The organism is Bartonella sp. LJL80, from assembly GCF_054871565.1.
Genome location: NZ_JBTXLM010000007.1, coordinates 1 through 57,671 on the forward strand (window position 1 = coordinate 1; position 57,671 = coordinate 57,671).

53 protein-coding genes, 1 tRNA gene and 1 riboswitch (1 of these 55 running past the window's edge) are annotated in these 57,671 nt (G+C 47.7%); of the genes, 36 read left to right on the forward strand and 18 right to left on the reverse strand.

Annotated features, from left to right (window positions below):
* The 3 genes from ACYSNS_RS11170 to ACYSNS_RS11180 all read left to right on the forward strand — a co-directional run.
* A partial coding sequence (locus ACYSNS_RS11170) for a YadA-like family protein (RefSeq protein ID WP_461723244.1) occupies window positions 1-2,964 on the forward strand: 2,964 nt, incomplete at its 5' end.
* Window positions 2,964-3,536: an invasion associated locus B family protein gene (locus ACYSNS_RS11175; protein WP_461723245.1), complete on the forward strand. Its 573-nt coding sequence runs from the start codon at window positions 2,964-2,966 to the stop codon at window positions 3,534-3,536. The genes ACYSNS_RS11170 and ACYSNS_RS11175, both read left to right, overlap by 1 nt.
* A gap of 34 nt (window positions 3,537-3,570) precedes the next feature.
* Window positions 3,571-4,191: a hypothetical protein gene (locus ACYSNS_RS11180; RefSeq protein ID WP_461723246.1), complete on the forward strand. Its 621-nt coding sequence runs from the start codon at window positions 3,571-3,573 to the stop codon at window positions 4,189-4,191.
* Window positions 4,192-4,233: 42 nt separating this feature from the next.
* Here the strand turns inward: ACYSNS_RS11180 and ACYSNS_RS11185 are convergent, their stop codons facing one another.
* From ACYSNS_RS11185 to ACYSNS_RS11195, 3 genes are all read right to left on the reverse strand, one after another.
* Window positions 4,234-4,746 carry a GNAT family N-acetyltransferase gene (locus ACYSNS_RS11185; RefSeq protein WP_461723247.1) on the reverse strand — a complete coding sequence of 171 codons (513 nt, stop codon included), beginning with the start codon at window positions 4,744-4,746 and terminating at the stop codon, window positions 4,234-4,236.
* Between the two features lie 225 nt (window positions 4,747-4,971).
* A complete protein-coding gene (locus tag ACYSNS_RS11190; RefSeq protein WP_461723248.1) occupies window positions 4,972-5,274 on the reverse strand; it encodes a PepSY domain-containing protein in 303 nt (100 codons plus the stop codon).
* 298 nt (window positions 5,275-5,572) lie between these two features.
* Window positions 5,573-5,649 (reverse strand) — tRNA-Ile (locus ACYSNS_RS11195).
* A 159-nt stretch (window positions 5,650-5,808) separates the two neighbouring features.
* Between ACYSNS_RS11195 and ACYSNS_RS11200 the strand changes: the two genes are divergently transcribed.
* Entirely contained in the window at window positions 5,809-6,549 is a 741-nt protein-coding gene (locus ACYSNS_RS11200) for an SIMPL domain-containing protein (protein ID WP_461723249.1), read from the forward strand.
* Window positions 6,550-6,673: 124 nt separating this feature from the next.
* Here the strand turns inward: ACYSNS_RS11200 and ACYSNS_RS11205 are convergent, their stop codons facing one another.
* The gene (locus ACYSNS_RS11205) at window positions 6,674-7,135 is read right to left on the reverse strand and encodes a YcgN family cysteine cluster protein (RefSeq protein ID WP_461723250.1); all 462 of its coding nucleotides are present in this window, start codon (window positions 7,133-7,135) and stop codon (window positions 6,674-6,676) included.
* A 118-nt stretch (window positions 7,136-7,253) separates the two neighbouring features.
* On the opposite strand from ACYSNS_RS11205, the gene ACYSNS_RS11210 reads away from it, so the two are divergent.
* Window positions 7,254-7,781, forward strand: a complete 528-nt coding sequence (locus ACYSNS_RS11210; protein ID WP_461723251.1) for a TIGR00645 family protein — start codon at window positions 7,254-7,256, stop codon at window positions 7,779-7,781.
* A gap of 99 nt (window positions 7,782-7,880) precedes the next feature.
* Here ACYSNS_RS11210 and ACYSNS_RS11215 read toward each other — a convergent pair whose 3' ends face one another.
* The 3 genes from ACYSNS_RS11215 to dnaG all read right to left on the reverse strand — a co-directional run bounded on the left by ACYSNS_RS11215 (window position 7,881) and on the right by dnaG (window position 12,587).
* Entirely contained in the window at window positions 7,881-8,171 is a 291-nt protein-coding gene (locus ACYSNS_RS11215; RefSeq protein WP_461723252.1) for an HlyU family transcriptional regulator, read from the reverse strand.
* 67 nt (window positions 8,172-8,238) lie between these two features.
* Window positions 8,239-10,263, reverse strand: a complete 2,025-nt coding sequence (gene rpoD, locus ACYSNS_RS11220; RefSeq protein ID WP_461723253.1) for an RNA polymerase sigma factor RpoD — start codon at window positions 10,261-10,263, stop codon at window positions 8,239-8,241.
* Window positions 10,264-10,628: 365 nt separating this feature from the next.
* Window positions 10,629-12,587: a DNA primase gene (gene dnaG / locus ACYSNS_RS11225; RefSeq protein WP_461723254.1), complete on the reverse strand. Its 1,959-nt coding sequence runs from the start codon at window positions 12,585-12,587 to the stop codon at window positions 10,629-10,631.
* Between the two features lie 135 nt (window positions 12,588-12,722).
* Here dnaG and ACYSNS_RS11230 point away from each other — a divergent pair, with 135 nt between their 5' ends.
* From ACYSNS_RS11230 to ACYSNS_RS11240, 3 genes are all read left to right on the forward strand, one after another.
* On the forward strand, window positions 12,723-13,955 hold the full coding sequence (locus ACYSNS_RS11230; RefSeq protein WP_461723370.1) for a mechanosensitive ion channel family protein: 1,233 nt from the start codon (window positions 12,723-12,725) through the stop codon (window positions 13,953-13,955).
* A 140-nt stretch (window positions 13,956-14,095) separates the two neighbouring features.
* Window positions 14,096-15,775 carry a Na/Pi cotransporter family protein gene (locus ACYSNS_RS11235; RefSeq protein WP_461723255.1) on the forward strand — a complete coding sequence of 560 codons (1,680 nt, stop codon included), beginning with the start codon at window positions 14,096-14,098 and terminating at the stop codon, window positions 15,773-15,775.
* Window positions 15,776-15,886: 111 nt separating this feature from the next.
* The gene (locus tag ACYSNS_RS11240; protein WP_461723256.1) at window positions 15,887-16,138 is read left to right on the forward strand and encodes a GlsB/YeaQ/YmgE family stress response membrane protein; all 252 of its coding nucleotides are present in this window, start codon (window positions 15,887-15,889) and stop codon (window positions 16,136-16,138) included.
* 56 nt (window positions 16,139-16,194) lie between these two features.
* Here ACYSNS_RS11240 and ACYSNS_RS11245 read toward each other — a convergent pair whose 3' ends face one another.
* Window positions 16,195-16,647, reverse strand: coding sequence for a GatB/YqeY domain-containing protein (locus ACYSNS_RS11245; protein WP_461723257.1), 453 nt, complete (start codon window positions 16,645-16,647; stop codon window positions 16,195-16,197).
* Between the two features lie 255 nt (window positions 16,648-16,902).
* Here ACYSNS_RS11245 and carA point away from each other — a divergent pair, with 255 nt between their 5' ends.
* Window positions 16,903-18,099 carry a glutamine-hydrolyzing carbamoyl-phosphate synthase small subunit gene (gene carA, locus ACYSNS_RS11250; RefSeq protein WP_461723258.1) on the forward strand — a complete coding sequence of 399 codons (1,197 nt, stop codon included), beginning with the start codon at window positions 16,903-16,905 and terminating at the stop codon, window positions 18,097-18,099.
* A gap of 193 nt (window positions 18,100-18,292) precedes the next feature.
* On the opposite strand, the gene ACYSNS_RS11255 is transcribed toward carA, so the two are convergent.
* Window positions 18,293-19,570 carry an MFS transporter gene (locus ACYSNS_RS11255; RefSeq protein ID WP_461723259.1) on the reverse strand — a complete coding sequence of 426 codons (1,278 nt, stop codon included), beginning with the start codon at window positions 19,568-19,570 and terminating at the stop codon, window positions 18,293-18,295.
* 137 nt (window positions 19,571-19,707) lie between these two features.
* On the opposite strand from ACYSNS_RS11255, the gene ACYSNS_RS11260 reads away from it, so the two are divergent.
* Both ACYSNS_RS11260 and ACYSNS_RS11265 read left to right on the forward strand, forming a co-directional pair.
* Window positions 19,708-20,004, forward strand: coding sequence for a hypothetical protein (locus tag ACYSNS_RS11260; protein WP_461723260.1), 297 nt, complete (start codon window positions 19,708-19,710; stop codon window positions 20,002-20,004).
* A 134-nt stretch (window positions 20,005-20,138) separates the two neighbouring features.
* Window positions 20,139-20,819, forward strand: a complete 681-nt coding sequence (locus ACYSNS_RS11265) for a DUF3592 domain-containing protein (RefSeq protein ID WP_461723261.1) — start codon at window positions 20,139-20,141, stop codon at window positions 20,817-20,819.
* Between the two features lie 33 nt (window positions 20,820-20,852).
* Here the strand turns inward: ACYSNS_RS11265 and ypfJ are convergent, their stop codons facing one another.
* A complete protein-coding gene (ypfJ, locus tag ACYSNS_RS11270; RefSeq protein WP_461723262.1) occupies window positions 20,853-21,761 on the reverse strand; it encodes a KPN_02809 family neutral zinc metallopeptidase in 909 nt (302 codons plus the stop codon).
* A 222-nt stretch (window positions 21,762-21,983) separates the two neighbouring features.
* On the opposite strand from ypfJ, the gene carB reads away from it, so the two are divergent.
* The 6 genes from carB (at window position 21,984) to ACYSNS_RS11300 (ending at window position 29,748) form a co-directional block, all read left to right on the forward strand.
* Window positions 21,984-25,469, forward strand: coding sequence for a carbamoyl-phosphate synthase large subunit (carB, locus tag ACYSNS_RS11275; RefSeq protein ID WP_461723263.1), 3,486 nt, complete (start codon window positions 21,984-21,986; stop codon window positions 25,467-25,469).
* Between the two features lie 201 nt (window positions 25,470-25,670).
* The gene (locus ACYSNS_RS11280; protein WP_461723264.1) at window positions 25,671-26,219 is read left to right on the forward strand and encodes a fused DSP-PTPase phosphatase/NAD kinase-like protein; all 549 of its coding nucleotides are present in this window, start codon (window positions 25,671-25,673) and stop codon (window positions 26,217-26,219) included.
* Window positions 26,220-26,336: 117 nt separating this feature from the next.
* Window positions 26,337-26,870, forward strand: a complete 534-nt coding sequence (locus ACYSNS_RS11285; RefSeq protein ID WP_461723265.1) for an iron transporter — start codon at window positions 26,337-26,339, stop codon at window positions 26,868-26,870.
* Between the two features lie 303 nt (window positions 26,871-27,173).
* Window positions 27,174-27,497 (forward strand): cupredoxin domain-containing protein, encoded by a 324-nt coding sequence (locus tag ACYSNS_RS11290; protein WP_461723266.1) that lies wholly within the window; start codon window positions 27,174-27,176, stop codon window positions 27,495-27,497.
* Between the two features lie 11 nt (window positions 27,498-27,508).
* Window positions 27,509-28,360 carry an FTR1 family iron permease gene (locus ACYSNS_RS11295; protein ID WP_461723267.1) on the forward strand — a complete coding sequence of 284 codons (852 nt, stop codon included), beginning with the start codon at window positions 27,509-27,511 and terminating at the stop codon, window positions 28,358-28,360.
* Window positions 28,361-28,416: 56 nt separating this feature from the next.
* The gene (locus tag ACYSNS_RS11300; RefSeq protein ID WP_461723268.1) at window positions 28,417-29,748 is read left to right on the forward strand and encodes a 4Fe-4S binding protein; all 1,332 of its coding nucleotides are present in this window, start codon (window positions 28,417-28,419) and stop codon (window positions 29,746-29,748) included.
* A gap of 192 nt (window positions 29,749-29,940) precedes the next feature.
* Here ACYSNS_RS11300 and ACYSNS_RS11305 read toward each other — a convergent pair whose 3' ends face one another.
* Window positions 29,941-31,761, reverse strand: coding sequence for an ABC transporter ATP-binding protein/permease (locus tag ACYSNS_RS11305; RefSeq protein ID WP_461723269.1), 1,821 nt, complete (start codon window positions 31,759-31,761; stop codon window positions 29,941-29,943).
* Window positions 31,762-32,051: 290 nt separating this feature from the next.
* Here ACYSNS_RS11305 and ACYSNS_RS11310 point away from each other — a divergent pair, with 290 nt between their 5' ends.
* From ACYSNS_RS11310 to ACYSNS_RS11345, 8 genes are all read left to right on the forward strand, one after another.
* Window positions 32,052-32,261 carry a cold-shock protein gene (locus ACYSNS_RS11310; protein ID WP_008040299.1) on the forward strand — a complete coding sequence of 70 codons (210 nt, stop codon included), beginning with the start codon at window positions 32,052-32,054 and terminating at the stop codon, window positions 32,259-32,261.
* Window positions 32,262-32,499: 238 nt separating this feature from the next.
* A riboswitch (cobalamin riboswitch) is annotated at window positions 32,500-32,726 on the forward strand.
* Between the two features lie 52 nt (window positions 32,727-32,778).
* Entirely contained in the window at window positions 32,779-33,459 is a 681-nt protein-coding gene (locus ACYSNS_RS11315) for an energy-coupling factor ABC transporter permease (protein ID WP_461723270.1), read from the forward strand.
* Window positions 33,460-33,558: 99 nt separating this feature from the next.
* Window positions 33,559-34,596: an ABC transporter substrate-binding protein gene (locus ACYSNS_RS11320; RefSeq protein ID WP_461723271.1), complete on the forward strand. Its 1,038-nt coding sequence runs from the start codon at window positions 33,559-33,561 to the stop codon at window positions 34,594-34,596.
* 32 nt (window positions 34,597-34,628) lie between these two features.
* Complete coding sequence (locus ACYSNS_RS11325) at window positions 34,629-35,612, forward strand: FecCD family ABC transporter permease (protein ID WP_461723272.1); 984 nt, start codon at window positions 34,629-34,631, stop codon at window positions 35,610-35,612.
* A complete protein-coding gene (locus ACYSNS_RS11330; protein WP_461723371.1) occupies window positions 35,612-36,391 on the forward strand; it encodes an ABC transporter ATP-binding protein in 780 nt (259 codons plus the stop codon). Before ACYSNS_RS11325 ends, ACYSNS_RS11330 begins: the two co-directional genes overlap by 1 nt.
* Window position 36,392: 1 nt before the next feature.
* A complete protein-coding gene (locus ACYSNS_RS11335; protein WP_461723273.1) occupies window positions 36,393-36,833 on the forward strand; it encodes a pseudoazurin in 441 nt (146 codons plus the stop codon).
* A 127-nt stretch (window positions 36,834-36,960) separates the two neighbouring features.
* On the forward strand, window positions 36,961-38,163 hold the full coding sequence (locus ACYSNS_RS11340) for a pyridoxal phosphate-dependent aminotransferase (RefSeq protein WP_461723274.1): 1,203 nt from the start codon (window positions 36,961-36,963) through the stop codon (window positions 38,161-38,163).
* Window positions 38,164-38,509: 346 nt separating this feature from the next.
* Window positions 38,510-38,896, forward strand: a complete 387-nt coding sequence (locus ACYSNS_RS11345) for an acyl-CoA thioesterase (RefSeq protein WP_461723275.1) — start codon at window positions 38,510-38,512, stop codon at window positions 38,894-38,896.
* Between the two features lie 527 nt (window positions 38,897-39,423).
* Here ACYSNS_RS11345 and ACYSNS_RS11350 read toward each other — a convergent pair.
* Together ACYSNS_RS11350 and trxB are read right to left on the reverse strand one after the other, a co-directional pair.
* Window positions 39,424-40,329, reverse strand: a complete 906-nt coding sequence (locus ACYSNS_RS11350; protein WP_461723276.1) for a LysR family transcriptional regulator — start codon at window positions 40,327-40,329, stop codon at window positions 39,424-39,426.
* A 112-nt stretch (window positions 40,330-40,441) separates the two neighbouring features.
* Window positions 40,442-41,416: a thioredoxin-disulfide reductase gene (gene trxB, locus ACYSNS_RS11355; RefSeq protein WP_461723277.1), complete on the reverse strand. Its 975-nt coding sequence runs from the start codon at window positions 41,414-41,416 to the stop codon at window positions 40,442-40,444.
* Window positions 41,417-41,724: 308 nt separating this feature from the next.
* On the opposite strand from trxB, the gene ACYSNS_RS11360 reads away from it, so the two are divergent.
* Window positions 41,725-43,113 carry a TrkH family potassium uptake protein gene (locus tag ACYSNS_RS11360; RefSeq protein ID WP_461723278.1) on the forward strand — a complete coding sequence of 463 codons (1,389 nt, stop codon included), beginning with the start codon at window positions 41,725-41,727 and terminating at the stop codon, window positions 43,111-43,113.
* 72 nt (window positions 43,114-43,185) lie between these two features.
* Window positions 43,186-43,656, forward strand: coding sequence for an Lrp/AsnC family transcriptional regulator (locus tag ACYSNS_RS11365; protein WP_461723279.1), 471 nt, complete (start codon window positions 43,186-43,188; stop codon window positions 43,654-43,656).
* 33 nt (window positions 43,657-43,689) lie between these two features.
* Here the strand turns inward: ACYSNS_RS11365 and ACYSNS_RS11370 are convergent, their stop codons facing one another.
* Together ACYSNS_RS11370 and greA are read right to left on the reverse strand one after the other, a co-directional pair.
* Window positions 43,690-44,745, reverse strand: a complete 1,056-nt coding sequence (locus ACYSNS_RS11370; protein ID WP_461723280.1) for a glycosyltransferase family 4 protein — start codon at window positions 44,743-44,745, stop codon at window positions 43,690-43,692.
* A gap of 11 nt (window positions 44,746-44,756) precedes the next feature.
* On the reverse strand, window positions 44,757-45,230 hold the full coding sequence (greA, locus tag ACYSNS_RS11375; protein ID WP_461723281.1) for a transcription elongation factor GreA: 474 nt from the start codon (window positions 45,228-45,230) through the stop codon (window positions 44,757-44,759).
* A gap of 305 nt (window positions 45,231-45,535) precedes the next feature.
* Between greA and ACYSNS_RS11380 the strand changes: the two genes are divergently transcribed.
* A complete protein-coding gene (locus ACYSNS_RS11380; protein WP_461723282.1) occupies window positions 45,536-46,171 on the forward strand; it encodes an SH3 domain-containing protein in 636 nt (211 codons plus the stop codon).
* Window positions 46,172-46,356: 185 nt separating this feature from the next.
* The gene (gene uvrB / locus ACYSNS_RS11385; RefSeq protein WP_461723283.1) at window positions 46,357-49,089 is read left to right on the forward strand and encodes an excinuclease ABC subunit UvrB; all 2,733 of its coding nucleotides are present in this window, start codon (window positions 46,357-46,359) and stop codon (window positions 49,087-49,089) included.
* A gap of 730 nt (window positions 49,090-49,819) precedes the next feature.
* Here uvrB and ACYSNS_RS11390 read toward each other — a convergent pair.
* Window positions 49,820-50,203: a Kazal-type serine protease inhibitor domain-containing protein gene (locus ACYSNS_RS11390; protein ID WP_461723284.1), complete on the reverse strand. Its 384-nt coding sequence runs from the start codon at window positions 50,201-50,203 to the stop codon at window positions 49,820-49,822.
* A 306-nt stretch (window positions 50,204-50,509) separates the two neighbouring features.
* Between ACYSNS_RS11390 and ACYSNS_RS11395 the strand changes: the two genes are divergently transcribed.
* The 3 genes from ACYSNS_RS11395 (at window position 50,510) to modD (ending at window position 52,357) form a co-directional block, all read left to right on the forward strand.
* Window positions 50,510-50,725, forward strand: coding sequence for a cold-shock protein (locus ACYSNS_RS11395; protein ID WP_461723285.1), 216 nt, complete (start codon window positions 50,510-50,512; stop codon window positions 50,723-50,725).
* A 195-nt stretch (window positions 50,726-50,920) separates the two neighbouring features.
* Window positions 50,921-51,367 carry a BA14K family protein gene (locus tag ACYSNS_RS11400; protein ID WP_461723286.1) on the forward strand — a complete coding sequence of 149 codons (447 nt, stop codon included), beginning with the start codon at window positions 50,921-50,923 and terminating at the stop codon, window positions 51,365-51,367.
* Between the two features lie 141 nt (window positions 51,368-51,508).
* Window positions 51,509-52,357: a ModD protein gene (gene modD / locus ACYSNS_RS11405; protein ID WP_461723287.1), complete on the forward strand. Its 849-nt coding sequence runs from the start codon at window positions 51,509-51,511 to the stop codon at window positions 52,355-52,357.
* Between the two features lie 11 nt (window positions 52,358-52,368).
* On the opposite strand, the gene ACYSNS_RS11410 is transcribed toward modD, so the two are convergent.
* Window positions 52,369-53,235, reverse strand: coding sequence for an ABC transporter ATP-binding protein (locus tag ACYSNS_RS11410; RefSeq protein WP_461723288.1), 867 nt, complete (start codon window positions 53,233-53,235; stop codon window positions 52,369-52,371).
* Window positions 53,236-53,330: 95 nt separating this feature from the next.
* Between ACYSNS_RS11410 and modA the strand changes: the two genes are divergently transcribed.
* Both modA and modB read left to right on the forward strand, forming a co-directional pair.
* A complete protein-coding gene (gene modA / locus ACYSNS_RS11415; protein ID WP_461723289.1) occupies window positions 53,331-54,050 on the forward strand; it encodes a molybdate ABC transporter substrate-binding protein in 720 nt (239 codons plus the stop codon).
* Entirely contained in the window at window positions 54,051-54,758 is a 708-nt protein-coding gene (gene modB, locus ACYSNS_RS11420; RefSeq protein ID WP_461723290.1) for a molybdate ABC transporter permease subunit, read from the forward strand.
* A gap of 24 nt (window positions 54,759-54,782) precedes the next feature.
* Here modB and ACYSNS_RS11425 read toward each other — a convergent pair whose 3' ends face one another.
* Window positions 54,783-55,427, reverse strand: a complete 645-nt coding sequence (locus ACYSNS_RS11425; RefSeq protein ID WP_461723291.1) for an MBL fold metallo-hydrolase — start codon at window positions 55,425-55,427, stop codon at window positions 54,783-54,785.
* Window positions 55,428-55,634: 207 nt separating this feature from the next.
* On the opposite strand from ACYSNS_RS11425, the gene ACYSNS_RS11430 reads away from it, so the two are divergent.
* Window positions 55,635-56,339: a response regulator gene (locus ACYSNS_RS11430; RefSeq protein ID WP_461723292.1), complete on the forward strand. Its 705-nt coding sequence runs from the start codon at window positions 55,635-55,637 to the stop codon at window positions 56,337-56,339.
* Window positions 56,340-56,347: 8 nt separating this feature from the next.
* On the forward strand, window positions 56,348-57,671 hold the 5' portion of the coding sequence (locus tag ACYSNS_RS11435) for an ATP-binding protein (RefSeq protein WP_461723293.1). 17 nt of this gene lie beyond the right edge of the window; only the first 1,324 of its 1,341 coding nucleotides appear in the window; the start codon lies at window positions 56,348-56,350; its stop codon lies beyond the right edge, outside the window.

Here is a 57,671-nt window from a genome sequence, read left to right on the forward strand (position 1 = left end):
GTTGTTAATGGTTCACAGCTTTATTCAACCAATACAAAGGTCGATAATCTGAGTGATCGGGCAGTCACCTATGATGGTGCTGTTGGTGGGGCGAAAGACACCATCACTTTGGCAGGTGGCACGACGGGAACAAAACTTACCAACTTAAAAGCCGGCACACTCTCAGCCTCTTCAACCGATGCTGTCAACGGCTCCCAGTTGTTCGATACGAATACAAATGTTACGGCGCTTTCCACGCGAGTAACATCAGTTGCCACCAATACCTCGACCTATCTGGGTGGCGGCGCGGATGTTGCTGCAGGAACGGCACCCACATACACAATTCAAGGAACGGACTACAACAATGTCGGTTCTGCTTTGGGCGGCGTCAATACTTCACTGACCAGCCTTAATAGCAAAATCACGGGTATTACCGGGGATGTTTTGACATGGGACACTTCAGCCAGCGCCTATAGTGCAAAGCACGATGATGGAACAGGTACGGCAACAAACAGCAAGATTACCAATGTAGCGGCCGGAACTCTGTCCGATACTTCAACCGACGTTGTTAATGGTTCACAGCTTTATTCAACCAATACAAAGGTCGATAATCTGAGTGATCGGGCAGTCACCTATGATGGTGCTGTTGGTGGGGCGAAAGACACCATCACTTTGGCAGGTGGCACGACGGGAACAAAACTTACCAACTTAAAAGCCGGCACACTCTCAGCCTCTTCAACCGATGCTGTCAACGGCTCCCAGTTGTTCGATACGAATACAAATGTTACGGCGCTTTCCACGCGAGTAACATCAGTTGCCACCAATACCTCGACCTATCTGGGTGGCGGCGCGGATGTTGCTGCAGGAACGGCACCCACATACACAATTCAAGGAACGGACTACAACAATGTCGGTTCTGCTTTGGGCGGCGTCAATACTTCACTGACCAGCCTTAATAGCAAAATCACGGGTATTACCGGGGATGTTTTGACATGGGATACGACAGCCAGCGCCTATAGTGCAAAGCACGATGATGGAACAGGTACGGCAACAAACAGCAAGATTACCAATGTAGCTGCAGGCACTCTGTCCGATACTTCAACCGATGTTGTTAATGGTTCACAGCTTTATTCAACCAATACAACAATGAACACAATTGCCACCAACACCTCGACCTATCTGGGCGGCGGTGCAGATGTTGCAGCTGGAACAGCACCCACATACACAATTCAGGGCTCTGACTACAACAATATTGGAACGGCCTTTGGAGGGGTCGATACTGCCTTGACCAATTTGACAGTTGGTAAGAGTGGTATGGTTCTTCAGGAAAATTCAACAGCGCCTATTTACATCGGGTCAAAATCAGGTGGTTCGGTTATCAGTGTTGCCGGTATTGATGGCAATCGTAGAATCTCGGGCGTGAAGGCTGGTACTGCAGCTGATGACGCTGTCAACGTAGCACAAATGGAAGGTGGTCTAGCGGCTATCGCAAACAATGTTAGCGATCTTGGGCGTGCTGCCATTGTTTATGACAAGGTTGATGGCGTCAATGACTATAACAATGTGACACTCGGTGGTTCTTACGGACAGGGCCCGGTCCATATGAAAAACGTTGCCGCAGGGGAACTGTCAGAAACATCACTTGACGCGATCAACGGTTCACAATTGTATGCAACAAACAATACAATTTCCACGATCGCTACCAACACATCCACCTATCTTGGTGGCGGTGCCAATGTGGCAAATGGAACTGCACCTAAATATACAGTGCAGGGATCTGACTATAGCGATGTCGGCTCGGCATTTAGCGGTGTAGACTCTTCTTTGACAAGCATAAGCAGTAAGATTAGCGGTCTCTCAAATGATGCATTGTCATGGGATTCAACTGCTGGCGCATACAGTGCCAAGCATGATGATGGAAAAGGCAATAAAACTAACAGCAAAATCAAGTATCTGGAAGACGGACTTATTGCAGACGGCTCGACTGAAGCGGTCACCGGTAATCAAATATATGCTATGAACACCCAAATCGCCGCCTATTTTGGCGGAGGTGCAGGTTTCGCCAATGGTGCTTGGACTGCACCGAGCTATAATATCTACAACGTAGATAGCAGCGGCAAGGTGACAACCGGTACATACAATAATGTCGGTGACGCCTTAGGCGGCGTTAATGATAGTATCAATAATGTCAATAATCGAGTTAATGATGTCGAGGATACGCTGAACAATTTCAAACCCGTCGATGAAAATGCATTGCAATGGAATGATACCGAAGGTGGCTATGATGCCGGTGGCAAAAATAACCAACCAAACAAGATCGTCAATGTTGCTGATGGTAATATCGCGCAAGGTTCAAAGGACGCCGTTAACGGTGGTCAGCTTTGGGATACCAATAAGCGTGTCGATAACATCGAAGCAAGTGTCGGAGATATTGCCGATGGTGCTGCCATGTACGATAAAGACAGTAACGGCAATAAGACCAATTCATTGACGCTGCAAGGTGGCGACGCCAGCAAACCGGTAACGATTGCCAATGTGGCTGACGGAAAGATTGAAACAGGGTCAAAAGAAGCGGTCAATGGCGGTCAATTGCATGACTATACACAAGCGCAGATGACAACCGTGCTCGATCAATCCAAGTCTTATACCGATCAGCGGGTAGATAATATCGTAAGCGATGCCGTCGAGCAATCGAACCAATATACAGATATGCGCTTCGGAGAATTAAACTATGGCATTCATGAAGCAAAACGCGAAGCCAGACAAGCTGCCGCAATCGGACTTGCCGCTTCAAGCCTTCGTTTCGACGACAATCCTGGAAAGGTAAGCGTTGCATTTGGTAGTGGTTTCTGGAGAAGCGAAGGTGCCGTTGCTATGGGTGCAGGTTATACGTCCGAAGATGGCAAAATACGTTCTAATCTATCGGCTACCTCTGCCGGTGGCAATTGGGGCGTAGGTGCAGGACTTAGCTTTACGTTGAATTGATGATGAAGACACGATATTTCTTCTTATTTATTACATTAACCCTCGCCGTTTTCGGCGGGGGCGCAACTGCTTTTTCACAAACTGACGATGCCTATACTTTGCACCCTCCGGCTCTTTCTGTTCCTGACGGCCCACCCGGTGAAATCAAACGCTCCATCATGCAATTTGAAGCTTGGACATTGATATGTGACGAAAATAGAACTGCCAAGCAAGTGGTGTGTAACATTACGCAGGCCGTTGAAGACGCCAACCGAAATGTCGTTTTCAGCTGGTCGCTTGCCGCAAGCCGTGACGGAAAACCCTTTATGTTGCTTCGGGCATTGCCTGACGCTGATAAAGCCTTACCTATTGAAGTAAAATTTGATGAGGGTGAACAAGTCATAAAGATTTCTTACATTGGCTGTGACGAGAATGTTTGTCTAGCTCAAACACCAGTCGGACCAATTTTAAGCAAACATATCGGGGATGGCAGTATTGCTCATATTTCATACCGGTTGAAAGATGGCAAAACAATTGCGTTCGATGCAACTCTCAAAGGCTTGCGCGCAGCAGTATCATCTATAAACCAATAAAATCGGAACCCGGTTTACATCATGGTAAAAACAAATGAAGAATGAAAATATCCAAGCAGAAGCAAAAAAAGACATCACTGGAAAAGTTAAAACAAAACAATGGAAAAATCCCATCTATTGGGCAGTTCTTGCCGTTGTATTGATAATAGCTCTCAGCGGATGGTCGATTTTAAAACCCGTTAATAGCGGTAAAAACGGCTCCATGGCTTTTGTTGAGAATACATTCGGAGAACAAGCGAAGAAAATTGGCGCGGCGAAATGTGCGGCACTTTTCTCCAATCTTGGACAGACGGCAACCCAGGGTGCGCAGTTTCAAGCGGCCACTTCTTGGGACAGTAAAAAACCTGACGAACGTTCTCTAAGTGCGACGATCGGGCAGATCTATGGAGACAATACGACCAAGGGCGCAGGTTTTGTATTCACAGCGCCAGTCGAAAACGGTTGTGAAGGCAACATGGTCAGAACAGTGATTACGCAGACGTCTTGTTCGCAATTAGCGCAAGAGCAGCTTCCGCAAGGTTCAAAACGTATGGACGATCTGGGTGGCGTAGCATTATTCAACCTTCCAAATGTCGGTCAGGTTATAATGATACCCGCATCACAAACGAGTTGCGTGGTCGTGACAAGCATCAATTTAAGCGATACTGGTTCTTGAACTATCGGGATCTTTAATGCAATAATCCCCGATGCTCGGGGATTATTGTCGTTTCTCAACAATACACCATTCCATATCGTCCATGACGGTACGTTGTAACACCTCAAAGCCGATCTTTGAATGTGCTTTGATTGACGCGATATTTTCTACATTGATAAAAGCAAGCGGGCTCCCAGTATTCAAACCACATAATTCATCGCAAAGCATACGCAGTATCCCCTTCCCTCTTTCATCACCGGAAATGCAAACAGGCCCATATAGCCATCGACCATCTGCAAGATCCGGTGACTCAGAAAAAATGTAACGTGCAATAGCAGGTAAATGGTCTGTATCTGGTCTGAAACTAAATGCGACACCGGCTAAACGATCATCCTGCAGCGCAACAACGACGTTTAGACTTGATTGAAGCATATGAAGCACTTTTGCCTTGGGATACTCGCCAAATAGACCGCCACCGTTCGACTGTGCATTCCGCTGCAATAAAGCCGCTACAGCATCGCAATCATTTTCATTCATTTGACGCAGATGGATCATATCGACGCTGCTTCCTGACACATTTGTTTCCGACTTTGAAAAAAATTAGACAAAGCGCGCCTTCTGCGCAATAAGCATCTTCACAGTCGCATAGCGCGAAAGCATCATTCTTTCTTATACACAGCCGATTTCCACCTGAACCGCCGGGCATCCCGTACTAAATTTAATGCGACCGAAATCATAATTAACTGCAGTGCGAGTGTGTTCGTTGTCGACGAACACACTCGCGAACAGACAGCTTATTGTTTAATCATCAAATTCCTGGCTTGTGATGTTACCCTGATTGTCGACGTGTAACTCTAATCGTTGATGGTTGTTATCTGTAACCTCAACCTCCCATCCAAAATGTTTACGGTCAATATCGTGAATATGATAACCTGCTTGTTCAAGCTTCTTTGCCAGTTCTGAAACATTGATACGTGTTGTCTGTAACGGTGTTTGTGTGCTGGAGATTGCAGTTTGCGCTTGCACCCCTTGAACCAAAACTGCTGTACCGACTGTACCGGTCAAGATTGCTAAAGCAATAATACGTATTTTTTTCATAGACATTGTCTTCTCCGTTTTTCAGTTATGGTATGTCTATAAAATAAGTTTGCTGTCAGCGTCCTTACACGTCATATCAGGTTTCTGTCAGTTAAAGTCTTTTATCGCCATTGCGTCTCTACCGCACCGACGTTCATCTGCATTTATCCCACCTTTTACGCGTTAGTTTGGCGTTTATGTCGTTGAATTATCTTAAATTGGGCGCTGCCTCTCATGCATCAAAGTACGACTAAACCATGGAAAGCTAGGACTTTACTGGCTGGACAATTTGAACGAATAATGGAGTTTCAAGCGAACATGGGTATGGTGGGCCCGGAGGGACTCGAACCCCCAACCAAGCGGTTATGAGCCGCCGGCTCTGACCAATTGAGCTACAGGCCCCACGTTTGCCCCGATCTAAACTAAAAATACCTTGGGCACAAGTGCCTGTGTTACAACTCGTTACCTTTTTTCTGCTTCTGGCAATTTATCCGCTTTGCCCTATTTCCTACATCATACGCCGATAGGGTGACAAAGATCGTTAAGACAACAGGAGTGAACATGATAGCGTCAAACTTTTTCTCTCGCCCGATTTCGTCCTTAGCTATAGGAGCTGCGGCTGGTATGACACTTTTATCCGCTCAATACAGCGCACAAGCCGGAGAAGTCGAAATGAAGCATTCCACCATTGTCGTGAGCGCGACGGGTGAAACTCAAACAGCGCCAGACATGGCCGTCATTAATCTAGCGGTTGTCACCAATGACAAGACCGCACAACAAGCGCTAGCCGCCAACAATAAGGCTATGAATGACGTTCTGGAGTCGTTCAAGAAAAGCGGTATTGAACCGCGTGACTTGCAGACATCTGGTCTTTCCATCTATCCCGTCAATGAGGATAGCAAGGAAAAAAAGGTGTCTGAGCAGAAATATCGTGTTTCCAATTCTCTAACTGTTCGCATTAGAGACCTCGCGCTTGCCGGTAAAATTTTTGATCAGGCTATGAGCCTCGGCATCAATTCGGTAAGCGGCATATCGTTTACCAATGCGGAGCAGAAACCTTTCTATACAGAAGCACGTAAGAAAGCCGTAGCCGAAGCAATTGAAAAAGCCCAAACTTTGGCCGGGGCAGCAAATGTTAAGCTTGGCCCTATCATTTCGATCAGTGAAGAGAATTTTAGTTCCGGTGTTATGCCACGCCTGGCCAGTGCTGCTAAGCCCGCATATCAGGCTGATACAAACTTTGCCGGCGGCGAACTTGATTATGCCATCAATGTAACAGTCACATTTGCAATAGACCAATAAGTGTTGCTGTGAATGAATACCTCGTTTCCGCCCTTCGTTCATCGTGGCCTGAGGGCGGAAAAGAAAATTACCGGCTCAATGGGATAAAACGAAATAGCCACAACCAACGTGCCATTTAAATAAACTATCTGCCCTCGTCCATCGGTCCGACAATATATTGAAGATAGTCTTCCTCAGTCTCCAAATCATCTTCATGAGCCCTCACCCTGCCGCGGGCAGATATTTTTGCTTCATGAACGGTATCTTTACTGCCTGATACAAGGGGATGCCACCACTCCAGATCCTTCCCCTCGTCAATCAGTCGATAGGCGCAATCTTTGGGGAGCCAGCGAACCGTTTGCACTGTCTTGATATCAAGAAAGATACAATCCGGTACGATGGATTTACGATCAGGATAATTACTGCACTGGCACGTGTCAGCGTCTAGAAGGCGGCACGCGACGCTGGTCGCATAAATATCACCGGTATCTTCATCTTCCAATTTGTGCATGCAGCAACGCCCACAGCCATCGCAGAGGCTTTCCCACTCCGCAACGGTCATTTCCTCAAGCGTCTTATATTTCCAAAAAGGTATCGTTTTTTCCATGGGCTCGCATTACTCTTTTAGTCTTGGAAAATCTAGCTTTCATTAAAACTAAGGCTTGAAAAAAGGTCCGACATTGGTCATGCAGATAGGATAAACTCAACGCAATAGGCTTGCCGGCATGAAACGTATTGAACTTCTTATTGAATCCATCATCCTCGCATCTCGCTGGCTGCTGGTTGTTTTTTACATCGGCCTTGCTGTCGCCTTGGCAATTTATGCGTTTTCTTTCGCTGGAAAACTCTGGGACTTTGCAAGCCACGTGCAAGAGCTTGACGACACCAATACAATTTTGAAGATGTTGGGTTTGATTGATGCCGCCTTGATAGCCAGCCTCGTTGTAATGGTTATCATTTCCGGATATGAAAATTTTGTCAGTCGTTTTGATGAAGGCGAAGACGAAGTGCATTGGCTCGGCACAATTGATGCTGGCTCGTTGAAAGTCAAAGTGGCTTCGACAATCATTGCGATTTCCTCAATTCATCTTTTGCAAATATTCCTCAACCTTGAACGTTATAGCTGGATACATTTGACGTTCTACACGGTTCTGCACCTGACTTTTGTTATTTCCGCGCTTTTCCTAGCCTATATCGACAAGATTTCGGGAAAGAAAAAGGATGCAAAAGGTAAAAAGGCGCCAGACCTCTAAGCACATCTCATTAAAGCCAAGAAGACCGTTCAGCTTTGAATAAACGCCAACGGTCTTAAAAAGAGATCATAACAGGATAATTTCGGCTGACCTCAGCGATTATCGGAAGATGTTTTCGCCTTGTTCATCGATAATTTGACGGGCTTTGATATGGATCATCCGCACCGCGTCTTCCATTTGACTGAAACGATCTGCGCGTACGAACCTATGTTCTTTGATCTCGCCTGAAATGTCTTTAGTTATCATTCCACAGCTTTGCAGTTGCCCTTCACTTTTATAGGGCGTGGCTTCAATGACAAAGCCTTGATACTCAATCTTCGCGCCAGGAATTTTGGCATTCTCTGTTGTATCGGAACCGTTTTTTCCAAAAAGCTTTTTGAGAAACGACATAAAATCCTCCATCCGCGGTATGAATAAAAACAGCGTCATCTTTCGATAATACGCTGTTTTTCTATCTTTATGAATCGAGGAAGCTGCGCAATTTGCGCGAACGGCTGGGGTGCTTCAGTTTACGAAGCGCTTTCGCTTCAATCTGTCTGATACGCTCACGCGTAACCGAAAACTGCTGTCCGACTTCCTCAAGCGTATGATCGGTATTCATACCGATACCAAAGCGCATACGGAGCACGCGCTCTTCACGTGGTGTTAACGATGCCAAAACACGCGTTGTTGTATCACGTAGGTTTGCTTGAATTGCCGCATCAATTGGCAGAAGCGCATTTTTGTCTTCAATAAAGTCGCCGAGATGCGAATCTTCCTCGTCACCGACCGGTGTTTCGAGCGAGATTGGCTCTTTGGCGATTTTCAGCACCTTGCGCACTTTTTCAAGCGGCATAGCAAGCTTTTCGGATAGCTCTTCCGGCGTTGGTTCACGGCCAATTTCGTGCAGCATCTGACGCGATGTACGAACAATTTTATTGATCGTTTCGATCATATGAACCGGAATACGGATTGTGCGTGCCTGATCCGCAATCGAACGGGTGATCGCCTGACGAATCCACCATGTCGCATAAGTTGAGAACTTGTACCCACGACGATATTCAAACTTGTCGACAGCTTTCATCAAACCGATATTGCCTTCTTGAATAAGATCAAGAAACTGCAAACCGCGATTGGTGTACTTTTTCGCGATTGAAATAACCAGGCGTAGATTGGCCTCAACCATTTCTTTCTTGGCTATTGTTGCCTCGCGTTCGCCTTTTTGTACCTGATTGACGATACGGCGAAACTCTCCAATTGAAATAGCGGTTTCTTGGGCGAGTATCTGAATTTCACCACGTAGATTCTGGATCGCCTTGGTTTCGCGTGTTGAAAACTCTTTCCACCCACGCCCAGACAATGTCGCGATGTAATTAACCCAGTCGGCATCAAGCTCACGTCCCTGATATTCCTTCAGAAAGTCTTCGTGACGGACACCGTAGGAATCGGCAAGACGTTTCAATTTGCCTTCATTTTGCACAAGACGCTTGTTAATGTCATAGAGCTGTTCGACAAGCGCCTCAATACGATTCTGGTTTAGAGAAAGCGATTTGACCGATTTGATGAGGTCATCTTTCAGTTGCTTGTATTTCTTTTCCTGCGCGGGCGACAGGGCACCATCATCATGGGCTGCCAAACTGCTTTCCACGTGCTGATCTTGAAGCTTCCGCAACTTCACATAAGTATCGGCGATGAAATCCAGCGTTTCCATAACTTGCGGACGAAGTTCATTTTCCATAGCCGCAAGCGAAAGATTGGCTTCATCATCGTCTTCATCATCTTCTTCAGTCGATGTTTCACCGCCAACATTTGTTATGTCATCGTCATCGCGTGAAGGACGGCGCGGAGCCTCTTCCTTTGGCTTTGTCTCTTCCACGCGTTCGATCACCGGTGCCTGCTTGGCTTCCGGTCCGGCATAGGTGGTTTCGAGATCAATAATTTCACGCAGTAAAATGCGCTGCTCGTTAAGCTCCTCGCGCCAGATAATCAAAGCCTGAAATGTCAACGGGCTTTCACACAAACCGGCGATCATCGTCTCGCGACCAGCCTCAATGCGCTTGGCGATTGCAATTTCGCCTTCTCTTGAGAGAAGTTCAACCGCACCCATTTCACGAAGATACATGCGCACAGGATCGTCTGTACGGTCAGTAGGCTCCCGTTTGGCAGCGGTTGCTACCGCACGCCCGGTGGCCTCGACCAGATCACCGCCTTCTACGCTTGCTTCTTCCTCATCATTATCTGTTTCGGTTTCAGCTTCTTCATCATCCTCCACGACATTGATTCCCATATCGGAAAGCATCGCCATGGTGTCTTCAATTTGCTCCGATGTCACCTCTTCTGAAGGCAGAACGGCATTCAGTTCATCCATCGTCACATAGCCGCGTTTTTTGGCGACCTTGATCATTTTCTTAACGGCGTCATCGGACAGGTCGAGAAGAGGACCGTCCGCACTCACTTCGCGCTCGGTCTCTGCATTGTCTTTCTGTTTAGCCTTCGTTGCCATTCCGTCTCAACTCCACTCGGCCATATCGCATCTTTTGCGTAACCGGTATTTTCTTATATTCTCATCCAACTCGCCACGCAGTCATGGCACGCATATTTCTTATTGTCTTTTAGGATTGATCCTTTGCGAAAGGATTAATTTTTGCAGTGTTTTTAAACGTGTGCGAAAGTGGGATCTTGAGTAATACACATTCCCACAAAGCATATATCTCTAGGGCTATAGTCGTGTTTCACGCCGTTTTTCACACACTGAATGCAAATAACTCCCGCCGCTACAGTTCAATTCCAATCCTAAAATGGCTCTCAATCTTGAGAAACCACCAGCCCAATCAGGCTTTCGTGGCTGATTCGCACCCAAAAAGCGAATCATTTGTTATGATTCGTATCGCTCTGATTCGATTCGTCAGCCTTCCAACGTCCGAAACCTTCAATCAAAGCTTCTGTTGCTTCTGTCTGTTCCAATTCGGCTTTTACATCACGCAACAATGTAAAGATGTCTCCGTCAGAGCTTTCCAAAAGCTGCATTTCTATATCGCGTAAGCGTTTATGTAGGTTGTGTGCGCGAAGATGCAAGTAGACAGCCTGTTTTAAAGCTTCTCTGGCGTCTTCAATCGGTGCAACGGCAAAAGCGCTTCTCATGCCGGTCTTTTGGAGTAAATCCCCAATACGGGATAAAATCTCAGCTTGGCCTTTTTGTTGCAAAAGTGCCAGCATGGCATCCGCGTCATCGGGCTGCCATTCTCCCAAAATTTCCAGCATCGCGCGATGTAAGCCGACAAGAGCACTATTTTCCAACTCAAGCGCTGCCAATGTTTCAAAGTCTTCATGCCAAAGGTCTGGATGGGTCGCCAAAGTCATGAGAATGGCTGCCTCCCGTAACGGAAGAAATGCAGAAGCATTGCGTACCAGATTGGAATTGGCTAAACTTGCACTGAAACCGCGCCCTGAGGCTGCCTGCCCTGTTCGACCCGTCTTATTGTTGTAATTTCCCGATCCGTTTGATTTATTTGCAGCAGGCCTGAAAGCCGGACGAAAAAAGTCGCGCAATCTCTCGCGCATGTCCTGTAAATAATAGTGGCGCAAACTTTCATCTTTTAAGGTGAAGATTGCCTGCTTCAGCTCGCGTTCAAGGCCGGCACGTTCTTCCGGTGTATTGAACTGGCGCCCATGCGTTTGGCGAAACCAAAGCAATTCCGCTAAAGGTATAGCCTTGTCAACTTCACCCTTGAAAGCCTCTGATCCGCCCGAATTGATAATATCATCGGGGTCCTGCCCTTCGGGAAGTAACACGAAACGGGCGGAAACGCCGGCTTTTAAAAGCGGCAATATTCTGTCTGCTGCGCGGAAAGCCGCATTCACCCCGGCATCATCCCCGTCAAAACACAAAATCGGGTCAGGAGACATCCGCCAAAGCAAACCGATCTGGTCTTCGGTCAATGCTGTACCAAGTGGGGCAACAGCGTGGTCAAAACCAGCCTTGGCAAGCGCGATGACATCCATATAACCTTCAACCACCAACATGGACTGCGCTGGCTTTCCCGCATTCGGTTGGCAAGCTTTTCGCGCATGCAGCGCATTGTAAAGCATGTTGCCCTTGTGAAACAGCATTGTTTCCGGGCTATTGAGGTATTTCGCACGGGCATTTTTATCGAGCGCACGCCCACCAAAAGCGACAACGCGTCCGCGCATATCCTCAATCGGAAATATAATACGATTGCGAAAGCGATCATACGGGACAGAGATATCCTCCCCCGATACAAGCAGTCCGCATTCTTCCATCTGCCTTACGGTAATGCCACGCGTGATCAAAGCATCTTTCAGCGCAGAGCGACTGTCAGGTGAATAACCAATACGGAATCTCTGACCGATTTGTTGCGAAAGGTGACGCTGATCCAAGTAATGTCTGGCATTTGCACCATCGTCAGTTACCAATTTTTGTTGAAAAAATTTCGTAGCCATTTCCATGACATCATAGAGATCGGCTTTTACTTTTTCCCGTTTTTCACTTTCGATATCGCGAGCAGGCATTTTTAGACCCGCCTGATCGGCAAGCCGCTCCACGGCCTCCGGAAAGGCCAAGCCATCAAGCTCGGTGACAAAACGAAAAATATCACCGCTCACACCACAGCCGAAGCAGTGATAACGCCCTTTAGGATCCTCGCAATGAAAGCTTGGTGTTTTCTCACCGTGAAACGGACAGCAGCCCCAGAAGTCACCACGCGAAGGGTTGCTTTTCTTGGAATCAAATGCCACCCTTTGCCCGACAACCGTCGAAATCGGTAGTCGGGCGCGGATCTCGTCAAGGAAATCGGGCGGAAAACGCATTAGCTCTCACAAAGGTTGAAAAATCATCCTGTTACTTAAACACTATAGCACTCGATTCCAACACTTGTCTGTGCTCGTCGTGAAACTTTACACTTGAATGGAAAAAACCAGCAATGGATATACAATATGGAAACTATGACAGAATTTTTAGCTCAACACGCATGGCTGGAAGCAGCAGTGTGGCTTGCTGGACTTATCATTCTGGCACTTATTATCAATCTTGTCGTCAAAACGGTTCTCATCCGGATCGTGCGCAAATTATCCGACCTGTTCCATTCGCATAAGACAGACGACATTGATCGGACGATCCGGCATATCGCAAACATCGCGCCGGCATTGGTTGTGTCTACCGGCATCAGCCTCGTGCCTTCACTCCCACCGGTACTTGGCACAATTATACAAAATGTAGCAAATGCATTTATTATTCTGACTGTTGTTTTGGCCATTGCTTCGCTTTTAAATGTCGTAAACCGCCTCTATGAGCAGCGTCCTGAAGCACGATTAAAACCGATAAAAGGGTTCATACAGGTATTCAAAATCGCGCTTTTTGCCATCGCCGCAATCCTTATGCTGGCGACCTTGATTGACCGCTCGCCTTTGATCCTGTTTTCCGGTCTCGGCGCCATGGCCGCGGTTTTGATATTGGTTTTTCAAGACACGCTTTTGTCACTGGTAGCGGGTATCCAAATTTCTTCGACTGACATGGTTCGCGTAGGTGATTGGATTGAGATTCCCAATCTCGGTGCCGATGGAGACGTCATTGAAATTGCACTTCATACTGTTAAAGTTCAAAATTTTGACAAGACTATTACCACCGTACCAATCCGCAAACTGGTCACCGATCCATTTAAAAACTGGCGTGGCATGCAGGAATCGGGTGGGCGGCGGATCAAGCGCTCATTGTTCATCGATCAATCGAGTATCGGTTTTCTAAATAGTGAAGATCGCGAAAGACTATCGCACTACAATCGACTGGAAAGCTATTTCGAAACACGGGCGAAAGAAATTGATGATTGGAACTCCAAGCTTGAAAGAAACAGGGACGTTGCAGCCAACACACGCCGCATGACAAATATTGGTACATTTCGGGCCTATGTGATGGCCTATTTACAAAATCACCCCGGCATCAGTCAGTCCATGACACTGCTTGTGCGCCAAATGGCTCCAGGTTCTGAGGGCTTACCACTCGAAATCTATTGCTTCACCAACACAGTCGCATGGGCGGACTATGAACGTATCCAATCCGACATCTTCGATCACCTCTATTCCATTTTACCCGATTTCGGTCTGCGTATTTTCCAAAATCCGAGCGGCAGCGATTTTATTGCAGCGGTAGCAGAACGCGAGGAACGCCGGCAGTCAAAATAAAATGATTGGCTTCAAAACGCGCTTTACAGCGGTCTAGCCACGCTTATAAATTTATGCATTCGTGGCAAAGCCGCCTTTGGCCAATTTTGCTCCCGACCGCCATTGTGTTGGCTGGGATAAATAAAAGGAGATAACAAACATTGAATGGTCCGTTGGTTATTCTTCATCTGGCAGGCGCTGTCGCGCTGCTTCTATGGGCCACTCGTATGGTGCGTACGGGCGTGGAACGCGCCTATGGCGACCGATTGAAGCGTAAATTACGCAACGTCATGGCCAATCCGGTTTTTGCCGTCGGATTTGGCCTATTCATGGCAGTGGTCTTGCAAAGTTCAACAGCCGTTACACTGCTTGTTGGCTCGTTTGTCGGCTCTGGTTTTGTATCGGGTGTTGCAGGGCTGATGGCAGTACGCGGTGGTGAACTCGGTTCGGCACTTGTGGTGAAAATTCTCTCTTATAACCTCACAGCTCTTGTGCCGCTCTGCCTTCTAATCGGAACGTTCATCTTCATGACCACCGAGAGGCGAGATTGGCGTCAACTTGGCCGTATCATTGTCGGCATTGGTTTGCTCATTCTATCGCTGCAAATGACAGGCGAGGCCACAGCGCCGCTTCGAGATAGTGCGGTTTTACCTAACATCATTTCCTATCTTTCAACAGATCCCGTGTCCTCTTTCCTGATCGCGGCTGTTCTGACATATCTTTTCCACTCATCCATCGCCGGAATTATCCTTCTTGTTAGCTTTGCCAGCCATGGCCTTATCCATGCCGAGCTTTGTGTTGTCATGGTTTTGGGTGTCAATCTTGGCTCATCACTGATAGCTCCGTTACTAACGCGCAATGCACCACCCGAGACGCGTCTTGTACCTTTAGGTAATTTGATGATGCGCGGTGCTGGCTCGCTTATCATGCTGGTGCTTTTTCTAGCGTTCAAACCTCCTGTCAGTTGGCTGGGAGCCGATCCCGTCACACAGGTCGTTAATGCACATATCGTCTTCAACCTCATTATCCTGCTTGTTGGCATTCCGCTTTCCCAGCCGGTTTTGAAGCTCACAAACTGGCTGGTAAACCTCAAAAAAACGCCCGCACAAGCGGTGGAAACAGCTGATTTTATGGCACAGAGCGCGCTTGATGAAACGGTATTGGAAAAACCGAACCTTGCTTTGGCCAACGCCGCACGGGAGGTGATCCGCATTTGCGATCTGGTTGATCTTATGCTTGACAAGGTCATGGGGCTTTATGAAAAACCTGATAAATCGGTAATGAACGAACTTATCCAACTCGATGATATACTGGATAAGAAACACGCCGCCATCAAGCTTTATCTCGCACGTTTAGCTGGCCAGAAACTGAGCGATGAAGAAGCTTTAAGAACCCAGGAACTCCTTGGCGCTTGCATAAAGCTTGAACAGGTAGGAGATATCATAACGCATAATATGCTGGCCTTGGTCAAAAAAAAGCAACAGCAGAATCTCGAATTTACCGAAGACGGCTGGCGCGAGCTTTCACGCTTCCACAGCATTGTGCTTGCAAACGCACATATGGCATTCAATGTATTGGTTTCTCGCGATACCAGAACGGCACATCTTTTGGTGCAAGAGAAAGATAATTTGCGTGAACTGGAAAAAGAAACCAGTCTCAAACATTTTCAACGATTGCGGCAAGGTGATGAGAAAAGTGTCGAGTCCTCAAGTTTACATCTCGACACATTACGGGACCTCAAGCAAATAAATTCGCTTCTGACATCAATTGCCTATCCTATTCTGGAAGAACAAGGCCTGTTGAAGAGTTCTCGCCTTCGCAAAGTTGCCTCTAGCAAGTAGACGTCAAGCCGAATGAGCGCTAAAACCCCTTGAACTCTATTGTGGCTGCGCTAATTCTGTCTCATATGTAAACTTGGACACAATATACAAATTTGGGCAAAGGAGAGATCCATGGAAGACGCGAGCATTGGCTGGATAGCTGCAATTATCATCGGTGGACTTGCAGGTTGGGCCGCACAGAGTTTTATGAAAAGCAATACCGGCATGATCCTGAACATTGTATTGGGTATTGTCGGCGCATCGCTGGCAAGTTTTCTTCTCGGCCTTTTTGGTGTGAGCTTTGCGGGCTGGTTTGGTTATCTGATTTCCGGTTTCATCGGAGCATGTATTCTCATCTGGATCGGCCGTCTCATCCGGCCTTAGCATGAGACATAAAAAAGGCACCCATCAGGGTGCCTTTTTCTTGAATTGAAGATTGGTTATTTCAATCTCTCGCGAATAATGGCGCTGGCTTTTGAAAAATCCATTTGACCTGTAAAACGCTCTTTCAGCCATGCCATAACCTTGCCCATATCACGCAAGCCTTCGGCATCCGTTGCTGCCACAGCCTCGGCTATGGCATTCGCCACCTCTTCATCGTCGAGTTGGCGCGGTAGAAACTCACGTATCACCGCGATTTCCTCCCGTTCGGTGGCTGCCAATTCAGGTCTGGCGCCTTCATCATACATTTTCGCCGATTCTTCACGCTGCTTGATCATGCGCGCCAGAATAGACTGTAATTCGGTGTCATCAACCGCAGGCTTTCCTTCTCCACGATTGGCAATGTCGCGATCCTTAACCGCCGCATTGATAAGACGAAGCGTTGCAAGACGTGCTTTGTCATGCTCTTTCATGGCTGTTTTCAAGGCATCATTGATGTCGTCGCGCAACATGATCTTATCCATTCCTGCTTGATGATTTTCACACGGTCTAACCAAAAGCATGCTTTCATGCAACGCAATTCAATAAATTATTACGCAAAAGCCATGAAAAAGCACCAAACAACCCTTTACCTTGACATGCAATGCTCCTATATCTCTAACCTTAGCTGAACATTGGAAACACAATCGTCAAGCAGGTGTAAATCTGCGGCTTTTGCATGAGTTCAATATCGCGCCTTTCGAATACTGTTTTTATGAGAGCGAGCCATGACCGATACCGCAAAAACGACAGCCCCTTGGGGCACTGCCAAACCAACCGCCCTGCTGGTTTTGGCAGACGGCACTGTGATTGAGGGTAAAGGTCTTGGTGCAACGGGCACTGTAGCAGCTGAAGTCTGCTTCAATACTGCGCTGACCGGCTACGAAGAAATTTTGACAGACCCATCCTATACAGGGCAGATCGTCACCTTTACCTTTCCGCATATCGGCAATGTTGGCACCAACTCGGAAGATATTGAAGACCTCAATCCTGCGAACAGATATGGTGCAGTCGGTGCGGTTTTTAAGGCCGACATCACACATCCTTCCAATTACCGCGCTGCAGAAGGCTTGGATCAATGGTTGAAAGCTCGTGGCGTGATAGCTTTATCCGGCATCGATACGCGCGCACTAACCGCGCTTATCCGTGAAAAAGGTGCTCCAAACGCGGTTATTGCACATGATCCGATGGGTGTATTTGATGTTGAAGCGCTAAAAAAACAGGCTAAAGAATGGTCGGGCCTTGTGGGACTTGACCTTGCTAAAGACGTGACATCCGGGCAGTCATCGGAGTGGCAGGAAACCCCTTGGGTCTGGGATGAAGGTTATGGCAGTGAAACCAAACAGGATCTCCACATCGTTGCAATCGACTATGGTGTTAAGCGGAACATCCTTCGTTTGCTCGCCGGACTGGAAGCACGTGTAACTGTTGTTCCGGCCAAAACAAGCGCTGAAGATATTCTTGCCATGCAACCCGATGGTGTGTTTTTGTCGAATGGCCCGGGTGACCCAGCTGCCACAGGCGAATACGCTGTGCCCACAATCCGTAAATTGGTGGAAAGCGGTGTACCTCTATTTGGTATATGTCTTGGCCATCAAATGTTGGCTTTGGCTGCCGGCGCTAAAACCGTTAAAATGCATCAGGGGCACCACGGTGCCAACCATCCGGTAAAAGACTACACCACGGGTAAAGTTGAAATCGTATCGATGAACCATGGTTTCGCCGTGGACTCCTCAACGCTTCCAGACGACGTTGAAGAAACGCATATTTCGCTGTTCGATGGTTCCAATTGTGGTATCACTTTGGTCGGAAAGCCAGTCTTTTCGGTACAGCACCATCCAGAAGCATCGCCAGGCCCTCAGGACAGCCATTATCTGTTTCAGCGTTTCCGTGATCTCATACGCGCTCATAAAAAAGCCGCTTAAAACCATTCAAACCTGCTTTTGTTGAAATGAAAAAGCGGGTTTTTCATTGATCTATCCGACATCATCAATGTGTAGCTCAATCAAAACCACACTTGGCTGCATTTACGGCAACGCAGCATTCCAAGATGGGTCGCGACGTCTTCATACAACGCTGTTAATCTGCTCCGACTGCAGTGGTCCAAGTCTTGCTTTCTCACGACTGCTCAGGTGGTATGATATTTTCCATAATGGTCTGTTGACGCGCCTTTTCCGGTTCACGCACATAAAACGCGAATATCAAGGTTGCAGCCAATAATACAAAAAATGCCGCAGCATAAGGCGCACCGGAAAAACGGAAAGGTGCATCGTCACTAGTGAAATACTGGAAAAGCGATGTATAGAATACAGGCCCAATCATTGACGTGATAGAGGTGATTGAAGTCAGCGCGCCTTGTAATTCACCCTGTGCATTTGCCGGTACTTGCGCTGCAGCGATAGCGCGCATCGGAGCATGGGCGAGATATTCCAACATGGTAAAGCCGAACACGACATAGACCATCCATCCTTCAACCGCGAAAGTGTATCCGACCATGCCAACAAGTGCGAAGCATAGGCCGGTCATAGAAATTCGCCAATCTTTCCAACGCTTGGCAATATACGGTAGAAACAGGCCCATAATGAGAATTTGCCCGACGCCAAAAGTCCCATAAGATAGACCGATGGAGAATTCGCTCCAGCCATAGCGTTCTTTCGCTACGAAGGCCCAAGCTGCAGGCCAGACAGACTCCGCCAACCAATAGAGAAAAAATGCCAATGCAATCCATAACACTGACGGATATTGGCGCAATTGTAATAGAGCACCAAGAGGATTAGCCCTTTTGAGGTTAAAGCGCCGGCGATGTCTTTTCGTCAATGTTTCTGGGAGCATGAACAATGCAAAAAAGAAGTTGATGAACGACAAGGCTGCCGCAAAATAAAATGGAACCCGTGGCCCCAATTCACCAAGAAGCCCCCCGATGAGCGGACCAAGGACAAACCCCGCGCCAAATGCGATGCCGATAAGACCAAAATTGCGCGTACGATTGCTATCATCGGATATGTCTGCCAGATATGCAGAACAGGTCGAAAAACTTGCGCCGCTAATACCCGCCAGTATGCGACCAACAAACAGCATGGAATAACTCCACGCGATAGCGCAAATGAGATTATCGAGCGCGAAGGTTATAATCGAAACGAGCAAAATCGGACGACGACCATATCGATCTGACAAATTACCGATAAGCGGCGCAAACAAAAACTGCATGGCGGAATAAACCATGAGAAGAAACCCGCCATCCACCGCAGCCGCACTGATATCATCACCAGTAAGCTGACTGAGATATTCGGGCATAACTGGCACAATGATAGCAATGCCTATAATATCTAAAAGCAATGTTATAAAGACGAGGACTAGCCCACGGCGGATGAATTGAGGATCTTTTACGACTGCCATAGCACAACCCTTGATATGCAAATTCGCCTATACGCTGTTTGATATAGGGGCGAAAGCATTTTTTTAATTCATAGTCTTGATATTATAGATAAGTTTTATGACGGCACATTGGTCGATTGACAGCGGGGATTTTCCATTTGCAAACGCCAACACCACTCCAATTGCGCAATAAGCGTCTTATGATAATCGCAGTCTTTGTGTCTTTTGCCGTTATACCTTCGTTATTCGGCTTTACATTGACCCTATCGACACTGAAATTCATGGAAACTGCAATCGTGTTAGACACCGATATTGCAGGTTTCAGAGCAAAGCCGGATGCCGAGGGTAGACAACCAGCAGCCGTTAAAATCAAGCTTCAGAATGGCAGCAGTCTCTATTCCTATGAGGAAGGTGTTCCCCGTCGAGGTCTTAAACAGGAGATAGACACCGCATAGCCTATCAATCCGATAGTCCTTATAGCTTCAGATTTGCTGATTTCTGGTCGTTATGGCTTTGGCCAATCGTCAATGCAATCTTGGCCTTGATACTCATCATATTACTGCCGGTTGGTTTGCGCTGCTTGCCAACGATGAAATGGCGACGTTATCAGGCGCTGGAAGCTGAGACAGATGTTCACTTATATTTTAATCAAAATGGTTTTCGGTTGAGCGTTAAGTCGGGTGCTAAAAACGGGTTCACGAAGGTGTCTTACAGCTATGAAACTGCTTTTGATGTAGAAACTTCAGACGTGGAGTCCGGACCAACAGTTCTAACAAAAAACAAACTAAGCTTCCTTGATAAATTTGGTTCTGAAATTGCTTTTCTAGCAATTGCCTGTTGTGCATATTTTTTTAAACTTGCGTTTCAAGTCATCGTTGTTTTCCTGTTCTTCACCATTTGGTCTGCATTTATCCTTCAGCAATATAGGGAGGGAAGAAAAACGCATTTTTTGGATAGGCGCTTAACTGAAGCGACTGGAAAGGTAATCGCTTTCGAAGAGAAAATTATAAATGATACGAAACTTTATGCGCCCATTATAGAATTTCACAATGAAGAGCGGGGAACGTTGAAGACTGTTTTAAACAGAGCAGATTTTCCTGCCCAATATGATATTGGTGAAAGTATTACCTTTCTTTATGACAAAAAAAATCCAAAAAAAGCTAAGCTGCGTCAAAAACAGATTCTTGGCTTTGATTATTTCAGTTTTGCCATCATTCTTGGCTTTATCTTCATGTCCACCATAACGCTTGCCATCTTCATTCTAGCATAAGACATTCATTGGCAGTCTTTACCTTCAAGCCTCTCATAGGTTGGCTGAAAACGTATCGCACGACTCCATTTTTCCCGATTGATAGCCGCGGTTGAACCACTCAGCCCGTTGTACAGACGAACCATGAGTAAAGCTATCGGGAACGACATATCCCTGAGCCTGCTTTTGCAACGCATCATCGCCGATTTTATGCGCCGCATTCAAAGCAGCTTCAATGTCACCACTGTCGAGAAGACCTTTTTGGTCGGTAGAATGTGCCCATACACCCGCATAACAGTCGGCCTGCAACTCCACTTTGACGGAAAGCGCATTGGCGGCGGCTGTGCTCATGCGGGCGCGCTGGCGATTGGTAGCGTTTAGAACGCCGGTTAAATTTTGTATATGATGGCCCACTTCATGTGCAATGACGTAAGCTTGAGCAAATTCACCTGGAGCGCCGAATTGACGGCTGAGTTGCTCGAAGAATGAGTCATCAAGATATAATTTGCGATCCGCTGGACAATAAAATGGCCCGACGGCTGCCGTGGCTAGTCCGCATGCCGAACGCACAGTACCTGAAAACCGCACGAGAACCGGCGGTTGATAAACCGCATTGTGCTGCTTGAATATCGTTGTCCATGTATCTTCAGTTTCCGCCAAAACCGTGGCAATAAATTGTCCACGTTTGTCATCGGCCTGCGGAGGAAGGGATTGTTGGCTGGTTTGGGAGCTGCCATTGCGCTCCAACGCGCCATCGCCAAATAAAAAGCGTGAAGGATTGAAACCGAAGAAACTAAGGCCGACGAATATGACGATAAGAATGAGAATGCCGCGGCCACCGCCGCGCGTCAACAACCCCAAACCTATTCCGCGCAAACCCGTGCGCATGGCGGAGCCGCCTGAAGCGCGCTGTCCACGTCGATCTTCGACATTTTTACTTTGCCGACGGCCTTCCCAGCGCATGCCCGATTTCCTTCTGTTACTTGTCTTGATTTTTATAGCATATAAAAAAGAAATGAAGGAAGAGAAGAGATAGAACTGTGATTAAAACGAAAAAAAGCACCCAATTTGGCATTTTGGGGGTTACTTTCATGCCCACTTTACCTATAAGGCAAGCTTAGCCTTAAAAGTTTAAATATTCAGCCTGCCGGTTTTCCGCGCGGGTGTTTGCCATAGGAAAACGCCATGCCAAAACGCACAGATATAAAATCCATTCTCATCATCGGTGCGGGCCCCATTGTTATTGGTCAGGCTTGCGAATTCGACTATTCCGGCACACAAGCCTGTAAGGCTCTGAAAGAGGAAGGCTACCGGATCATTCTGGTGAATTCGAACCCGGCAACCATTATGACTGATCCTGATCTGGCCGATGCAACCTACATCGAACCCATCACGCCGGAAGTCGTTGCCAAAATCATCGCACGTGAGAAACCCGATGCACTGTTGCCAACCATGGGGGGCCAGACCGCACTTAACACCGCTTTGTCACTCAAGCGCATGGGCGTTCTTGAGCGTTACAATGTCGAGATGATCGGTGCCGACGCTACCGCAATCGATAAAGCTGAAGACCGTGCATTGTTCCGCGAAGCCATGGCAAAAATCGGTTTGGAAACGCCCCGTTCCATGCTTGCCAATGCGACGGAGATCAAAGAGGAAGATCGTCAGCGTCATGAAGAGATGCGCAAGAAGCTGAAAGCGGAGCTTTCCGGTGATGATTTGCAAAATGCTCTCGATAAGCTGGAGCACGAATGGCAGCTTGGCGAAGGTGATCGCAAGCAACGCTACATGGCGCATGCGACGGGAAAAGCAGGGCAAGCGCTTGATCACGTCGGTCTGCCCGCGATCATCCGTCCATCCTTTACCTTGGGCGGGACTGGCGGTGGCATTGCCTACAACCGGTCTGAATTCTACGAAATTATCGAACGTGGTCTGGATGCATCGCCAACGACTGAAGTTTTGATCGAAGAAAGCGTTTTGGGTTGGAAAGAATACGAGATGGAGGTTGTCCGCGACAAAAAGGACAACTGCATCATCATCTGTTCAATCGAAAATGTCGATCCAATGGGTGTGCATACCGGCGATTCCATCACTGTCGCCCCTGCCCTCACACTGACCGATAAAGAATACCAGATCATGCGGAATGCTTCTATTGCCGTACTGCGCGAAATTGGTGTTGAGACCGGCGGCTCAAATGTACAATTTGCCGTCAATCCTGAAAATGGCCGTCTGATCGTTATTGAAATGAATCCGCGCGTTTCGCGTTCATCGGCACTTGCTTCAAAAGCCACTGGCTTTCCTATCGCTAAAGTCGCTGCCAAACTTGCTGTCGGCTATACACTCGACGAGTTGGAAAACGACATTACCGGCGGAGCAACACCTGCATCATTCGAGCCATCAATTGACTATGTTGTGACCAAAATACCGCGCTTTGCCTTTGAAAAATTCCCGGGCGCCTCACCTATTCTTACAACGGCGATGAAATCCGTTGGTGAAGTCATGGCAATCGGCCGTACGTTTCAGGAATCTTTGCAAAAGGCCCTGCGTGGTTTGGAAACCGGCCTGACCGGGCTTGATGAAATCACCGTTCCCGAGCACGCCGAAGGCGATGAGAAGAATGCCATTCGCGCCGCGATTGGCACGCCGACACCCGATCGACTGCGCTATGTCGCACAAGCGATGCGCATGGGTATGCCCCTGGCTGAAATTCATCAAATCAGTAAAATCGACCCTTGGTTTCTTGAACAAATGGCTGGCATCGTTGATATGGAGTACCGCATCCGCGAACAGGGCTTGCCGCAAGATGCTGAAAATCTGCGCATGTTGAAGTCGATGGGTTTCTCCGATGCACGTTTGGGCAGCTTGATCGGTAAAGATGCCGAAGATGTAGCAAAACTTCGTCATGAACTTGATGTGAAGCCGGTTTTCAAACGTATCGACACTTGTGCAGCAGAGTTTGCATCGCCAACGGCCTATATGTATTCAACCTATGAAGTTCCGTTTGCCGGTAGCCTGCGTTCGGAAGCTGAGGTATCCGATCGTAAAAAAGTCGTCATTCTAGGTGGCGGCCCCAATCGTATCGGTCAAGGTATCGAGTTCGACTATTGTTGCTGCCATGCAGCTTTCGCATTACGCGATGCAGGCTTTGAAGCAATTATGATCAATTGCAATCCTGAAACGGTTTCAACGGATTATGATACGTCTGACCGGCTATATTTCGAGCCTCTGACGGCTGAAGATGTTTTGGCAATTCTGGAAGCTGAAAAAGAAAAAGGCGAGCTTGTCGGCGTTATCGTTCAGTTTGGCGGACAAACACCATTGAAGTTGGCAGAATCGCTGGAACGAGCCGGAATTCCCATTCTTGGCACATCGCCAGATGCCATTGATCTTGCAGAAGATCGTGACCGGTTCCAAAAATTATTGATCAAATTGGATTTGACACAACCTAAAAACGGCATCGCCTACTCGGTTGAGCAGGCACGTCTGATAGCCAATGATCTAGGCTTTCCTTTGGTTGTACGACCATCCTATGTTTTGGGCGGTCGCGCGATGCAGATCATTCACGATGAACGAAATCTGCAAAGCTATCTGCTTGATACCGTACCGGAACTCGTGCCCGAAGACATCAAGGCACGCTACCCCAATGACAAAACCGGCCAGATCAACACATTGCTTGGCAAAAATCCACTTCTGTTCGATACCTATCTGACAGAGGCGATCGAGGTCGATGTCGATTGCCTATGCGACGGTGAGGAAACATTGGTCGCGGGCATTATGGAGCATATTGAAGAGGCAGGTATCCACTCGGGTGACTCGGCTTGTTCGCTCCCTGTTCATACTTTGTCGCCGCAGCTTGTGGAAGAACTTGAACGCCAAACCAAAGCACTTGCCAAGGCTCTCCATGTTGGCGGCCTGATGAATGTGCAATACGCAATCAAGGATGGCACAATCTACGTGCTGGAAGTTAATCCGCGTGCATCGAGAACGGTGCCATTTGTAGCAAAAACGGTAGGTCGGCCGATCGCCAAGATAGCAGCGCGCATCATGGCCGGTGAAAGGTTGACATCTGCACTCAACAGCTATGGCGGAAGGGCGGAAACACCCAACAAGCCCCATATCGCTGTCAAAGAAGCGGTTTTCCCATTTGCCCGTTTCCCCGGTGTTGATACCCTGCTTGGGCCAGAAATGCGCTCCACAGGTGAAGTTATGGGGCTAGACTATGATTTTGCGTTGGCTTTTGCCAAGGCGCAGCTTGGTGCAGGTGTTGATCTGCCACGGGAAGGAACTTTGTTTGTTTCTGTTCGTGATGAAGATAAATCACGCGTTCTAGAACCGGTAAAGCGGCTGGCAGCACTAGGGTTTTCCGTTTTGGCAACTGGAGGGACGCAGAAGTTCCTCGCAGAACACGGCATTGAAGCAAAGAAAATCAATAAGGTTCTTGAAGGTCGTCCGCATATCGAAGATGCAATTCGCAACCGGCAGGTTCATATTGTATTTAATACAACGGATACAGCCAGCGCTGTTTCGGACTCTAAATCGCTGCGTCGGGCAGCCCTCATGCAAAAAGTGCCCTATTACACAACCATGTCAGGGGCGGAGTCTGTTGCAGAGGCGATTGAGGCATTACGGGCAGGTACGCTGGACGTACGTCCGCTACAGGATTACTTCAACTGATTTTGAAGATGCCATGACGGATAAGCTGTCATGGCATCTGCATTTTATGCAATGATATGGGAGCATCATTGTTTTTTCATAAACTGCCGCTAAATGCATAAAGGCGGGGCGATTCGACGGGAATACCGTTATTTATATGTTTATTCGTAGCAGCTGAACGGTCGCTGTTAATATCATTGATATCGCATCCGAAAGAGCCTTATGCGCAAGCCAAAAATCTTTTTTGTCCTTCTAGCTTTGGTACCGGTCGCCCTTGGCATCCACATGGTCTATCAGCAATGGGTCGGCAATTTTCATGAAGTTCTTCCGCAGGAACTCTATCGTTCAGCGCAACCCAAACCCGAAAACATCGCATTCCTAGCGCGAGAATATGCGATAAAAACCATTCTCAATCTTCGCAATGATATTTCCGAAGAAGAGCTGGCCGAGCAACAGTCAGCAGCCAAATTAGCCGGAATTTCCTACATTCACTATCCGGTTTCGTCCGGTAAGATTTTGCAGGCAGAACAGATCGAGCGCTTGGTCGAGGTTATGCGTGCGGCACCGAAACCGCTTCTTATCCACTGCGAGCACGGTTCAAACCGTACGGGATTAGCGACAGCAGTATATGTCGGAGAGATCGCGGGAAAAACCGAAATGTTTTCTGAATTCCAGCTATCACCTTTTTACGGACATATCCCGATCCCAGGAATAGGACGATATGCAATGTATCAAAGCTGGGACGATTACGAGGAAAAGCTCGGCTTTTGACCAGCCGCATTGACATATGAGCTTACACGTAATTTTGAAGGGTGCGGCAAAAATACACTTTCCCGCGAAATAAAAACATGATAGCTCTACTCATGTTTTTAAATCGAGGGATTTACAATGCGTTTTAACAAGCTTTTTTTGGCCGCTTCCTGCACTCTTTTGGCCAGCCCAGCGCTTGCTGTTGAATATCCAATTGGCGAACCGCAAATGTGCGGTGGCATGGAAATAGCCGCTGTTTACTTGCAACCGATTGAAATGGAACCAGCCGGCATCATGTTGCCCGCAGCGGAGTCCGATGTTCATCTGGAAGCTGACATTCATGCGACTGAAGACAATAAAAATGGTCTACAGGAAGGATCTTGGGTTCCTTATTTGCAAGTTTCTTATGAGCTAACAAAAGAAGGTGCCAGCGAGCCTATGCACGGTCACTTCCATCCTATGGTTGCTAATGACGGGCCGCACTATGGTGAAAACGTCAAATTGCAAGGTGCAGGCAAATATCACTTGAAATATACAATCATGCCTCCGTCAAAAGAATCCATGTTTGGACGCCACGTTGATAAAGAGACAGGCGTTGCACCCTGGTTCGATAAATGCGTGGTCGAATATGACTTCACTTATGCCGGCACAGGCAAAAAGGGCGGCTACTAGAGCATTTCTTGCAATAGTTGATAGGCTTTTGTGCCTGGACGATGCGATAAAACAAAGAGTTGGAGTGAATCGATGTTTCAATCAAAAACGGGTTCACTCTAAGTAAAGTCACTCCTAACAGTCTCTGCATAATAGCCATATTGGGTTTGGGCTATATCCAGCATCAAATTGGCAGTTATCAAGACATTTTGGACATTTGTTTTCGGGTTTGCGTGACGATCTTCCACCATCGAAAGCAAACCCATACAGCAGACCGGCCGGGATGACCTCCCCTGCCGGTCTAGCCAATAAAGGGTCCGTCAAATGCGGTTTATTCTTGTCTTTCTATTTTGTCTTTTCCCTGTCTTTGCCGGAGCGGCACCTCTGGACAATTATGATGTTACGATTAAGGACGGCGTATTCGACCCACCTTCTATAGAGGTCGCCGCCGGACAACGTTTCAAAATCTCCGTAAAAAACATTGGTACCGGCCCGGCTGAATTCGAGAACCTCTCTCTACGGGTTGAAAAGGTCATGGGTCCCGGTGTTCAGTCTTTTGTCGTCATCCATCCTTTAAAAACCGGCACATATCATTTCATAGATGAGTTTCATATGGATATGGCTGGTTTTGAAATCGTCGTCAAATAGGAGCCAGTTTCATGGGTGCACCTCTTTTTATAGTCTGGCGCGAAAGCATCGAAGCGCTTTTAGTCATTGGCATCCTTTATGCATGGCTCAGACGGGAGAATCTGCTTGTTTTTACAAACCGTCTTTGGGCTGGCACCGCTTTGGGGCTTCTTTTGGCTGGACTTCTGGCTGTTGCTTTTTGGGTCGCCGGCAACTGGTTTGCTGGCCCTGGTGGTGAGTGGTTTTTCACCGCAATGATGGCTATAGCCGCTCTGCTGATATTGCAGATGGTTGTATGGATGCATCGCCACGGCCGCGGTATGAAAGGCGAGCTTGAACGCGAAGCCGCAAAAAGTCTGCAATCATCCGGCGGCTTCGGTATTTTAATTTTAGCCATGATAGCAGTCGCACGCGAAGGATCTGAAACCGTTGTCTTCCTTGCCGGTGTTGGCGCCCAGCATGAAGGCGCGTCGCTTGGTATGTTTGTTTTGGGCGGCGTACTCGGCTTCCTTCTTGCTTTGGTCACTTTTTGGATATTGCAAAAATTTTCAAAGGTCGTTCCATGGAAGTGGTTCTTCAGATTTAGCGCATTTGTGCTGTTGTTGATTGGCGGTGGACTAATTGTAACCGCTTTTGATAAAGCTGCTGCACAGATTTCCGTTTATGATTTGCCAGAGTGGCTTTACAGCTTTATGGATGATCCTCTATGGAGCACGAGCTGGCTGGTATCAGATAGCGGTACATTGACCGGACTGACCGGCTATCATGCAGAACCTTCACTCATGCAGGTTGGCGTTTTGGCTGTTTACTGGATTCTGGCCATTGTTTTGTGTTCTGCAAAGCCCAAGAAAACGATCGTTTCACCGCCATTGAAAGCAGCCTAGTTAACCCCATCATGCAACGCTTTATTACCCCTGCGCTTCATAGTTTTGGCACTGCAATGCAGCGCCATAAAGGGGTGATTCAAACCATTCAATGGTGCATTGTCGGGATTTATCTGGTGCTCCTGATTATTCCGGCATTTCTGCCTTTACCACCACGTCAGGCGCATATCCTTGATAATCTGGTTCTGTTTGCACAATTTGTGTTTTGGGGCATATGGTGGCCATTTGTCATCCTATCCATGCTCTTCATGGGTCGTATCTGGTGCGGCGTCTTCTGCCCTGAAGGTGCCTTGGCGGAGTGGACGAGTAAAACCGTTGGTCGCAACAAAACTATACCAAAGTGGATTAAATGGAAGGGCTGGCCTGCTGTCGCCTTTGTTCTAACGACACTATACGGGCAATTGATAAGCGTTTATGACTACGCAGAAGCAGCGCTGCTGATCCTTGGTGGTTCGACGGCAGCAGCTGTTCTGATTGGCTATCTTTATGGGCGAGGTACAAGGGTCTGGTGTCGCTATCTTTGTCCGGTGAGCGGTGTCTTCAACTTGCTGTCACGGTTAGCACCGATATCCTTCAAAACAGACGCTGAAAAGTGGAAAGACTATAGCGGCGACCACCCCGCAAATCCGAATTGCCCACCAATGATCAACATCCATCAGCTCCATGGTGTCTCGGGCTGCCACATGTGCGGGCGTTGTTCTGGATTCCGTGATGCTGTTGCCTTGGAACCGCGTTCAGTCAATGAAGAAATCCTGATTTATGGCGAAGACAAAAATTCAAACATCTGGGAAATACGGCTCCTGCTCTTTGGGATGATTGGCGTAGCCATCGGTGCCTTTACCTGGACGGTCAGTCCATGGTTTGTAACGTTTAAGCAGGCATTGGCGAACTGGCTGGTCTCCCATGACATTTTTTGGCCCTTGAATCCGACCGCACCATGGTGGATTTTGACCAACCATCCTGCCAACAATGACAGTTTCAATTGGCTCGACGGCTTTTGTGTAACAAGTTACATCTTGGGCAGCGGTGTTGTTTTTGGCGTGTTTCTTACCGCCGTTTTATCAATTATTTCCCTACTATTGCAGAGGCCCGGCTTGTTCAAACATTTGGCACAAGCTTTTCTGCCTTTGGCGGCTGCAGGTTTGTTCCTTGGCCTTACCGCAACAACGGTTAAGCTTTTGCAATATGATGGCTTGGTACTTTGGTGGCTCTCCGATGCTCGTGCTATCGTTCTTGGCGGCACTGCTTTATGGAGCCTCTATCTGGCTCTTAGAATTCTGATCAATACACCTGCTTCAACCTTCCGGCGTGTCGTTAGCTTTTTGTTTTTTGCTTTGGGAACTTTTCCAATTGTTTATGCTTGGTGGCTCATGTTTTGGGGTTGGTAAAGAGCGATAATCGCTATAAAACTGCGCCATCCCCTCGCCATTTCACGCCTCTCCTATTGGATATCTCTAAGAGATATTCTTAGCCATGGAGCCTTGTCCTAATTTTTTGCGTGTTAGCCCACAGTCCATGGTAAACTGGATACATCACACAAAAGCGCGGTAGATTGATTAGCGAAAAGCATTTTACCGGCATTACATCGGGTTCAAAGGATCGACTGGCTTATCCGACGGAGTAAACTTTACCTCAACGATCTGATCGAACAGATAAGTTTCGTCATTGCGACGACTGATATAAATGAAGGTCGTTTCCTTCAGATGTTGAAAGACCACCGAAGCAATACGCTTGCGCACTTCTTCATCAATTCCATCCATAACCTGATTTGCAACGATCCATGCAGGACGGGTCAGAAGAACACGTGCAAATGCCATAGAACGTCGCTCGACATCATTCAACCGACGGTCCCAATCAACATCTTCCTCGTCCAGTGTAGAAAAATATTCGCCAAGTCCAGTAATTTCCAGCGCGTTGCGTATCTCGTCATCATCCGGTTGCAATTCCGTTGCGGGATAGAGCAACACTTTCCGCAATGTGCCGGGCGGGATATAGGGCGCATCTGGGATATAGTTTGGCAATTCACCTGCAGGCAATCCCACTGTTCCCTGCCCCCAAGGCCAAAGTCCTGCAAGAGCGTGATAAAGAATTGTTTTATCGACATCTTGCGGTGCAAAAATCAATGTATTTTGCTGCGGCTTGATCGCGATACATGACGGTTCCATTGTCAACCGTCCATTTGCTGTGCGAATATGTAGCGAATCAAAAGACAGAACATCTTCGTCATTTTTCTTCACAATGATATGTCCGCTACGTTGCTTGTCAACGTCATCCATTTGAACAACGGCCTGGCGGAAAGTTGCTACACGCAGCATGGTTGCGCGCCAATCGGCCAAAGCTCCGTAATTATCGACAAACCAGCGCAAAGATTGATGGGCCTGATTAAATGCCTGCACCGCAGCTTGTAGCCCGCCAAGATCAATACCACCGCCAAAATAAATGGGCGAAGCAATAATATAAGGGGCCACGTTGGATATCCAACCGTAACCAGCGGTAATGCCGGTCAATTTCGTAGTGGCGATGACAATACGCCATATGGCATCCAATACATTCTGAACGCGACCATCCAAGAACTGCTTTTCGTCTTTTTCGGCACCCATCAAGGTGACGGAGTCGATCGAACGGTTTGTATGCATCAAAGCCGCGCGTAAATCGGCTTCACGCGCATAGCGATTGGCATTAATATCAACAAGGTTACGCGCAACAAACCAGGTTAGAAAAGACGCGCCGCTTACATAAAGTAAAACAGCCCAGATCATGTATCCGGGTAAAGGAAAACTATAACCTGAAAAACTGAAGACAAAACCTGCGGTTGTCGCCCATAATGTCGGAATAAAGATCAACAAAGTGACGCTTGCCTGTAGCAGATTGATACCCAAGTCTGCTGTCGCTTCAGCAAGATGGCGCGCATCCTCGTGCAACTTTTGGTCCGGGTTGACACCCACTTCCCCTGCCATTGTCAAACGGAATGCACGTTTGGGCATCATCCATTGTGTGATGAGATCATCTGTCAGCCCCTCTCGCAGTTTCATTTTGAGATACTGGTTAAGAAAGGTTTGAGTGATGTTGAAAACCAGCAATACTGCGGCAATGGCAAAGAAAACGCCCAGCTGGAATATAAATTCGTGCAGGTCTTTACGACTGATGGCATTCCAGAAATCTTTCGTCCATTCATTGATCTGCAGCTGCCCACGGCCAATCAAAATGATGAGAATAAGGATACCAAAGGATGTGACGATCAAACGGTTTCGCGTGTGGGAATGCCAAAAAGCAATGTAAAGTAGTTTTGCCTGATGGGAAAACCGCGTATTCTTGACATTACCCTCAAGCAACGATCCGGGCGGGGCATCAACGGGATTGTCCGCCATAGAGCCGTTTTTATCGCCGTCAACTTTGGCCATCTACCATTCCCCTGTCCCTGACACTCTTATAGTGTTGGGCTTGTATCAAATGACGACTGTGTGAGATCAAAATGGCAAAAGCAAGAAGGTGTTTTAACATTGATGTGAATAAAACTTGCTTTTCATGATCATAACATTTATTTATAGCCTTATCGATCTTTCGGTTGCGCGACTTTCTTTCCTGTGCGGCAAGCACTTTTTACGAAGCTCCCATGTCTAAATTTCGATCTAAACCCGTATGAGCGGCCTAACCGCCCTTATACATTACTTTATTATTCAAGGAGTTTCCTATGTCTACAGGAACAGTTAAGTGGTTCAACACAACAAAAGGCTTCGGCTTTATCCAGCCTGATGATGGCGGCGCGGACGTTTTCGTTCACATTTCCGCTGTTGAACGTTCCGGCATGAGCAGCCTCAACGAAGGCCAGAAGATTTCTTATGAAGTTCTTCAGGATCGCCGTTCAGGTAAATCAGCAGCCGGCAATCTTGCCGCTGTATAATATCTCTGTCTAAGCCAGCCAATATCATCATTGCAAAAGTTTTGAAGGTGGTTGTCTTAGGTAGGTTTTGAGTGTTTTTCGAAATGCTCGAAGATATTAAACCCCGTCATTTTGGCGGGGTTTTTTTATGTATGATATTCTGAACTTAACACAAAAGGGAATATTAAACGTGAACGCGAAATACATGCATAAGATTGCTCATACAAGCGGCACATGCTTGCGCTTATGGGCAAATTGTCTATAGTCACGCCATGACGGTTCCCCTGTAAGAAGGCTCTGAAGGGGAATAATAGGGAACACGGAAGAATTGACCTGAAAAGGAATTTAAGCCGTGGCTGCCCCCGCAACTGTGCGCGGCAGCGCCTCACCATCGAGCATCACGCTCAAGCCACTGTGAATAACGGGAAGGCTGGTATGGCGCGTTTATCCGCAAGCCAGGAGACCTGCCGTCATGCGAGGTTTTCAACCTCCGACATAACATAACTCGAGAGCACGGTGGGTGCAAAGGAGAAGCAATATGCATATCGAACCGGGCGTCGTAACGGGCGCTAAAATTGTATTGAGTTACGCAACGGCTGTAGGTTCATTTGGACTGGCTGCCAAAATGGCATGGCAGTCCCTCAAACAAGATCCGAACGTCATTTCGTTTTGTGTTCGCACGGTGGTCAGTACCGCTTTGGTTTTCAGCTTTTTTGAAATATTGCCGCACCACGCTGTTGGTGTATCCGAGGTTCACTTGATTCTCGGTTCAACGTTATTTCTTGTTTTTGGCGCGGGTCCCGCCGCCATAGGTTTGGCGATCGGCCTATTAATACAAGGAGTGTTTTTTGCGCCGTTTGATCTGCCGCAATATGGTATGAATGTTACAACACTGCTCGTACCGCTTTATGCGATGAGCCTCATCGCTAAGAAGATCATCCCGCAAAAAACCGCCTATAAAGATGTCAAATATGCGCAAGCCCTTGCCCTGTCCACATCCTATCAGGCAGGTATTGTCTTATGGGTTGGCTTCTGGGCATTTTACGGTGAAGGTTTCAGTATGGCAACTCTGGCTAATGTGTCCAGCTTTGGCGTAGCCTATATGAGTGTGATCATTGTCGAACCGCTGGTAGACCTCGCCGTTCTTGCATTGGCGAAAACATTTTCCCGCCTGTCAAATAGCGGCCTGGTGCAGCAGAGGCTTTATCACGCAGCTTAATCGGCATTTGCAAACATGTTGTCATTGTAACCGGCAATTTTCTACGCAACTGACAAATGCCGGTTATTGGCAAACCATTGATATTAAAAGAAATACACGATGATATTGAAACCATTCAAACACATACTCTCCACGGCAGCTCTTGCTGCATCGGTCATTATTGGCTGCACCGCGGCAAAGGCCGAAGAAACCCAATATCCGTTAACATTGAAAAATTGCGGGCGCGTCATTACCTTTTCGAAGGCACCCCAACGGGTTGTATCCGTCGGACAGAACACGACTGAAATCCTTTATGCACTCGGTTTAGCCGACAAGGTCAAGGGCACTGCACTTTGGTATTCAGCCGTAATGCCGCAATTTGCCGAATTGGATAAGAATGTCAAAGTTCTGTCACGGGATATTCCAAGCTTCGAAAGCATTGTAGAACAAAAACCAGATCTGGTTGCAAGTCATCAAGAGTGGGTCATCGGCCCTGCCGGAAGTTCTGCGACATATGACCAGTTCACCGAATTTGATATTCCCGTCTATACCGCTCCGGCGGATTGCGTCGGAAAAGATAATATGGCCGGCGGCGATGGTTTACGAACACAGCCATTTTCGATGGATATGATTTATCAGGAAATCAATGAACTTGCGCGTATCTTTAATGTCCAAGATCGAGGACAAAAGCTGATTGCCGACCTAAAGGCGCGAGAACAAGCTGCGATCGATAAAGTAAAATCCATTCCTAAAGACAAACTCAGCGCAGTTTTTTGGTATTCGAGCGCTGATTTGGATATTGATCCCTATGTTGCCGGACAGCTCGGCGCCCCCGGTTATATCACGAAGATTCTAGGCATCAGCAACATCATCCAATCGGATCACGAGTGGCCAACGGTGGGCTGGGAAACTATTGTGAAAGCCAATCCTACGATAATTGTTCTTGCCGAGATGGAACGTCGGCGTTTCCCGGCTGATGATGTTGCAGTCAAACGTGACTTCCTGAAAAACGATCCGGTTACCCGACTTCTGCCCGCCGTCGAGAAAAACCGCTTGGTTGCAATGGATGTACAATCCATGAACACAACCATGCGCACAATCGATGGTATAGAAAAATTGGCCAATGCATTGGTAGACCTGGGCTTGACAACACCGTGACAACCACTGTTTTGCGCACAAGCATAGTTTATATGTTGGCAGCGGTTCTGTTGCTTGCTGCCATCATTGCTGGTGCCTCTATCGGTGAGATCACCATCCCATTTGCAACTTTTCTCAAAACCCTTGCTAATCACCTATGGAATGCCGGCTACGACGTCGACACCATCCATAGCCGCGTTATCTGGCTTTGGCGCTTGCCACGGGCATTGGTGGGTGCTTGCTGCGGCGCGGGGTTAGCAATGTGCGGCGTTATCTTGCAAGCACTTCTGCGTAATCCCTTGGCCGAACCTTATTTGCTCGGTATCTCATCCGGCGCAGGTACAGGGGCAGCCATGGTTATGGCTTTTGGGCTGAACACCGGTGTTTTTTCACTATCAACAGGCGCATTGGTTGGCGGGTTGATGTCGTTTGTATTCGTGGCGTTTCTTGCTTATCATTCGGGTCGCAATGCCACCGCGATTATTCTGGCTGGTATTGCCAGCGCTATGTTGTTTAATGCCCTATCAGCGCTCATCCTGATGATCTTTACACCTATGGAGGGGCGCTCAAATATTTTTGCTTGGATGCTTGGCAATCTTTCCGGTGTCAGGTGGAATGACGCACTCTTAGCTATCCCCCTTACTGCTGTTGCATTTATCATCTTTTTTTGTTTCTCCCGGGTACTCGACGCCTTTGTGTTCGGCACTCGCTCTGCCGCCTCTGTCGGAGTTTCAGTCAAATATGTCAGCATGTTCCTTATTACCGTTGTGGCATTGGTCACGGCGGTAATGGTTTCAATCATGGGAACGATTAGTTTCGTCGGCTTGGTCGTCCCGCACGCGGCAAGACTGCTCGTTGGTGTAAGACACAGTCGCCTCATACCTGCTTCCGCCTTTATAGGAGCGGTATTTATGATAGCTGCCGACCTTGTATCGCGCATTATTGTTCCCGGACTTGCGTTTCCCGTCGGAATCGTTACTGCGCTCATTGGCGCGCCCTTATTTGCCATTCTGCTTTTACGACAGAAAGGCAGTTGATCATGCTTGAAGCCAATACAATCAGCCTGAAAAGAGACGGACATCTTATCCTCGATCAAGTGTCAATTACGCTGCAGAGACATGAAATATTGGGTATAATCGGGCCAAATGGTGCAGGAAAAAGCTCTCTGCTTTCAATTTGTGCGGGCCTTCTCACGCCCACAAATGGCAAAATTGTCCTCAAAGGAAATGATCTTACTGCTCTAAAGAAGCAAGACATAGCCCGCATCATTGCTGTGGTTGAGCAACAAGCCGATGCACACGAGCGCATCGACGTTCGCCAAGCCGTTGAAATAGGCCGAACACCACATAAAACCATGTTATCTCCTTGGTCACTCCAAGATGAACAAGCCCTGCAAGATGCCTTAAACAAGGTAGATATGTCGGGATTTGAAAAGCGGCTATGGACGAGCCTGTCCGGCGGGGAGAAACAACGCATCCATATTGCACGTGCCTTGGCGCAAAAGCCCGAAATTATGATATTGGATGAACCGACCAACCATCTGGACATTGGGCACCAGCTTGATATCCTTGCCCTTATACGTCAACTCGATCTTTCAGTCATGATCGCACTTCATGACCTTAATCACGCTGCCATGTTTTGTGACCGGATCGCTGTTTTAGCGCAGGGTAAATTGATGGCGCTTGGCACACCGAAACAAGTATTGACCTCGACATTGATTGAAAGCATTTTCAAAGCGAAAGCAGATATCCACGAATCCGATGATGGTTTTCAAACCATCCGCTATTATTTTCCCGCTTGTCGTAAAAGGAATTAAAATGATGAAAAAACTGATCGGCATGTTTATCCTGTTGGCTTTCATAGTACCGGCAAACGCTGAAACCTATGAAGTCAAAATGCTTAATCGAGGCGCCAGTGGAAGCATGGTGTTCGAACCTGATTATCTCTCGGTTCAACCGGGAGATACGGTTAAGTTTGTCGCGACGCAAAAAAGCCATAACGCTGCAAGCATTGATGGGATGATTCCTGACGGAGCGACGCCATTCAAAGGAAAAATCGATGAAGAATTGTCGGTCACTTTTGAGCAACCCGGATTTTATGGCATTAAATGCACACCACATTATGCAATGGGCATGATTATGATGATCAAGGTCGGACAGGCAGAACTTCCGCAGTCCTATCGCGATCATCCACAGCCTGGCTTATCGAAAAAGCGCTTCCAAGCCATTTTCGATCGGTTGGATAAAGAAGGAAAGTAAGATTTTTCGTCTCTGAACGAGAAATTGATGAGAGATTTCTTGCACTTTAAACGCGCTTACGACATAGCTTTGATGTGCTGGATTCCAGCGAAAACCGTTTGCCTATACCCTTTGAGGAGATGATAGAATGGCTTTTATTGCCGATACGCTTTCCCGCATCAAGCCTTCTGCGACTATTGCTGTTTCGCAAAAAGCCCGTGAACTCAAGGCCGCTGGACGTGATGTTATTGCTTTGAGTGCCGGTGAACCCGATTTTGACACACCTGATAATATCAAAGACGCAGCCATCGATGCGATAAAGCGTGGTGAAACAAAATATACCCCGGTTTCTGGTATACCGGAACTGCGGCAGGCAATAGCCGCCAAATTCAAACGGGAGAACGGGCTTGACTATAAACCCGAGCAGATCATTGTTGGCACAGGCGGAAAACAGATCCTCTTCAATGCCTTTATGGCAACCTTGAATGAAGGCGATGAAGTTATTATTCCTGCGCCTTACTGGGTCAGTTATCCTGAAATGGTAGCCGTCAACAATGGCACACCGGTTTTTGTCGAAGCTAAAGCCGAATTTGACTACAAGCTGCAACCTGACGATCTCGAAGCTGCGATAACGGACAAAACCAAGTGGTTTATCTTCAACTCGCCTTCAAACCCTTCTGGCGCAGCATATACGCATGCGGAGTTGAAGAAACTAACCGATGTTTTGTTGAAATATCCCCAAGTCTACATTCTTACCGACGATATGTATGAACATTTGACTTACGGTGATTTCAAGTTTGCAACGCCGGCCGAAGTTGAACCCGAACTATATCCCCGTACGTTGACAATGAACGGTGTTTCGAAAGCCTATGCAATGACTGGATGGCGTATCGGCTATGCTGGTGGTCCATTGGAATTGATAAAAGCAATGGATACGATCCAAAGTCAACAGACATCGGGCACCAGCTCGATTTCCCAATGGGCAGCTGTCGAAGCACTCAACGGCCCACAAGATTTTATTGCTAGAAACAAGGCCATCTTTCAAGCCAGACGTGATCTGGTTGTCTCAATGCTCAATCAAGCAACCGGCATTGAATGCCCGACCCCTGAGGGAGCATTCTATGTTTACCCTTCATGTTCCAAGCTGATTGGAAAGAAGACGCCTGATGGCAAAGTTATCGAGACAGACGAGGATTTTGTCACAGAACTTCTTCAAGCGGAGGCAGTTGCTGTGGTGCATGGATCGGCCTTCGGCCTTGGACCTGCATTCCGCATATCCTATGCGACATCAGAAAAACTATTGGAAGAGGCCTGCAACCGCATCCAACGTTTCTGCGCCAGTCTGCGTTGATAGATATTGAGCAATAGAAATTGTATTGATCTTAAAACCGCCAGCATTGGCGGTTTTTTATTTCCCTCGCACTTTTCGGCAACTTTTGGATAAACGTCAAGATTGCTTGCAATAGCGGCCTGTTCCATGCACCTGCAAAAAGATAACAAGTCTATGCGTGAATACGGCTTATCAGCTATCTCCACCATTGCCGATTGCGCAGCTTCTGTTCCAGTCGGCTTGCGCCAACAAATTTCAAAACACTTTGCGCAATGACGGAATTTTGTCTTTCCTTTTTCCAACGTCTCCGCCAAATTCAACGCGATGAGTTTAACAAACAACAACTGTTGAAACCTGAGAGATAGATATGACTGAACAATTGAAACCGCAGGGCAGCTTGAGTTTAAAAGTACCTGCTATGCCAAAAGACGCAAATGCAGCTGGGGACATATTCGGTGGATGGGTTATGGCCCAAATGGACTCGGCCGCTGGCTTATGTGCGTCTGAAGTCGCTCATGGCCGCGTGGTCACAGCTGGCGTTAAAGAAATTTCCTTTGAGCGGCCTGTAAAGGTGGGTGACACATTGGCAATCTATACAGATGATATTCGTGTGGGGCGTACCTCCATTCGTTTCCGCGTCGAAGCTTGGGCCATTCGCTATCTGAGCCATGTGATGGAACGCGTAACCGTATCCGAATTTGTTATGGTAGCGTTGGATGAATACGGTAAGCCGACCCCCGTCGACAACAGTTAAAACCGCTTTGTAAACATGCCCGAAAGGGAACAAAACCGGCTCGTCATTTTCCAAACTGTTTTGATGGATGAATGCTAAGAAGCGTGCAATGAAAAGCGGAAACCGATTTTAGTCGTAAAACACTGCGACAAAGCAAATAGCGATGCAAGTCGTGTGAATGCAATAAACCGCTTAATGCTTAAGAGGATATATTAACAATCAAAAAAAAAGCCGGACAAATGTCCGGCTGAAGTTTGAAGGTATCCAGAGACTAAAGTCGATCTGGGAAAACCTCCAGAGGGGAACACTCAAGAAACGCAATGGGAGGAGACGTATTCTTGAGACACGATCTTTATGCATTTTTTTTAGGCATCCAACAATCAAAAATTAAGCACACCAGCTATGCATTCAGTGCATAGCTGGTAATGTCACCTCGCCACACCATCAAATACATACCAAAAAAAATCGAATTAGAACAATGACATATCGTAAATTTCACAGAAGCTTGCAACATCAGCTATGTGCAAATTCGATGCGTTTAAGCTTGCTTAGAATGACCAATTCCTGGCTTTGGAGAAAATATAGTCACGAAATGCGTGCAGCTTTGCAGAGTTTTTCAACGCATCAGGATAGCAAAAGAAGGTGTCGAATGAGGGGATATCTGTCATATCAGGAAAAAGTCGAACAAGCTGTTCGTCACCATCGACAATGTAGTCCGGCAAAACAGCAATGCCCAAATTCCGCATCGCTGCTTTTTTTATTGAGATCACGTTGTTGATTTGGAGTGAAGGAACGCGCATCGAGCCATCAATTCTTCCGGCGGTTTCCAACCAATTCAGACCGGCCAGATAAGTGGGCACTGGTTCACCAAAAGAAATGATACGGTGATTATCCAAGTCCTCAAGCTGTTCGGGCTTGCCATTATTAGCAATATAATTTGCCGAGGCGTAAACATGCATATGAACGGTAAACAGACGGCGCTGAATAAGATCGGGTTGCTGTGGCTGGCGCAGGCGTACCGCACAATCGGCATGACGCATGGTCAGATCCAACTCTTCGTCATCCAATAAAAGCTGGATTTGGATATCTGGATAAAGATTGAGGAACTCGGGCATCCGCTCGACCAACCAACCCGATCCCATACCAAACGTTGTGGTTACACGAAGGTGCCCCGTCGGTTTTTCACGGCTTTCACTCAATTTCGAACGGACGTTTTCCAGCTTCATCAATACGTCATGGGCAGTACGATAAAGAATTTCGCCCTGCTCGGTTAAAATCAGCCCACGCGCATGGCGCTGAAAAAGGGGGACGCCAACATCTTGTTCGAGCGCTGAAACCTGTCGGGATATGGCCGATTGGGACAAATGCAAGGTCTGTGCGGCATGCGTAAATGACCCTGCCTCGGCTGCAGCATGGAAAATCCTCAGTTTATCCCAGTCCAATGGCGCGGCCAAAGTAACCCCTCCCCTACCATCTATACGAGCTATTCAAATGAATAAACCCGAAATCAAAGAGTCTCGTCGATATAATGCCGATGTCTCGACAGTACCGTTATAAATTAAAGTTTTATTCAGCAGCTTCTTTTTGAGAAGTTTGCATATCTAAAAAACGCTCGGCTTCAAGTGCAGCCATACACCCGCGACCAGCCGCCGTAACGGCCTGACGAAACACATCATCTGCCACATCGCCTGCTGCAAAGACACCAGGAATGTTGGTTGCCGTTGAATCTGGCGCAGTCCATAAATAGCCGCCAGGCTTTTGCTGCAATTGCCCTTGAAATAATTCGACAGCTGGTGCGTGACCGATAGCGATGAAAATACCATGGGCATCCACATGCTGTTCCTCTCCGGTCTTACTATGTTTCAAACGAGCGCCTGTTACAGTTGCCCCCATAGGCGGCTTCGCCGCGGTGCCAACAATTTCATCAATATGATGGTTCCAGATCACCCGCACATTTTCACGCGCCAACAAACGGTCCTGCATAATTTTTTCGGCACGAAAACTATCACGACGATGCACCACGGTAACGGTATTTGCGAGATGCGACAGATAAAGCGCCTCCTCGACAGCAGTATTACCTCCACCGACAACAATCACATCTTTACCACGATAGAAAAATCCATCACATGTGGCACAGGCTGATACACCGCCCCCCATGAATGTCTGTTCACTTTCCAACCCCAGCCACTTGGCCTGAGCGCCGGTGGCAATGATGAGCGCATCGCAGGTGTAGATAGTGCCCGTATCGCCATGCAATGTAAATGGACGCTTCGACAAATCCGCTTTGGTGATAATGTCGTAAACAATTTCTGTGCCGACATGTTTAGCTTGTTCAGCCATTTGCTCCACCAACCACGGTCCTTGTATCGGCTCTGCAAAACCGGGATAGTTTTCCACGTCGGTCGTGATGGTCAGCTGACCACCTTGTTGAAGGCCGGTAATCAAAACAGGTTTCAACATGGCGCGCGCGGCGTAGATAGCGGCAGTATAACCGGCAGGGCCGGAACCGACGATTAATACTGGAATATGGCGCTGCGACATGGATTTCCTCGTTGGTTCAGCATTCTCGTCCTGTCTGACAGAAACGCTGCATGAAAAATACATTTGTTGTGCTCGAAACTTATGGTGTGCGACATCTTTTTGCAAGGCGTAGAACTCACAACACAATGCATTTATCACAACTTGCACAAGTCGTTCATCAACTTCCCCATTGTCATGAAGGGGCATGCTCATGTAAAGCTTGAAACCCACAGCGAATAGCACATATTCGCGATAAATATCAGAGGTCTGCCATTTTTCGTTTTGTCAGCAATGTCTGCGCCCGCTTTGCGCTCATTATGGGGCTAACCATGTTGTTGCCTGCATTGGCGGATTTGCGCGATGGCAGTAGCGACTGGATGGTATTCATACGTTCTTCCGCGATAACCATTATGCTGGCAACGCTTGTTCTTCTGGCAACACGCGGCGCGGTCTACCGTTTTTCTGCTCGCCTCGGATTTATGCTGACTGTATGTCTTTGGCTGACGGGGTGCATATTGGGTGCCCTCCCCCTTTATTTCTCACATCTACCCTTAACGCCAGCGGCTGCATTGTTCGAGGCGGTTTCTGGTATAACAACAACTGGAGCAACCGTGCTGACCGGCCTTGATACGCTGCCACGCGGTATCCTGCTTTGGCGCTCGCTTTTGTGTTGGATCGGCGGCATAGGGTTTATCGCGCTCGCGCTATTGCTGCTTCCTTCACTCAGGGTCGGAGGCGTACAACTATTCCATATGGAGTCTTCGGATAAATCGGAAAAAGTCCTGCCGCGGGTAAACCAGATCGCCAACGGCATTATCATAGCCTATCTCGGACTGACCCTTATTTGTATGCTCTCTTATTTTGCTGTCGGCATGACAATGTTCGATGCCATCAACCATGCCATGACAACGGTCGCCACCGCTGGCTTTTCAACCCATGATGCGTCACTGGGCTATTTTTCCGAAACGCCTTCGGTATTGGTCATAGCAACCATATTCATGCTTTTGTCGGCGCTGCCATTCGTACTTTATGTCAAGCTGGTCCTTCCGGGACGCTCCAAGCGACTTGCCGACCCGCAAGTCATTGTTTTTCTAACCCTTGTGCTCGTCGCGAGCTTCGCATTGGCAGTTTGGTTACGTTTTCAATATGGTTTTGGATTTCACCGCGCGTTTCTCGACGCGATATTCCATTTCGTTTCCGTAATCACCACGACAGGCTATGCCGCAGAAGACTATCTTTTATGGGGGCCTTTCGCGCTAGGCGTTTTTTTTCTGGCCTCTTTCATCGGTGGATGTGCGGGCTCGACCTCGGGCGGAATTAAAATAAATCGTCTCATTATTCTCTGGCGCCTCACACAAGCCAGCCTGACGCGATTGCTCTCTCCGAACACGGTTGTCAAAGTTCGTTACGGTGGCTCGGATGTATCCGGTGATATTGCACAAACAGTCTTGCTCTTTTTATGCCTTTATATGACATCGCTGATTATTGGCGCCATGCTGTTGGTTGTCACCGGCTTGGATTTTGTCTCGGCTTTCACCGGTGCTCTTACAGCATTATCCAACGTTGGGCCGGGCTTTGGCGACACCATCGGGCCAGTAGGAAATTTCTCGACGATTAAAGATTCTGCCCTCTGGATACTGAGTTTTTTAATGCTGGCAGGGCGACTGGAAATCGTCACCGTCTTTATCCTTTTCACGCCAGCATTTTGGCGAAAGTAGTTTTAGTACGTGACGTTTTTACTATGCAGTGATAGAGCTGACCCAGCAACGAACAAAAAAAAGCCGAGCCCTATGCAGATCAAAGCTGACCTTGATTCAATCGACTGGAAAATTCTTAAAGAATTACAGAATGATGGCCGCATCACAAATGTTGAGCTTGCTTCGAAAGTCGGAATATCTGCGCCACCTTGTCTGCGTCGCGTTCGAAGACTGGAGCAGGAAGGCATTATCAAGGGCTACCAAGCCATCTTGAACGGCGCCACAATTGGACAGGACCTTGTAGCTTTTTGTTTTGTTGGGCTTCACCGTCAATCTGAAGCAGACTTGCGCGGTTTCGCTGCCATGGCTTATCAGTGGCCGCTTGTCCGTAAAGCTTGGATGGTATCGGGCGAATCCGACTTTCTGTTACATTGCGTGGCACCTGACTTAAAAAGTTTTCAGAGCTTTGTCATTGAACAACTTACCGCGGCTTCCAATGTCGGTTCTGTTCGCACAGCGTTGACCATCCGCGTCATCAAAGACGAGCCACCTTTTCTGTTATAAGAAGTAAAGCGTAACCGCCACGCAGACCAAACGTTACGCAACGTGATTGAAAACATCCTCATAGACGGCACCGATGGCCGAAGCCTCTTGATCAAGCGGAAAATTGGCGCGCACATGTTGCAGCGCTTTTTCTCCTGCTGCAACAGCCATTATCGGGTCGGCAAGAAAAGGTTCGATGGCTTGTGTCAATGCTGCGCCATCACCAGCTGCCACAACCGTTCCGGTTCCAGCGGTAACGAGCTCGCTATATGCACCGGCATCACTGGATACAACGGCGGTTTTTGAGGCCATTGCTTCCAACGGCGTTAAGCCAAATCCTTCATTTCGAGAGGGAGCAACATAAAGTGTTATGCGCCGATACCAAATTCGAACATCATCCACTTCGCCCAAAATCAAAATTCGATCCGCAAGTCCCGCTGCCTCTATTTTCTGACGCAGTTGATTTTCAAATGCCTGATGCTCCGACGTGGTACGTCCCGTGATAATAGCGGTCCAAGCCGGATATTGTGGCAAAAGGCTTATCATCGCGTCCACAAAAAGATCCGTCCCTTTTTGATGGCGTACACGCCCAAAACAGCCGACCGCATATTGACCCGGCAATTTCGACGCAGCAAATGTATCAGCAGCACTTTCCGGCGGCGTAAAACGATCCAGGTCGATACCGTGCATGATGACCTGATGTGGCACTTCAAGAAATGAGCCTGAACGGCCACTCGTTGCGATGACCCTATTCATGCGTCTGATAAGCCATTTCGTGAACGGTTTATGGTGACGCTGCGCAGCCGAGGTGAATACCAGTCTCAATCGCATGCGAAGCAAATCGCGCATGATGATGCCGGCCACCATCTCGACATTACGTCTGGCGTGCCAAATACGGAAAGGCCTATCGGGTGGCTTTTTCCAAAACCGCAAAAGGTCGCTGAAACCTATCGAAGGCAGCGTCTCAGGTAAACCCGGCCCTAAGGTCGATATACGAATGCCCTTTTTGCGCTGAAGTGGTATCAGCTGAACAATAGTTGATGTTACTCCCGACAAGCGCTTTTTGAAATTCGGCGCAATAACATCGGTTTCATTTAAGGGCACTCGCATATAATCACCGATCAGATATAATTGATTGCGATAATCTCATATCCGCGCGCACCACCAGGCGCATTGACTTCGATTGTATCGCCCTCTTCCTTGCCTATCAACGCACGTGCAATCGGAGAAGATATCGAGATCTTTCCCTTTTTCACGTCCGCTTCCTGATCACCGACGATTTGATAGGTTTTTTCTTCTTCTGTATCTTCGTCGATCAGTTTAACGGTAGCGCCGAATTTGATTTTGCTGCCCGATAATTTTGCAACGTCAATCACTTCCGCACGTGCGATATAATCCTCGACTTCGTTGATACGCCCTTCATTATGACTCTGTGCTTCCTTAGCAGCGTGATATTCGGCATTTTCAGAAAGGTCACCATGCGCGCGCGCTTCGGCAATGGCCTCGATAATACGAGGACGTTCATCTTGCTGGCGCCAACGCAGCTCTTCCTTCAACTGTTCATAACCACCAGTCGTCATCGGAACTTTTTCCATTCTCTGTCCCTTTCTTTCCCTCGCAGGGCTTCACAGAAGCACAAAAAGAAACGGCCTCCGAAATTGCTTCCGGAACCCGTCGCATGAAATATGTTATTTGGAATATAGCACAGTAGGCAAAATTTTCACACAAAAATTTCAATGCGTTCCAACATGCGACGTAACAGAGCCTCCATTCGACTAACATAATATACGGAATTGTAGCAATCTTTGATCGAATAAACATGGGAACGCTTTTGCTCCGCAATATTTTAGCTTAGATTAGGGCTTATACGCATACCTATAAAAAGTAAGGTGAAGCGCGAATGAAAAAAATCTTTGGTTCTTTTTTGTTAGGTTCAATATTGTTGGCTGGTACTGCGGCGCAAGCAGCAGATGCCATTGCAACAACAACCTTGAACTTCAGGGCCGGCCCGGGTACAGGCTACGCGGTTCGTGGTTCCATACCAGCGGGGCAGCCGGTTTCAGTGCGCAGTTGCGCTGGAAATTGGTGTCAGATCAATTACGGCCCTCGCACCGGCTGGGCATCGTCACGCTACCTTGCATTTCGCAGCAGTAATGATGCCTATAATAGCTACACCCGCCCCAGCTCTTCGTCATTTAACGTTATTATCGGCAGCGGATATTATGATGATCGCTATTGGGGGCGTGATTACGACTATTATCGGCCACGCCCACCGCATTGGAATGGGCACCATAGACCGCCGCCGCATTGGGATGGCAACCGCCCGCATCGTCCGCCACCCGGCATGCGTCCGCCTCCCTTCAGACCAGGTCCGGGGATGAGGCCGCCTAGCGGTGGTCGACCGCCCGAATGGTCGCATGGGCCGGGTCGGCCTAATCCAGGCCGTCCGGTCCCCAGACAGCCGGGGCCAAGCCGTCCGGGTCCTGGGGGTGATTTCGGCGGACCTCATGGTGATTTTAGTAAACGGCCGAGATAGCCAAAACTTCGAATGACTTGGAACCTCGTGTTCCCTATATCTTGTGGGTATTCATAGGAAGCTAAGGGTTTGCGTTTCGCTGTCTTTCAGCGAAACGCTAAAGATGACGATCGTGTTCTAACATTCCCCACTGGGCGACAATAAACCCCTTTATTTCTGTAATTCAAACACCATATGGTAACGTTATGAGAACGTCTAAAAAAAAGAATTCAGATGCGGGTGCAGTTAAAGGCTTTGGTGAACGCCCCCAAGCGCCGTTCGAAGGTGTTCCTTTGAGCGGTGACATTTCCAATTGGGCCGCCGAGATCAATCAACAGGCAGAAAAACCAGAAAAAAAACCTGCTAAATTGCAAAAGCCTTCCAAACAGGCAGGAAGGACATCCCGCGGAACATCCATGGGAGGCGTCGCAACGGCCAAACAAAGGGCCGCTGCTGGACTTAACCCGGTTGCCGGACTTGACGTTTCTCTTGAGGATGCAGCAGCGCTTACCCCAGGCGGCGCGACAGCAACTGTCGAGGCATTGTCCGCGCTTATTGCTTCTGGTAATCCGCTTTTCAAAAACGGCGAATTATGGACGCCGCATCGACCTGCAAGACCCGAAAAATCCGAAGGCGGTATTCCATTCAAGATGGAAACGCCGTTTCAGCCATCCGGCGACCAGCCAACCGCGATCAAAGATTTGGTGGAAGGTATTCGAAGTGATGATCGGACGCAGGTTCTTCTCGGTGTAACCGGGTCTGGTAAAACATACACAATGGCAAAGGTCATTGAAGAGACTCAAAGACCCGCACTCATATTAGCACCGAACAAAACCCTCGCAGCGCAGCTATATGGCGAGTTCAAAAGTTTTTTCCCGAATAATGCTGTCGAATATTTCGTTTCTTATTACGATTATTATCAACCAGAAGCCTACGTTGCCCGTTCGGACACCTATATTGAAAAAGAATCATCGATAAACGAGCAGATAGACAGAATGCGCCATGCAGCGACGCGTGCCGTCTTGGAACGTGACGATGTCATCATTGTTGCATCTGTGTCTTGCATTTATGGTATCGGTTCGGTCGAAACCTATACTGCTATGACATTCCAGATGCAGGTTGGCGACCGCCTTGATCAACGGCAATTGCTGGCTGACCTTGTTGCCCAGCAATATCGCCGTCAGGATATTAATTTTGTACGCGGCTCGTTTCGAGTCCGTGGAGATACGATAGAAATATTTCCTGCCCACTTGGAAGATCGGGCATGGAGAATATCTTTGTTTGGTGACGAGATTGACTCGATAACCGAGTTTGATCCTTTGACTGGAAAAAAGACTGGCGACCTCAAATCGGTCAAAATTTATGCAAACTCGCATTATGTCACCCCTCGGCCAACGCTCAATCAAGCGATCAAGTCTATCAAGGACGAACTTCGTCATCGATTGGATGAATTGAACAGAGCCGGGCGTTTGCTGGAAGCCCAGCGTCTCGAACAGCGCACGACATTCGATTTGGAAATGTTGGAAGCGACAGGCTCCTGTGCGGGCATCGAAAACTATTCGCGTTATCTCACCGGCAGAAAGCCGGGTGAGCCGCCTCCGACAATGTTCGAATATATACCAGACAATGCCCTTATTTTTGCTGATGAGAGCCACGTCACAATACCCCAGATTGGCGGTATGTATCGCGGAGACTTCCGCCGTAAAGCAACCTTAGCCGAATACGGTTTTCGTCTGCCATCCTGTATGGATAACAGGCCGTTGCGCTTTGAAGAATGGGATGCAATGCGCCCGCAAACCATCGCAGTGTCTGCAACTCCTGGTGGCTGGGAGATGGAGCAGGCTGGCGGTGTGTTTGCCGAACAGGTTATCCGCCCGACCGGATTGATTGATCCACCGGTGGAAATCCGCCCTGCCCGCACGCAAGTGGATGACGTTCTAGGTGAAATACGTGAAACCACAACGCAGGGTTACCGTACTCTGGTCACTGTTTTAACCAAGCGAATGGCAGAGGATCTAACCGAATATCTGCATGAGCAAGGAATACGCGTGCGTTATATGCACTCGGATATCGATACACTTGAACGCATCGAGATTATCCGTGACTTGCGTCTTGGTGCCTTCGATGTATTGATCGGTATCAATCTATTGCGCGAAGGCTTGGATATTCCGGAATGCGGTTTCGTTGCGATCCTTGATGCCGATAAAGAAGGTTTCCTGCGTTCGGAAACGTCTCTCGTACAAACTATCGGACGCGCTGCAAGAAATGTCGATGGCCGCGTTATTCTTTATGCCGACAATAAGACTGGTTCGATGGAACGGGCGTTGTTGGAGACATCTCGCCGTCGCGAAAAGCAGATGGCCTATAATGTTGAACACAATATCACACCATCAAGTGTAAAGAAAAACATCGCCGATATTCTTGATTCCGTCTACGAACGCGATCACGTTCGGGCAGATATTTCTGGTTTTGCAGCCGATGGAAATATGGTGGGCAACAACCTTGCTACCCATATTCAACATATGGAAAAGCGTATGCGTGATGCCGCAGCCGATCTTGATTTCGAAGAGGCCGCGCGCTTGCGTGATGAAATTAAGCGTCTGCAAGAAACCGAATTGGCGATTGCAGACGATCCCTTGACCCGTGATGTCGAGCGAACAATAGAAAACAGCGGTAAGAAGAAGAGCCTGTTCGCCAAGCCTGACCTTGACCATATGGGCCCCAATATGGATGCCGGTATCCTTCGTCCAAACGAGACGGAAACCAAATTCCGTAAAAACACACTGGACGAGATGACGGTCAAGCGCACGGAACTTCCCACAGGTGGCGATGTGAAACCGGTCAAACGAGAACGCTCGGGCATAGGCTCCTATGAAGATCCGGCGGAGGTGGCACGTAAACGACGTCGTCCGGGAAAAACCGGCCGGCCAGGACGCTAGAGCATTTCCAACAAAAGTTGATAGACTTTTATTTCAGGAAGATGCGTTAAAACAGAGAGTTAGAGTGTATCCATGCCTCAATCAAAAACGGATTCGCTTTAGGGTCAGGACCTATTCAATTGAACGAAATGGTATGAGGAAATTTTGTTGAGAACGAGGGGAAGAGCCAAAGGAAATATGAATATCTTCAAGGGGCTTCGACTTGAATTTCAGCAAAATTGACCATATCCCGAAGGCACACAAAAATAGCTTCGATGTGCATGTTAGGAAAGCTCATACCTAACTATACCACTTGGCTTTCGCTTTCCTTCGTGCATCTCTTTGCTGTTTAGAGCGGTTCCCGATTGATGTAAATCGTCAATCGGATAAGATACCGCGACAAATCAAAAGCTTGAGACGCGCCGGCCTGATAGCATCAGGTCGAAAAGCGCTCTATTTTGCCATATCATTCAAATGAATAAGTCCTGACCCTAGGCCTTGCAATAGAAGCATATAAATACTGCAGCTACTGTTTCTTCAGCAAGCAGCTGCGGCCATTTATATGGTGCCTTTACGTGGCGACCATTTTGAACCAAGTTCTTCGGACTTAAAAGTAGTTATAGCGAGATCGTTGATCCTTTAATTTTCCATAAAAGCTTCATTCTGATTTGCAGCAGCCGGCAAGGCAGGTTTTATTGAAGCTCCTCTGTTTGTCCAAAACATTAGAACCCGACGCCCATAGTTGTGACATTTAACAATTTCCAGGCTTTTTCACTCGATAGCCGGAAGCCTCAGCCATGCAACCGTTTGAAAAGCTTTTCCATATTTTACCATTTGAAGCACAAACAGGGCGATATTCTCGCGTACAAGCTTTGGATGGCACTGTTGCTACTGTTCCTGCAGGCGTGTCGACTGAACGGCACTGTCCTTGTGCCATAACACTGTAGCCTGCACGTTTTGCCTCGCACGGATTGGAAAAATTAGCTGTTGCTGCACCCTTGATACCACAGACCGGTTGATAAAGGAGCGGACATACTTTTGGTGTTCGGTCGGGTTGATTATCGGCCTTTGTGACACAGCCTGCTATCATGAGCAGTGCTGAAAATGTGATGGATATAGATGTCAAAGTTCGCATTTAAACCTCCTGTCAGATGGTACAGATAGAAGTGCAGCAACATCTGACAAGAATAAAACCAAGAAAGGACTTGCCAAAATCTCGTTTTTAAAGCAATCTCAAATTGTTCGGGCATTTTACGAACATTGGAAGACCGTTAACAGGCGTACCATGGCCGCTATAAGTCTTGGGCCGGTGAAAACTGGTAAATAGAGTGCTTTCCAGACTTCAAGAACTGCCTGCATAGTACCGTTTTGCGTATGGTGCGTGATGCGGTTTTTTTGAAATGAGGCCTGTTTAACAGGCGGCCAGACAAGGAAACATTCTATGGCTCAGACCGGCGAAGTAAAGTTCTTCAACAATGATAAAGGTTTTGGTTTCATTAAGCCCGATGACGGCAGCGCTGATATCTTTGTTCATATCTCGGCAGTGCAGGCATCAGGCCTTACAGGCTTGAATGATGCCCAGAAAGTTTCTTTCGACACTGAACCTGATCGTCGTGGCAAAGGCCCGAAAGCCGTCAATATCAGTGTAATAGGCTGATTAGACCACCAACATCCTATTGAGAAAACCGGATCTTCGATCCGGTTTTTTTATTTCAGCGCATTACACAATGTGATGAAAAAACATGCTTAACAGCATATTTACCACAATAAAAACACAAGGCGTGTTCAGTTTGGGTTCAGCAAGCAACGGTTAAAATCGCTGCTAACGAAACACATTCAAAGGAGTTACGCCATGAACAAGTTTACGAAAATGGCGGTACTTTCAACGGTAGCCGCTGCTACACTTATCGCGCCGATTGTAGGTGCATCAGCACGCGATCGCTATTATGATCGTTGGGACGGGCCACGTTATTATGACCACCACCGCCATCACCGCGGTAATGGCAATGCTGTCGCAGCAGGCGTAGTTGGTCTTGCAGCAGGAGCTATCATCGGGAGTGCTTTGTCACAACCTGCGCAGCCGCAAGTTATCTATCAGGCACCACCGCCTCCGCCCCCTGCCTATTATCCTGCTGCACCGGCTTATTATCCGCCAGCACCTGCTGCCTATCGTCCGGTTTACCAACCTTGGACACCTGCATGGCATCAATATTGCTCTAGCAAGTATCGTTCATTCAACCCACAGACCGGTACGTATCGCGGTTACGATGGTATGGACCATTTCTGTAACGCCAATTAAGCGATCCAGATAGAAAAATGAATAGCCCTGTTTACTACAGGGCTTTTTGTTTATAGTGCCATCCATTACGCTATGATTGGCAAATACACATGCTGGAACGTATTGAAAAATACACCATTAGTTAATCGGGGAGCCACGTCCATGTTCTGCCTTGACGACAACACATTAATGTCAATGCTGAAAGATGATTGCCCTTTTGATGATATCACGACCAACGGTTTAGGTATAAGCCATGTCGATGCAACGGCCGATTTTTTCGCACGTGGTTCCATGGTGCTGTGCGGTGTGGAAGAAGCTGCAAGATTAAGCGAATTGTCAGGCGCCCATGTTCAGCTACATATGACTAGCGGCGATCGTTGTAACGCTGGCGATATTGTTTTAAGTATCAAAGGCAAAGCGGGCGCTATCCACCGCAGCTATAAGCTTGGCCAAACCCTGATGGAAGTTTTATCCGGCATTTCTACGCGAACAAATAAAATCGTTCAGGCGGCCCAAAAAGGCAATCCAAACTGCCATGTCACTTGCACACGCAAACATATGCCCGGTGTCAAAGCTGCATGCTTGAAAGCCGTTTGCGTTGCGGGTGCGTCGCCCCACCGGTTGGGGCTTTCCGATTTTGTTTTGGTTTTCGACCAACATCGAGTTCTTTTGCCCCAAGGCGTAAAGCTGATTGATGTTTTCTCACAATTGAAACATTCAGCCCCAGAAAGAAAGTTGGCAGTTGAAGCCGATACGGTTGATGAAGCGATTATTTTTGCGCAAGCGGGCGCCGATATTGTCCAGATGGATAAGGTTTCATCGGAAGATATTAGCGGCTTGAAAAAGCTTTTATCATCTAAAAACCTTTCGACGCTTGTTTCAGCAGCAGGCGGTATTAACGAAAATAATGCAGAAAGCTATGCAAGAGCTGGTGCTGATATTTTGGTAACGTCGCAACCCTATTATGCGTCACCCTGCGATATAAAAGTTGCGATAAACCAAGGGCGATAATTGCTGCTTTGTTATTGTTGAAAGCAAAGCTGATTAGCTGAAAAGTTGATCTTTTGACCTTTATCTATACGAGCAAACGATTGTGGCGTTTTGATACGGCATGGGCGTCCATTGATTTCAACAATAATCCACGCCCCAGATGGGTCATATGAAAGGAAGTAACCTTCCAAACAGTTCAAAGCATTTTCTTGTTTCATCATATTGGCAGAGCCAACCGCATAATCGCTAGTTATTTGTCCTTTATCAACTTCAATAATCCGATCACACAAACGTAATAGCTCGGTTGCATCATGGCTCACCATAATGGTGGTCAAATTGAAAATACGGTGTAGCCGTAATATCTCTTCCTGCAAATGCTCTCTCATTTCCGGATCGAGTGAAGCCAAGGGCTCATCAAGCAACAAAATATCTGGTTTGCGTGCCAATGTACGGATAAGGGCAAGCCGCTGTTTTTGGCCACCTGAAAGTTGGCTTGGATAGGCTCTCCCCAATTGTGCCAATCCAACCAAATCGAGATACTCGAAAATTCTATTTTTATCGGTTTTCTTTGCCATGGCATATCGCAATTGCCCTGCCACAGTCATGTTGGGAAAAAGTGCAAAATCCTGAAACACCAAACCGATATTGCGCTTCTGCACCTTGAGATTTTTCTTGGTTTGACTATCAAACCAACAATCTCGTCCAATTCGTATAAAACCGGATTCAGGCTTGCTCAAACCGGAAATCATACGCAAAAGTGTTGTTTTTCCTGCACCCGATGGTCCCCGAACCCCCAGAAAACAGCCGTTTTCAACCTCCAACCTGATCTCGAGTTGAAAAACACCACCCGAACCATGCAGCGCTTTGGATAAGGACAGATCGATAAAACTATGGTCCATATATCAACCGTTATAAAGCGAAACTATACAACGATTTTTAGCCATGTTATAGCGCAACGGCAAGCTTAAAATGCGCAATTAAAGGGACAAAGCCAATGCTGAAACTTTCCTTGCTTACCATTCTGATGACTTCCATGGCAGTGCCTGCATTTTCAGGTGAAATAACCATTGCCGCAGCCGGTGGTTATCGCAAGCCCTTAACCGAGCTTGTGACCGTTTATGAAAAAAATCATCAAGACAAGGTTTATCAAGTTTATGGTCATATGGGCCAAATAGTTTCACAGGCAAAAGAGAGCAACGACATTGCCCTTCTATGTGGTGACAAAAGCGTGCTGGATCATTCCGGTTTAGAGTTTCAATCCATGCTTGATCTTGGCCCCGGACGTTTGGTCCTAGCTTTTCGAAAAGGTCTGACGCTGGATAATCCAAGTGATATCGTAAAAGACGAATTCAAGCGCATTGGCATTCCCGACCAAAAAAATGCCATTTATGGCATGGCCGGAAGGCAATTTCTGGATCGTAGCCAGCTTGCTGATAAGGTCGATGGCAAGCTTGTGCCAGTTGCCAGTGTTCCACAAGTCACAAGTTATCTTGTGAGCGGCGATCTTGATGCCGGTTTTGTCAATGCTACCGATGCCATGAGTGCGGGCGATAAAATTGGCGGTTTCATAGTTGTTTCAACACGAGATTATGATGCCATCAAAATTGCTTGTGGGTTGATAACCGAACGCGGTGATAAGAAAACGGTCAATGCCTTTATCGATTTTCTGCAAACGCAGACTGCCAAAGACATCCTTACCCGCTACGGTTTATAAATGATCCACGCACAAACGCTTCTCTCGATCTTGTGCGATCCAGCTTTGCTTGAGCCAGCATGGCTGACTATCAAAGTGGTCTTGACAACATTTATCATCCACATGGTGCTTGGTGCAGGTTTGGGATGGGCGTTGGCGCAACCGCATTGGCCAGGCCGAACGCTCCTTGATATTGTAGTAACATTGCCCTTGGTATTTCCACCTATGGCACTTGGCTTTTTTCTGCTGATTTTGTTGGGTCGCCGCAGCTTTTTGGCTGAGTGGCTAGATCAAGGTCTGGGTTTGAGTTTTGTATTTACCGTAGAAGGTGTCATCCTTGCATCCGTTATTGCCGGCTTGCCACTCGTTGTTAAACCCGTCGAATCTGCCATTCGGGCTTTGCCGAAAAACCTGTTGGAAGCATCGCGCACTTTAGGCCATAATGAATGGACAGGTTTTCTCAGAATTATCCTGCCCAATATTAAAGGCATCTTCATCGCCAGCCTGATTTTGGGCACAGCCAGAGCCATTGGTGAAGTTGGCATAACCTTGATGCTTGGTGGCAACATCATAGGTAAGACCAACACCATATCGCTCGAAATTTATAACGCGGTTTTTAACACCGAATATGACCGCGCCATGGCCTTGTCCTTGGCCTTAGCCGTGGTTTCTATGGGTGTCTTTATTCTTCTGCGCCGATTCTCTGCAAAAAGCCCGGATTTGATTTAGGTGCTGTCAGTTTATGATAACGCATCACAAACCTTGAATGAATGGATTGTTTCTACGTTCATCACCGATGCTACTGCCGGGTCCATGTCCACAAATAAAGCCGACATCATCACCCAGTGGCAAAACCTTTTCCTTAATTGAACGCATAAGATCGTCATGGTTACAAAATGGAAAATCTGTGCGGCCGATAGAACCATGAAACAGGACATCGCCCAAAAGTGCAAATTTGGCTGGCGCATTATAATAAATCACATGACCTGGCGCATGGCCCGGTGTATGAAAAACCTGAAATGCGTGGCCGGCACAATCGACAACATCACCATCGCTAAGCCACCGGTCAGGCGTACAATTGCGGACATCCGGCAAGCGATAGTCGATGGCTTTTTCCTCCAGCGTATCCATCAGCGGTTTATCATCGTGATGTGAACCAATGATTTGTACACCAAGCGCTTCCTTCGCTTGCATGGCTGCGCCAACATGATCAATATGCCCGTGTGTGATCCATATTGCCTTCACTGTTACGCCTGCTTTTTCAATTTCGTTAGCGATCCGCGGCCACTCACCACCTGGATCCACCAGAACGCCTTCCCTGCTTTGCTCATCAAAAAGCAATGTGCAATTTTGCTGAAATGGCGTAACCGGTATGATATGCGCTTTTAGTTTGCCCATAATGTCTCCTTTAGGGATAAAACAATACGAAAAACGGGTAAAATCGTCCGCCGAATCTCGAATTATCATGATATTTCAAGCCAAAAAAAGCAAAGCTTCTTGTTGTACAATATTTTGCCGTGTTTATTGGTCTATAAACGATGGAGATCGCCTCGACAGGTGGCACTCCTTTAGATACACTGACGTTTTTATCGGGCTTATCTTACCATGACGGAACATACTCCTACATTCTCAGACGATGCACCACACCTTTTGGTGATCGATGATGATACCCGTATTCGTGGACTGCTCTCACAATTCTTGGTCAAGAACGGTTTTCGTGTCTCTGTCGCTGCAAGTGCTGACGAAGCCCGACGGCAATTATTGGGCCTTGATTTCGATATGCTGATTGTAGATGTCATGATGCCGGGCGAAAATGGCATTTCCCTCACCCGATCACTGCGTGAAACGAAAACTGTTCCCATACTCATGCTCACAGCTCTTTCGGAGACGGACAACCGTATTGATGGGTTAGAAGCAGGTGCCGACGATTATCTACCAAAGCCATTCGACCCGAGGGAACTATTGTTGCGGATTAACGCAATCTTGCGCCGTGGCGCAACTCCGGGGCAGCCCAAAATAGAACAGGTGGTGTTCGGACCTTATACTTTCTCCATTCCGCGACGCGAATTAAAAAAAGCCGGAGAGGTTATCAAACTGACAGACCGTGAACAGGAAATCATGGTGATCTTTACCGAACATGCCGGTGATACGATTCCACGTCATGAGCTTGCCGCCGGTGAAGGTGAAGTAGGAGAACGGACTATTGACGTGCAGATAAACCGGTTGCGTCGCAAGATCGAGAATGACCCAGCCAATCCAGTGTGGCTTCAGACCGTTCGCGGGATCGGCTACAAATTGTCAATCGAATAGGCGGATAAATGGCCGGGCCGGTGAGCAGTTTTGGGCGTTGGCTGGCAAGGAAGATGCCGAAGCGTCTCTATGCGCGTTCGTTGATTATCATCATCGCTCCTATGGTGCTGCTACAGTCGGTAATTGCATATGTCTTCATGGAGCGCCATTGGCAGATGGTCACAGAGCGGCTATCGACCGCTGTTGTGCGTGATATTTCGGCCATTATCGATATTATTGAAACCTATCCCCAAAACGATAACTACGACAATATCACGCGTATTGCACAACAACGCATGGGCTTGAATATCTCGATATTGCCGCCAGATCCACTCCCCCCGCCCGGCCCTAAGCCTTTTTTCGCAATCTTGGATTATTTCCTTAGTGAAGAGATCACACGACAGATCAATCGACCTTTCTGGATCGATACGGTCGGTGATTCCGATCTGGTTGAAATTCGTATTAGACTGGACAATAATGTGCTTCGCGTCTTTGCTATGCGTTCGCAAGCTTACGCATCCAATACGGGCATTTTCCTCAGCTGGATGATTGGTACTGCACTTGTGCTTCTAATTATTGCGATTTTCTTTCTACGCAATCAGATCAAACCGATACAGCAATTGGCAGCCGCAGCAGAAAGTTTTGGGCGTGGGCGACCATTGCCGGAAGGGTTTGAACCGCGCGGTGCCGAAGAAGTGCGGCGCGCTGGCATGGCATTTTTACGCATGAGGGAACGCATAGAACGACAGATTGAGCAGCGAACTATGATGCTTTCCGGCGTTAGCCATGATCTGCGCACCATATTGACACGCTTCAAGCTGCAACTGGCTCTGGCGGGCGGTTCATTCGATACCGGACCTTTGGAACAGGATATTTCAGACATGCAGAATATGCTGGAGGGCTATCTGGCTTTTGCCCGCGGCGAAGGTCCTGAGGATATCGGTACGCTTGATCTTGCGTTGCTGATGCATAAACTTGCAGAAGACGCTGAATTGCGTGATCGCGGGTTCACCTTCAAAATTGAAGGTGCCGCCGTCGTGCAATTACGGCCAAGGGCATTCTCACGCCTTGTCGGCAATCTTGTCTCCAACGCATTTCGTTATGCAAAAAATGTCGAGGTTTCAATCAGACATGATGCAGGTGAACTGCTCATCTTGGTTGATGATGACGGTCCGGGTATTCCGATTGCCATGCGTGAGGAAGTGTTTAAGCCATTCTTTCGCCTTGATGAGGCACGCAATCAGGATGCGAGTGGTACGGGTCTAGGTCTTTCTATCGCGCAAGATATCGCACGAAGCCATGGCGGTAATATTGGTCTAGACCAGAGCCCTATGGGTGGCTTACGTGTTATTG

What these genes read in the sequence shown, in the direction of transcription:
- ypfJ (WP_461723262.1), bottom strand. Translation starts at nt 21,761, where the DNA reads ATGCGCTGGGAAGGCCGTCGGCAAAGTAAAAATGTCGAAGATCGACGT.
- ACYSNS_RS11340 (WP_461723274.1), top strand. Translation starts at nt 36,961, where the DNA reads ATGGCTTTTATTGCCGATACGCTTTCCCGCATCAAGCCTTCTGCGACT.
- ACYSNS_RS11425 (WP_461723291.1), bottom strand. Translation starts at nt 55,427, where the DNA reads ATGGGCAAACTAAAAGCGCATATCATACCGGTTACGCCATTTCAGCAA.
- ACYSNS_RS11295 (WP_461723267.1), top strand. Translation starts at nt 27,509, where the DNA reads ATGGGTGCACCTCTTTTTATAGTCTGGCGCGAAAGCATCGAAGCGCTT.
- modD (WP_461723287.1), top strand. Translation starts at nt 51,509, where the DNA reads ATGTTCTGCCTTGACGACAACACATTAATGTCAATGCTGAAAGATGAT.
- ACYSNS_RS11175 (WP_461723245.1), top strand. Translation starts at nt 2,964, where the DNA reads ATGATGAAGACACGATATTTCTTCTTATTTATTACATTAACCCTCGCC.
- ACYSNS_RS11390 (WP_461723284.1), bottom strand. Translation starts at nt 50,203, where the DNA reads ATGCGAACTTTGACATCTATATCCATCACATTTTCAGCACTGCTCATG.
- ACYSNS_RS11210 (WP_461723251.1), top strand. Translation starts at nt 7,254, where the DNA reads ATGAAACGTATTGAACTTCTTATTGAATCCATCATCCTCGCATCTCGC.
- ACYSNS_RS11335 (WP_461723273.1), top strand. Translation starts at nt 36,393, where the DNA reads ATGATGAAAAAACTGATCGGCATGTTTATCCTGTTGGCTTTCATAGTA.
- ACYSNS_RS11325 (WP_461723272.1), top strand. Translation starts at nt 34,629, where the DNA reads ATGTTGGCAGCGGTTCTGTTGCTTGCTGCCATCATTGCTGGTGCCTCT.
- ACYSNS_RS11410 (WP_461723288.1), bottom strand. Translation starts at nt 53,235, where the DNA reads ATGGACCATAGTTTTATCGATCTGTCCTTATCCAAAGCGCTGCATGGT.
- modA (WP_461723289.1), top strand. Translation starts at nt 53,331, where the DNA reads ATGCTGAAACTTTCCTTGCTTACCATTCTGATGACTTCCATGGCAGTG.
- ACYSNS_RS11430 (WP_461723292.1), top strand. Translation starts at nt 55,635, where the DNA reads ATGACGGAACATACTCCTACATTCTCAGACGATGCACCACACCTTTTG.
- modB (WP_461723290.1), top strand. Translation starts at nt 54,051, where the DNA reads ATGATCCACGCACAAACGCTTCTCTCGATCTTGTGCGATCCAGCTTTG.
- ACYSNS_RS11370 (WP_461723280.1), bottom strand. Translation starts at nt 44,745, where the DNA reads ATGCGAGTGCCCTTAAATGAAACCGATGTTATTGCGCCGAATTTCAAA.
- ACYSNS_RS11320 (WP_461723271.1), top strand. Translation starts at nt 33,559, where the DNA reads ATGATATTGAAACCATTCAAACACATACTCTCCACGGCAGCTCTTGCT.
- ACYSNS_RS11365 (WP_461723279.1), top strand. Translation starts at nt 43,186, where the DNA reads ATGCAGATCAAAGCTGACCTTGATTCAATCGACTGGAAAATTCTTAAA.
- ACYSNS_RS11205 (WP_461723250.1), bottom strand. Translation starts at nt 7,135, where the DNA reads ATGGAAAAAACGATACCTTTTTGGAAATATAAGACGCTTGAGGAAATG.
- ACYSNS_RS11245 (WP_461723257.1), bottom strand. Translation starts at nt 16,647, where the DNA reads ATGTTGCGCGACGACATCAATGATGCCTTGAAAACAGCCATGAAAGAG.
- ACYSNS_RS11300 (WP_461723268.1), top strand. Translation starts at nt 28,417, where the DNA reads ATGCAGCGCCATAAAGGGGTGATTCAAACCATTCAATGGTGCATTGTC.
- ACYSNS_RS11255 (WP_461723259.1), bottom strand. Translation starts at nt 19,570, where the DNA reads ATGGCAGTCGTAAAAGATCCTCAATTCATCCGCCGTGGGCTAGTCCTC.
- uvrB (WP_461723283.1), top strand. Translation starts at nt 46,357, where the DNA reads ATGAGAACGTCTAAAAAAAAGAATTCAGATGCGGGTGCAGTTAAAGGC.
- ACYSNS_RS11180 (WP_461723246.1), top strand. Translation starts at nt 3,571, where the DNA reads ATGAAGAATGAAAATATCCAAGCAGAAGCAAAAAAAGACATCACTGGA.
- ACYSNS_RS11290 (WP_461723266.1), top strand. Translation starts at nt 27,174, where the DNA reads ATGCGGTTTATTCTTGTCTTTCTATTTTGTCTTTTCCCTGTCTTTGCC.
- ACYSNS_RS11345 (WP_461723275.1), top strand. Translation starts at nt 38,510, where the DNA reads ATGACTGAACAATTGAAACCGCAGGGCAGCTTGAGTTTAAAAGTACCT.
- ACYSNS_RS11285 (WP_461723265.1), top strand. Translation starts at nt 26,337, where the DNA reads ATGCGTTTTAACAAGCTTTTTTTGGCCGCTTCCTGCACTCTTTTGGCC.
- carB (WP_461723263.1), top strand. Translation starts at nt 21,984, where the DNA reads ATGCCAAAACGCACAGATATAAAATCCATTCTCATCATCGGTGCGGGC.
- ACYSNS_RS11200 (WP_461723249.1), top strand. Translation starts at nt 5,809, where the DNA reads ATGATAGCGTCAAACTTTTTCTCTCGCCCGATTTCGTCCTTAGCTATA.
- ACYSNS_RS11315 (WP_461723270.1), top strand. Translation starts at nt 32,779, where the DNA reads ATGCATATCGAACCGGGCGTCGTAACGGGCGCTAAAATTGTATTGAGT.
- ACYSNS_RS11400 (WP_461723286.1), top strand. Translation starts at nt 50,921, where the DNA reads ATGAACAAGTTTACGAAAATGGCGGTACTTTCAACGGTAGCCGCTGCT.
- ACYSNS_RS11215 (WP_461723252.1), bottom strand. Translation starts at nt 8,171, where the DNA reads ATGTCGTTTCTCAAAAAGCTTTTTGGAAAAAACGGTTCCGATACAACA.
- ACYSNS_RS11395 (WP_461723285.1), top strand. Translation starts at nt 50,510, where the DNA reads ATGGCTCAGACCGGCGAAGTAAAGTTCTTCAACAATGATAAAGGTTTT.
- ACYSNS_RS11230 (WP_461723370.1), top strand. Translation starts at nt 12,723, where the DNA reads ATGACAGAATTTTTAGCTCAACACGCATGGCTGGAAGCAGCAGTGTGG.
- ACYSNS_RS11380 (WP_461723282.1), top strand. Translation starts at nt 45,536, where the DNA reads ATGAAAAAAATCTTTGGTTCTTTTTTGTTAGGTTCAATATTGTTGGCT.
- trxB (WP_461723277.1), bottom strand. Translation starts at nt 41,416, where the DNA reads ATGTCGCAGCGCCATATTCCAGTATTAATCGTCGGTTCCGGCCCTGCC.
- ACYSNS_RS11305 (WP_461723269.1), bottom strand. Translation starts at nt 31,761, where the DNA reads ATGGCCAAAGTTGACGGCGATAAAAACGGCTCTATGGCGGACAATCCC.
- rpoD (WP_461723253.1), bottom strand. Translation starts at nt 10,263, where the DNA reads ATGGCAACGAAGGCTAAACAGAAAGACAATGCAGAGACCGAGCGCGAA.
- ACYSNS_RS11190 (WP_461723248.1), bottom strand. Translation starts at nt 5,274, where the DNA reads ATGTCTATGAAAAAAATACGTATTATTGCTTTAGCAATCTTGACCGGT.
- ACYSNS_RS11360 (WP_461723278.1), top strand. Translation starts at nt 41,725, where the DNA reads ATGTTGTTGCCTGCATTGGCGGATTTGCGCGATGGCAGTAGCGACTGG.
- carA (WP_461723258.1), top strand. Translation starts at nt 16,903, where the DNA reads ATGACCGATACCGCAAAAACGACAGCCCCTTGGGGCACTGCCAAACCA.
- ACYSNS_RS11240 (WP_461723256.1), top strand. Translation starts at nt 15,887, where the DNA reads ATGGAAGACGCGAGCATTGGCTGGATAGCTGCAATTATCATCGGTGGA.
- dnaG (WP_461723254.1), bottom strand. Translation starts at nt 12,587, where the DNA reads ATGCGTTTTCCGCCCGATTTCCTTGACGAGATCCGCGCCCGACTACCG.
- greA (WP_461723281.1), bottom strand. Translation starts at nt 45,230, where the DNA reads ATGGAAAAAGTTCCGATGACGACTGGTGGTTATGAACAGTTGAAGGAA.
- ACYSNS_RS11310 (WP_008040299.1), top strand. Translation starts at nt 32,052, where the DNA reads ATGTCTACAGGAACAGTTAAGTGGTTCAACACAACAAAAGGCTTCGGC.
- ACYSNS_RS11280 (WP_461723264.1), top strand. Translation starts at nt 25,671, where the DNA reads ATGCGCAAGCCAAAAATCTTTTTTGTCCTTCTAGCTTTGGTACCGGTC.
- ACYSNS_RS11265 (WP_461723261.1), top strand. Translation starts at nt 20,139, where the DNA reads ATGAAATGGCGACGTTATCAGGCGCTGGAAGCTGAGACAGATGTTCAC.